At 43.4% G+C, this 50,431-nt stretch carries 43 protein-coding genes and 7 tRNA genes (1 of these 50 running past the window's edge); 11 read left to right on the forward strand and 39 right to left on the reverse strand.

The window, feature by feature from the left end; translation table 11 throughout:
• From rny to V7D18_RS19735, 8 genes are all read right to left on the reverse strand, one after another.
• A protein-coding gene (rny, locus tag V7D18_RS19700; protein ID WP_426156730.1) for a ribonuclease Y crosses the window boundary here: on the reverse strand, window positions 1-20 show its 5' end (the start). The gene continues 1,540 nt to the left of window position 1, outside the view; only the first 20 of its 1,560 coding nucleotides appear in the window; its start codon is at window positions 18-20; its stop codon lies beyond the left edge, outside the window.
• A gap of 125 nt (window positions 21-145) precedes the next feature.
• Window positions 146-754: a regulatory protein RecX gene (locus V7D18_RS19705; RefSeq protein ID WP_426156732.1), complete on the reverse strand. Its 609-nt coding sequence runs from the start codon at window positions 752-754 to the stop codon at window positions 146-148.
• A gap of 83 nt (window positions 755-837) precedes the next feature.
• Window positions 838-1,923 (reverse strand): recombinase RecA, encoded by a 1,086-nt coding sequence (recA, locus tag V7D18_RS19710; protein ID WP_426156733.1) that lies wholly within the window; start codon window positions 1,921-1,923, stop codon window positions 838-840.
• A gap of 302 nt (window positions 1,924-2,225) precedes the next feature.
• Window positions 2,226-3,116: a S8 family peptidase gene (locus V7D18_RS19715; RefSeq protein WP_426156735.1), complete on the reverse strand. Its 891-nt coding sequence runs from the start codon at window positions 3,114-3,116 to the stop codon at window positions 2,226-2,228.
• 364 nt (window positions 3,117-3,480) lie between these two features.
• A complete protein-coding gene (locus V7D18_RS19720) occupies window positions 3,481-4,755 on the reverse strand; it encodes a diaminopimelate decarboxylase (RefSeq protein WP_426156737.1) in 1,275 nt (424 codons plus the stop codon).
• 143 nt (window positions 4,756-4,898) lie between these two features.
• On the reverse strand, window positions 4,899-6,335 hold the full coding sequence (gene pyk / locus V7D18_RS19725) for a pyruvate kinase (RefSeq protein WP_426156739.1): 1,437 nt from the start codon (window positions 6,333-6,335) through the stop codon (window positions 4,899-4,901).
• 15 nt (window positions 6,336-6,350) lie between these two features.
• Window positions 6,351-7,199: a hypothetical protein gene (locus V7D18_RS19730; protein ID WP_426156741.1), complete on the reverse strand. Its 849-nt coding sequence runs from the start codon at window positions 7,197-7,199 to the stop codon at window positions 6,351-6,353.
• An 18-nt stretch (window positions 7,200-7,217) separates the two neighbouring features.
• Window positions 7,218-8,159: a magnesium transporter CorA family protein gene (locus V7D18_RS19735; protein WP_426156743.1), complete on the reverse strand. Its 942-nt coding sequence runs from the start codon at window positions 8,157-8,159 to the stop codon at window positions 7,218-7,220.
• Between the two features lie 253 nt (window positions 8,160-8,412).
• Between V7D18_RS19735 and V7D18_RS19740 the strand changes: the two genes are divergently transcribed.
• Window positions 8,413-12,678: an acyl-CoA dehydratase activase-related protein gene (locus V7D18_RS19740; protein WP_426156745.1), complete on the forward strand. Its 4,266-nt coding sequence runs from the start codon at window positions 8,413-8,415 to the stop codon at window positions 12,676-12,678.
• 58 nt (window positions 12,679-12,736) lie between these two features.
• On the opposite strand, the gene V7D18_RS19745 is transcribed toward V7D18_RS19740, so the two are convergent.
• Both V7D18_RS19745 and V7D18_RS19750 read right to left on the reverse strand, forming a co-directional pair.
• Window positions 12,737-13,600 carry a DUF6179 domain-containing protein gene (locus V7D18_RS19745; protein ID WP_426156747.1) on the reverse strand — a complete coding sequence of 288 codons (864 nt, stop codon included), beginning with the start codon at window positions 13,598-13,600 and terminating at the stop codon, window positions 12,737-12,739.
• Window positions 13,584-14,045 (reverse strand): DUF6323 family protein, encoded by a 462-nt coding sequence (locus V7D18_RS19750; protein ID WP_426156749.1) that lies wholly within the window; start codon window positions 14,043-14,045, stop codon window positions 13,584-13,586. Before V7D18_RS19750 ends, V7D18_RS19745 begins: the two co-directional genes overlap by 17 nt.
• 625 nt (window positions 14,046-14,670) lie before the next feature.
• On the opposite strand from V7D18_RS19750, the gene V7D18_RS19755 reads away from it, so the two are divergent.
• The 4 genes from V7D18_RS19755 (at window position 14,671) to V7D18_RS19770 (ending at window position 17,624) form a co-directional block, all read left to right on the forward strand.
• Window positions 14,671-15,498 (forward strand): transporter substrate-binding domain-containing protein, encoded by an 828-nt coding sequence (locus V7D18_RS19755; RefSeq protein WP_426156751.1) that lies wholly within the window; start codon window positions 14,671-14,673, stop codon window positions 15,496-15,498.
• Window positions 15,499-15,619: 121 nt separating this feature from the next.
• Window positions 15,620-16,288, forward strand: a complete 669-nt coding sequence (locus tag V7D18_RS19760; RefSeq protein ID WP_426156753.1) for an amino acid ABC transporter permease — start codon at window positions 15,620-15,622, stop codon at window positions 16,286-16,288.
• Window positions 16,289-16,352: 64 nt separating this feature from the next.
• On the forward strand, window positions 16,353-17,018 hold the full coding sequence (locus V7D18_RS19765; RefSeq protein ID WP_426156814.1) for an amino acid ABC transporter ATP-binding protein: 666 nt from the start codon (window positions 16,353-16,355) through the stop codon (window positions 17,016-17,018).
• A 21-nt stretch (window positions 17,019-17,039) separates the two neighbouring features.
• On the forward strand, window positions 17,040-17,624 hold the full coding sequence (locus V7D18_RS19770; RefSeq protein ID WP_426156755.1) for an AAA family ATPase: 585 nt from the start codon (window positions 17,040-17,042) through the stop codon (window positions 17,622-17,624).
• 71 nt (window positions 17,625-17,695) lie between these two features.
• Here the strand turns inward: V7D18_RS19770 and V7D18_RS19775 are convergent, their stop codons facing one another.
• The 3 genes from V7D18_RS19775 to gndA are packed head-to-tail and all read right to left on the reverse strand — an operon-like array spanning window position 17,696 to window position 21,282.
• Entirely contained in the window at window positions 17,696-18,337 is a 642-nt protein-coding gene (locus tag V7D18_RS19775) for a cyclase family protein (RefSeq protein WP_426156757.1), read from the reverse strand.
• A gap of 10 nt (window positions 18,338-18,347) precedes the next feature.
• Entirely contained in the window at window positions 18,348-19,850 is a 1,503-nt protein-coding gene (zwf, locus tag V7D18_RS19780) for a glucose-6-phosphate dehydrogenase (RefSeq protein WP_426156759.1), read from the reverse strand.
• Between the two features lie 28 nt (window positions 19,851-19,878).
• Window positions 19,879-21,282: an NADP-dependent phosphogluconate dehydrogenase gene (gene gndA, locus V7D18_RS19785; RefSeq protein WP_426156761.1), complete on the reverse strand. Its 1,404-nt coding sequence runs from the start codon at window positions 21,280-21,282 to the stop codon at window positions 19,879-19,881.
• 235 nt (window positions 21,283-21,517) lie between these two features.
• On the opposite strand from gndA, the gene V7D18_RS19790 reads away from it, so the two are divergent.
• Window positions 21,518-22,876, forward strand: a complete 1,359-nt coding sequence (locus V7D18_RS19790) for a CapA family protein (protein ID WP_426156763.1) — start codon at window positions 21,518-21,520, stop codon at window positions 22,874-22,876.
• A gap of 219 nt (window positions 22,877-23,095) precedes the next feature.
• Entirely contained in the window at window positions 23,096-24,517 is a 1,422-nt protein-coding gene (locus V7D18_RS19795) for a cell wall-binding protein (protein ID WP_426156765.1), read from the forward strand.
• Between the two features lie 62 nt (window positions 24,518-24,579).
• On the opposite strand, the gene V7D18_RS19800 is transcribed toward V7D18_RS19795, so the two are convergent.
• Genes V7D18_RS19800 through V7D18_RS19810 form a run of 3 tightly spaced genes read right to left on the reverse strand, consistent with a single transcriptional unit; the run spans window position 24,580 to window position 28,102 of the window.
• Window positions 24,580-26,856 (reverse strand): xanthine dehydrogenase family protein molybdopterin-binding subunit, encoded by a 2,277-nt coding sequence (locus tag V7D18_RS19800; RefSeq protein WP_426156816.1) that lies wholly within the window; start codon window positions 26,854-26,856, stop codon window positions 24,580-24,582.
• Between the two features lies 1 nt (window position 26,857).
• Window positions 26,858-27,325, reverse strand: a complete 468-nt coding sequence (locus tag V7D18_RS19805) for a (2Fe-2S)-binding protein (protein ID WP_426156767.1) — start codon at window positions 27,323-27,325, stop codon at window positions 26,858-26,860.
• The gene (locus V7D18_RS19810) at window positions 27,326-28,102 is read right to left on the reverse strand and encodes an FAD binding domain-containing protein (protein WP_426156769.1); all 777 of its coding nucleotides are present in this window, start codon (window positions 28,100-28,102) and stop codon (window positions 27,326-27,328) included. It abuts the gene before it with no gap.
• Window positions 28,103-28,283: 181 nt separating this feature from the next.
• On the opposite strand from V7D18_RS19810, the gene V7D18_RS19815 reads away from it, so the two are divergent.
• Both V7D18_RS19815 and V7D18_RS19820 read left to right on the forward strand, forming a co-directional pair.
• Window positions 28,284-29,252: a glycoside hydrolase family 43 protein gene (locus V7D18_RS19815; protein WP_426156771.1), complete on the forward strand. Its 969-nt coding sequence runs from the start codon at window positions 28,284-28,286 to the stop codon at window positions 29,250-29,252.
• 76 nt (window positions 29,253-29,328) lie between these two features.
• Entirely contained in the window at window positions 29,329-29,499 is a 171-nt protein-coding gene (locus V7D18_RS19820) for a DUF1540 domain-containing protein (protein WP_426156773.1), read from the forward strand.
• Between the two features lie 101 nt (window positions 29,500-29,600).
• Here V7D18_RS19820 and glyA read toward each other — a convergent pair whose 3' ends face one another.
• The 6 genes from glyA to V7D18_RS19850 form a co-directional block, all read right to left on the reverse strand.
• A complete protein-coding gene (gene glyA / locus V7D18_RS19825; protein WP_426156775.1) occupies window positions 29,601-30,851 on the reverse strand; it encodes a serine hydroxymethyltransferase in 1,251 nt (416 codons plus the stop codon).
• Window positions 30,852-30,924: 73 nt separating this feature from the next.
• Window positions 30,925-32,049: a Gfo/Idh/MocA family protein gene (locus tag V7D18_RS19830; RefSeq protein WP_426156777.1), complete on the reverse strand. Its 1,125-nt coding sequence runs from the start codon at window positions 32,047-32,049 to the stop codon at window positions 30,925-30,927.
• Between the two features lie 22 nt (window positions 32,050-32,071).
• Window positions 32,072-33,784: a single-stranded-DNA-specific exonuclease RecJ gene (recJ, locus tag V7D18_RS19835; RefSeq protein WP_426156779.1), complete on the reverse strand. Its 1,713-nt coding sequence runs from the start codon at window positions 33,782-33,784 to the stop codon at window positions 32,072-32,074.
• Window positions 33,744-34,865, reverse strand: a complete 1,122-nt coding sequence (locus V7D18_RS19840; protein ID WP_426156781.1) for an MCP four helix bundle domain-containing protein — start codon at window positions 34,863-34,865, stop codon at window positions 33,744-33,746. Before V7D18_RS19840 ends, recJ begins: the two co-directional genes overlap by 41 nt.
• Window positions 34,837-35,604 (reverse strand): M48 family metallopeptidase, encoded by a 768-nt coding sequence (locus tag V7D18_RS19845; protein ID WP_426156783.1) that lies wholly within the window; start codon window positions 35,602-35,604, stop codon window positions 34,837-34,839. The genes V7D18_RS19840 and V7D18_RS19845 overlap by 29 nt, the downstream gene beginning before the upstream one ends.
• 103 nt (window positions 35,605-35,707) lie before the next feature.
• Entirely contained in the window at window positions 35,708-36,331 is a 624-nt protein-coding gene (locus V7D18_RS19850; protein ID WP_426156785.1) for a cyclic nucleotide-binding domain-containing protein, read from the reverse strand.
• A 77-nt stretch (window positions 36,332-36,408) separates the two neighbouring features.
• Here V7D18_RS19850 and V7D18_RS19855 point away from each other — a divergent pair, with 77 nt between their 5' ends.
• Both V7D18_RS19855 and V7D18_RS19860 read left to right on the forward strand, forming a co-directional pair.
• The gene (locus V7D18_RS19855) at window positions 36,409-37,047 is read left to right on the forward strand and encodes a YczE/YyaS/YitT family protein (RefSeq protein WP_426156787.1); all 639 of its coding nucleotides are present in this window, start codon (window positions 36,409-36,411) and stop codon (window positions 37,045-37,047) included.
• Between the two features lie 4 nt (window positions 37,048-37,051).
• A complete protein-coding gene (locus V7D18_RS19860) occupies window positions 37,052-37,723 on the forward strand; it encodes a YjjG family noncanonical pyrimidine nucleotidase (protein ID WP_426156789.1) in 672 nt (223 codons plus the stop codon).
• Between the two features lie 4 nt (window positions 37,724-37,727).
• Here the strand turns inward: V7D18_RS19860 and V7D18_RS19865 are convergent, their stop codons facing one another.
• The 17 genes from V7D18_RS19865 to V7D18_RS19945 all read right to left on the reverse strand — a co-directional run bounded on the left by V7D18_RS19865 (window position 37,728) and on the right by V7D18_RS19945 (window position 50,427).
• Window positions 37,728-38,573: a serine hydrolase gene (locus tag V7D18_RS19865; RefSeq protein ID WP_426156791.1), complete on the reverse strand. Its 846-nt coding sequence runs from the start codon at window positions 38,571-38,573 to the stop codon at window positions 37,728-37,730.
• A 21-nt stretch (window positions 38,574-38,594) separates the two neighbouring features.
• Window positions 38,595-39,485: a C40 family peptidase gene (locus V7D18_RS19870; protein ID WP_426156793.1), complete on the reverse strand. Its 891-nt coding sequence runs from the start codon at window positions 39,483-39,485 to the stop codon at window positions 38,595-38,597.
• 79 nt (window positions 39,486-39,564) lie between these two features.
• Window positions 39,565-40,497, reverse strand: a complete 933-nt coding sequence (locus V7D18_RS19875) for an ATP-binding cassette domain-containing protein (RefSeq protein ID WP_426156795.1) — start codon at window positions 40,495-40,497, stop codon at window positions 39,565-39,567.
• Window positions 40,497-41,549 (reverse strand): ABC transporter ATP-binding protein, encoded by a 1,053-nt coding sequence (locus V7D18_RS19880; RefSeq protein ID WP_426156797.1) that lies wholly within the window; start codon window positions 41,547-41,549, stop codon window positions 40,497-40,499. The genes V7D18_RS19875 and V7D18_RS19880 overlap by 1 nt, the downstream gene beginning before the upstream one ends.
• 11 nt (window positions 41,550-41,560) lie before the next feature.
• Complete coding sequence (locus tag V7D18_RS19885; RefSeq protein ID WP_426156799.1) at window positions 41,561-42,547, reverse strand: ABC transporter permease; 987 nt, start codon at window positions 42,545-42,547, stop codon at window positions 41,561-41,563.
• Window positions 42,544-43,485 (reverse strand): ABC transporter permease, encoded by a 942-nt coding sequence (locus V7D18_RS19890; RefSeq protein WP_426156801.1) that lies wholly within the window; start codon window positions 43,483-43,485, stop codon window positions 42,544-42,546. Before V7D18_RS19890 ends, V7D18_RS19885 begins: the two co-directional genes overlap by 4 nt.
• Before the next feature lie 136 nt (window positions 43,486-43,621).
• Window positions 43,622-45,556, reverse strand: a complete 1,935-nt coding sequence (locus V7D18_RS19895) for a peptide ABC transporter substrate-binding protein (RefSeq protein ID WP_426156803.1) — start codon at window positions 45,554-45,556, stop codon at window positions 43,622-43,624.
• Between the two features lie 67 nt (window positions 45,557-45,623).
• Window positions 45,624-46,709, reverse strand: a complete 1,086-nt coding sequence (locus V7D18_RS19900; protein ID WP_426156805.1) for a dipeptide epimerase — start codon at window positions 46,707-46,709, stop codon at window positions 45,624-45,626.
• A 39-nt stretch (window positions 46,710-46,748) separates the two neighbouring features.
• On the reverse strand, window positions 46,749-47,537 hold the full coding sequence (locus V7D18_RS19905) for a serine hydrolase (protein WP_426156807.1): 789 nt from the start codon (window positions 47,535-47,537) through the stop codon (window positions 46,749-46,751).
• Window positions 47,538-47,911: 374 nt separating this feature from the next.
• On the reverse strand, window positions 47,912-49,438 hold the full coding sequence (locus V7D18_RS19910; protein ID WP_426156808.1) for a peptidase G2 autoproteolytic cleavage domain-containing protein: 1,527 nt from the start codon (window positions 49,436-49,438) through the stop codon (window positions 47,912-47,914).
• A gap of 268 nt (window positions 49,439-49,706) precedes the next feature.
• A tRNA-Arg gene (locus V7D18_RS19915) sits at window positions 49,707-49,780 on the reverse strand.
• A 28-nt stretch (window positions 49,781-49,808) separates the two neighbouring features.
• Window positions 49,809-49,894: transfer RNA gene (locus V7D18_RS19920), tRNA-Leu, on the reverse strand.
• Between the two features lie 23 nt (window positions 49,895-49,917).
• A tRNA-Val gene (locus V7D18_RS19925) sits at window positions 49,918-49,990 on the reverse strand.
• 70 nt (window positions 49,991-50,060) lie between these two features.
• Window positions 50,061-50,134, reverse strand: a tRNA-Asp gene (locus tag V7D18_RS19930).
• A 29-nt stretch (window positions 50,135-50,163) separates the two neighbouring features.
• Window positions 50,164-50,237 (reverse strand) — tRNA-Ile (locus V7D18_RS19935).
• 39 nt (window positions 50,238-50,276) lie between these two features.
• A tRNA-Thr gene (locus V7D18_RS19940) sits at window positions 50,277-50,349 on the reverse strand.
• Between the two features lie 6 nt (window positions 50,350-50,355).
• Window positions 50,356-50,427: transfer RNA gene (locus V7D18_RS19945), tRNA-Glu, on the reverse strand.
• Window positions 50,428-50,431 lie beyond the last annotated feature (4 nt).

The raw sequence follows: 50,431 nt of genomic DNA on the forward strand, positions 1-50,431 counted from the left end.
GTGAATACTGATACTGACACAGGAGCACCTCCTTATTTTATTTTCATTGTACAACAATACAACACTACAATTTTAAACTGTTTTATACATTATGTCAAGTATTTCGCCTCTGTTTCCGGTATACTTATACACATTTTCACTATTGTCAGTCATCGACAAAAATTTCACCTAAAACCCGGCTTACCGCTTCATAAGAGAAACCCTTTCTGCCAAGAGATGCCATCACTTTGCTCTTCTCTCTGACGTCCATCTGTTCCGGAAATAAACGCTTTTTCCTGATATATTCTCTGACTATGGCAGCCTCATCCACGGGCTGCTCCTTTAAAGTATCTCCAATAATTTCCTTGTCCAGACCTTTTCTCTGAAGTTCATACTTTATCTGTCTTTCACTCTTTCTTCTGGAATTATATTCCACATATCTTCTTGCGTACTCCTGGTCATTGATAAAACGATGCTCCGTCAGGAAATCCATGGCATAATCAATGGCCTCCTGCGGATAATATCCTTCCTTTAGCTTTCTCCTCAGTTCCTGCTCCGTCTTATCGGATGATTTTAAAAGGAACAGAACCCGTTCCCTGGCTCTCTTACACAGTATTTCCTTAACAATCTCCTGATAAACATCTCCGGAGATCTCGTTTCCTTCCTCTATGGAATATCGCTTTAATTCCCCTCTATAAAGAACAAGAGTAAAGTCATCATCAAGAATGACTTTACTCCTGCATTTATCGACGGGCACAATCTCTGTTACTGTCATATATGCCCCTTATCCTATTGATCATTCTGTCTCTGTCCTGTCCCTTTACTTCCCTGTCAGAAGAGGGGACGGACTTCGCAGTTTTATTCTTTCACTGCTCCGGTCTTATCTTCCTCAGGCTTAATCCGCTTGCTTTCCTTTTCCGGGGTACGATCGCCTGCAATCGCTTTTTCCTCTGCAAGACCATACTTGACCCGGACCTTGTTCTCGATCTCCAGACAAACGGCTGGATTGTCCTGAAGATAAATCTTGGAATTTTCTCTTCCCTGGCCGATCTTTACATTATTATAAGCGAACCATGCACCGCTTTTTTCAACAATATTCTCTTTTACAGCTAAATCCAGAATATCTCCTTCTTTGGAAATTCCTTTTCCGAACATGATATCAAATTCAGCCTCTTTAAATGGCGGAGCAATCTTGTTCTTCACCACCTTCACACGGGCTCTGTTACCTACCATGTCGCCGCCCTGCTTTAAAGTCTCAATCTTACGGATATCCATACGGACGGAGGCGTAGAATTTAAGAGCGCGGCCGCCTGTGGTCGTCTCAGGACTGCCAAACATAACTCCTACCTTCTCACGAAGCTGGTTAATAAATAAAACAATGCAGTTGGACTTACTGATAACAGCAGTGAGTTTTCTGAGAGCCTGGGACATCAGTCTTGCCTGGAGACCTACGTGGGAATCTCCCATGTCTCCCTCAATCTCAGCTTTGGGCACCAGGGCCGCTACAGAGTCAACAATGATTATATCCACGGCTCCGGACCGGACCATGGTTTCCGTAATCTCAAGAGCCTGTTCTCCGTTATCCGGCTGGGAAATATATAAATTGTCTATATCGACACCTATATTCTTTGCATAAACGGGGTCAAGCGCGTGCTCCGCATCGATAAAGCCTGCGATGCCTCCCCGTTTCTGAACCTCTGCCACCATATGAAGAGCAACTGTGGTCTTACCACTGGATTCCGGTCCATAAATCTCCACGACTCTTCCCTTCGGAATTCCGCCAAGACCAAGTGCTATATCCAGACTTAACGCTCCGGTAGGTATGGTTTCCACATTCATATTCGTTCCTGAATCTCCCAGCTTCATGACAGATCCTTTTCCATATGCTTTCTCTATCTGGGTAAGTGCGGCATCCAGTGCTTTCAGCTTATCATCTTTATTCATCTTATCCTCCAACACGAACAAACGTTCTTTTTCTATTTATAATGATAGTATACTTCCAGGCAAATGTCAACCTGTATTTTCATCCTTCTTCAATCATACGCATCACACTCCTGTCTCTGCGGTCAACTCATTATGGTTACTTTGGAAATTAGGGCGAAACGCCTGAATGGGAAATAAAAAAAGGCAGACTGCCTTACGACTTCTGTTTTACTATAGCACAGAGATTTGGGCTTAGCAAGTTTTTTCTTTCCCAAAACCGGATACGGACCGCCTTTTATTGGAAGGCAGCCCGTATCCGGTTCTTACAGCAGAAGCTTTTCCACATCAAGCATTCCCCAGCCCTGCTGATTCATGGGAAGTCCGATATCCACAGCCCGTTCTCTTAACATGAGCTTTACATCCCGGTTGCTCATATAGGGATATTTCTGCAGCAGAAGTGCAATGGCCCCTGAGACCAGGGGGGTGGACATGGAGGTTCCGCTTTTGGTCTGATACTGCCCCGGTTCATTGGAACAGCTTATAATTCCGGCTCCCGGCGCAATGATCTCCGGTTTACAGATGCAGGCACCAGTGGGACCTCTGCCGGAATAGTCAATCATCCGGTTTCCCATCACATTTACCTCTTTGTAGTCATCGGAGCACCCTACGGTAATCACCTTCCGGCTGATCCCCGGCGTTGTGATAGTATTCGTCCCGGGTCCCATGTTTCCTGCTGCCACACACACCACCAGCCCGTCATCCCAGGCTGCATTCACACCTCTCACCAGAACTGAATTTTCTGTCATTCCTTTTTTTGAAAAGGAACCGACAGATATATTTACAATACGGATTCCGTACCTCTCCCTGTTGTCACGGATCCACTTCAGCCCGGAAAGCACATCTGAAGCGTAACCATTTCCTTTTTTGTCCAATACTTTCAGCATAATAATATGGCTCTCCGGGGCAACCCCCATATAAAGACCATCGGAGGCTCTGCCCTCTCCTGCTATAATCCCGGATATATGAGTTCCATGGCCGTTATCATCGTAGGGCTCCCGCCTGCGGTGAACAATATCCACAAAAGCTGCCAATCTATGTTCAAGATCCTCATGAAGGTAAATTCCCGTATCAAGAACTGCAATACCAATGCCACGTCCGGTTAGTCCCATGCGGATGGCACTGTCACAGTGTATCACTTCTCTTACCTGATTCACAGTCCGCTACCTGATTCCTTTTTTTATTAAGATATTCCGGTTCGCTTCCCATGGTTTCATTTCCGGACTAAAATCCAGGCAGGAATTTACCATTTGTTTTTTATTTCTTAAATCTGCTCCAGCCATATTAAGAAAATCTTCATAATCTATTCAAACAATATACAAACTTTTCCAGAAGCGGTGTGATATACTTAACACATAAGAAATGCACAACGTAACAATTATCCTTTCACCCTTTTTGAAAATCCGAAAATCCTAAGAAAAATACCCTGTGTCTGTGACACAGGGATTTTTCTGTATTACGGATAAAATCCCGCTCTCAGAAATCTGAAAACGGGATCTAAACCACTTTTATTTTATAATATTATTGGTATTTTACATTCTTAAGCACATCAAAACAGTCAAACGTTGCAAAATAATCCCTTGGAGTCTCCGCCCTTCGGATCAGCTCCACAGATCCATCCTCTTTCAAAAGCAGCTCTGCAGATTTTAATTTTCCATTGTAATTATATCCCATGGCATATCCATGAGCGCCTGTATCATGGATAAAAAGCAGGTCTCCCCTGGAAATCTCCGGCAGCATGCGGTCAATGGCAAACTTGTCATTGTTCTCACAAAGAGATCCCACCACATCATACTTATGGCTGCAGGGGGCATCCTCTTTTCCCATAACCGTTATGTGATGGTAAGCACCGTACATGGCAGGTCTCATTAGATTTACCGCACAGGCATCTACTCCCACATATTCCTTATGGGTATGTTTTTCATGAATTGCCCTGGTTACCAGTCCGCCGTAAGGTCCTAACATAAAGCGTCCAAGCTCGGTATAAATTGCTACGTCTCCCATACCTTCCGGAATCAGTACTTCTTCATATACCTTTCTTACACCCTCGCCTATGGCCAGAATGTCATTGGGTTCCTGACCGGGATGATAAGGGATTCCGATCCCGCCGGAAAGATTGATAAACGTGACCTCTGCTCCTGTTTCCTTTTTTAACTTTACTGCTAGTTCAAAAAGTACTTTTGCAAGGAGAGGATAATACTCCGTAGTCACCGTGTTGCTTGCAAGGAATGCGTGAATTCCGAATTTCTTTGCTCCCTTGCTTTTTAAAATACGGAACGCATCAAAGATCTGTTCTGTTGTCATACCATACTTGGCATCTCCGGGATTGTCCATAATGTCATTGCTGATCTTAAAAATTCCGCCCGGATTGTAACGGCAGCTGATGGTTTCCGGAATATGTCCAATGGCTTTTTCAAGAAAATCAATATGGGTGATATCATCCAGATTGATGATGCCTCCGATCCTGTCTGCAAACTGAAATTCCTCTGCAGGCGTGTCATTGGATGAAAACATGATGTCGGAACCGGAAAATCCAATGGCATCAGACATCATAAGCTCCGTCATAGAGGAACAGTCAGCTCCGCATCCAAACTCTTTTAATATATTTAAAATAAACGGGTTGGGAGTTGCTTTAACCGCAAAATATTCCCGGTATCCCTTATTCCAGGCAAACGCATCTTTTAATTTCTGCGCATTCTCCCTGATGCCCTTTTCATCGTATAAATGAAAGGGAGTTGGATATTCTTTCACAATTTCTTCTAATTGTTCTCTGGTTACAAATGGTCTTTTCTCCATCTTTTTCCTCTCCTCTCATAACGTTACCATATGCAGAAAAGAGCCATCTCCGGCACATCTGCTGGTAAGCTACATTGTACCGGGGATAGACTCTTTTGTCTACACTTTTTTGTATAAATATTCAGAAATACTGTAAAAAACCATTAATCTACAGTTACAACACGCATGATATTGGTATGTGCTGCAGGCTCATGCCTTCTTGCAGGGCTCACAACACCGGCGGTTACAACCACAATGTCATCTTCCTTAATAATCTCTTTTGACTTTAACAGCTCCAGTGAGGAATAGATTAAAACGTCAGTAGACTCGGCACGTCTTGCCTGAACAGGTACGACTCCCCAGTACAGCTGCATCTGGCGGAGAGCTGATGCGCTTGGAGATAAACCGATAATTAAGTTTTCAGGTCTCCACTTGGATAAAAGTCTTGTGGTAAAACCGGTAATACTTGGGGCAACTATCACCTTTGCGCCTAAATCATGAGCGGTGGATACAGAAGAGTAGCACACTGCATTGGATACATTCTGCTTATTTACTGCTGATACCTTGCGCTCTCTGTATTCGGTATAATCCAGGTGTTTCTCTGTCTCCTCAACGATGGAGGCCATCATGGAAAGTGCCTCTACCGGATATTTTCCCATAGCGGTTTCGCCGGAAAGCATAACTGCATCGGTTCCGTCATAAACGGCATTGGCTACGTCAGTTACTTCTGCTCTGGTCGGACGCGGATTGCGGATCATGGAATCCAGCATCTGGGTTGCAGTAATAACCGGTTTGCAGGCTTCATTACATTTTTCAATAATGCTCTTCTGAATAAACGGAACTTCCTGTGCAGGAATTTCAACTCCCATGTCACCGCGGGCAACCATGATTCCGTCGCTGACTTCAATGATTTCATCCAGATTTTCAATGCCTTCCGCATTCTCAATCTTTGCAATAACTGCAATATCAGAACCATGCTCTGCCAGAATATCCTTGATTTCACGCACAGCATCTGCAGTACGTACAAAGGAAGCAGCAATAAAATCAAAGCCCTGTTCGATACCAAAACGGATATCTGCTTTGTCCTTATCGGTAAGAGCCGGAAGCTTTATCTTAACATTGGGAACGTTCACTCCCTTTCTCTCACCCAGTTCGCCGCCGTTTACAATTCTGCAGACGATTTCGCAGCCCTTAACCTCTAAAACCTCAAGTTCAATCAGACCATCATCAATCAGAATACGGTTTCCGTTAGTTACATCATCATTCAGTCCGCCGTAGTTGATATGACCCCTGGTCTCATCTCCAACAATCTCTTCTGTTGTGAGAACATAGGTATCGCCTTCTTTTAAGGTTACCTTTTTACCATCTTTTAAAAGCCCGGTACGAATCTCCGGTCCTTTTGTATCGAGAAGAGCTGCGATCGGAAGACCTAATTCCTCACGTATACTCTTTAACATATCAAGACGTGCTTTCTGTTCCTCATAATCACCATGTGAGAAGTTAAATCTGGCAATATCCATTCCGTGCTCAGCAAGTGCTTTCATCAGTGCGCGGTCATTTGTGTTTGGTCCCATCGTGCAAATAATTTTGGTTCTCTTCATTATTATCCTCCGTAGCTAGTTGGTCGTATCACCGGTTGTGGGGTTGTCCGATGTTACATGTTTATGTGTATACAAATGCTCGGAACAGTACTCAAGACTGCCTTCACATTTTGAACAATACCGGAATTCCAGGTTCGGAGAATCTTTTTCGGTCCGTCCGCAGACGGCGCACTTATGATGGGTTCCTCCCTGGGGCATTATTTTCATCTGACGGTGAAAATTCTGCTTTCTTTTTATTTCCTTCGGATTAAACCGATTTAAATCCCGGGTCAGAAGGAAAAACACGAAAAAGTTAATCAGCGACATAACTATCGTAATTCTGATTCCCATATCTCCCATAATAAACTCATAGAGGAAATAGATTCCATTAAACATTGCCATCCATTTGGCCTTAATGGGAATCACAAAAAACAGAAGAAATTCCAGGTCGGGGAATGTCGCAGCAAAAGCAAAAAACAGAGAATAATTTAAAAATTCCGTGGTCAGATAAATTCTCTGTCTGAAAATGATGTAAACAACCAAAGAGGCTGCCACATGACCAATTACTCCCATAAAGAAGTAAACATTAAACCGGAAAGCCCCCCAGATTCTCTCTAAATTAACTCCCAGCATATAATAAAGATACATGCCGATCAGACTTCCGAAAAGACTTCCTCCGCCCGGCGGATAAATGATAAAGGTAACAACTCTCCAAACCTGACCTCTTAGAATCTTTTGTGCATCGAGAGCTAAATACTGCCAATAAAAATCCGGCACAAAAAGCTGTAAAAACAGTCCGGTTCCATACATGCCGATGATATAGTACATGAGATTCGGAATGGCATATTTTCTGAATCTGCGTTCCAGATTATAAAAAAATTTCATGCGTTCAACCTTCCTGAGCTAAAACAAATCCTTTTTGGAAAAAATCCAGGCAACACTCAATGTAAGAATCAATGTAAGACCTAAAACAATCCAGAAACCGTATGGGCTGTCTGCAAACGGCACACCGGCAGGATTCACATTCATGCCATAAAAGCTTGCAACCATAGTCGGTATGGACATTACAATGGTAATAGTTGCCAGAAATTTCATGACAATATTCAAGTTGTTGGAGATAACGGAAGCAAATGCATCCATGGTTCCGCTTAGTATTCCGCTGTAGATATTGGCCATCTCGATCGCCTGTTTATTCTCAACAATAACATCCTCAAGAAGTTCCGTATCCTCCGGATATTTCTTGATCTTTTCATTCCTCATGAGCTTTTCTAACACCACTTCATTGGAACGCAGGGATGTGGTAAAATACACCAGACTCTTTTCCAGTTCCAAAAGCTCGATCAGCTCCCGGTTCTTGGTGGACTTATGAAGTTTTTCTTCTACAACAGCGCTTTTTTTATCAATTACTCTTAAATACTGTAAGTATAACGTTGCGTTCTTATAAAGAATCTGGAGAATAAAACGGGTCTTCATATAAGTATGAAAATCCCTGACTCTTCCATCCATAAAGGCGTTTAACACCGTGGTTTCTTCCAGGCACACCGTTATGATCGCTTCATCAGTGGTAATGATTCCCATAGGTATTGTCACATACCAGTCTTTTCCGCCCCTTTCCTCAATGGTAGGAACGTCAACAAGAATCAATGTGTAATTATTCTCTGTCTCAATACGGGAACGCTCTTCCTCATCAAGAGGAGCCCTTAAATCATCCGGATCGATACGGTAGGTATCAGCAATTTCCAGTATCTCCGTAGCTGTGGGATTGGTAAGTGCTATCCAGCACCCCGGAGAAAGCTCATCCTTTTGATGAATCAGGCCGTCTTCTGTTTTATAAATCTGAATCATGGCTTTTCTCCCTTCTACGGAAGTATTTTCTGCATACTTTGGCGGACTTTGACTTATACATTATAGTTTCCCAAATCATTTTTGTCAAACGAAAAGCCACCTCAATTTGTGAACTTACACAAATTTTACTAAGTTTAACATATTTTTAGCATGCCCAGACAATTGTTTTATTTCTTATTTTATGTTAAACTGATGTCCGGTGAGTCAGCAACTTACTTTTACGTAAAAGGAGGCAGGGGTTAACCCCGCACATATGAATACATACAATACTTTAGGAATTGATATCGGTTCCACTACCGTAAAGATTGCTATTTTAGACAAAAATGAGCAGCTATTGTTCGCTGATTACGAGCGGCATTTTGCAAACATACAGGAAACACTTGCAGGCCTTTTAAAGAAGGCCTACGATCAGTTAGGGCCCATGGATCTTCTCCCGGCCATAACCGGATCAGGCGGACTTACACTGTCCAGACATTTAAAAACCCCGTTCGTACAGGAAGTGGTGGCAGTAGCCGCTTCCCTTAAGGATTATGCCCCGCAGACAGACGTAGCAATCGAGCTGGGCGGAGAAGATGCTAAAATTATTTATTTTACCGGCGGCATCGACCAGAGAATGAACGGAATCTGTGCCGGAGGCACCGGTTCCTTTATCGATCAGATGGCTGCTCTTTTACAGACTGATGCCAAAGGTCTTGATGAATATGCTGCGAACTACAAAGCAATTTATCCTATCGCTGCGCGATGCGGCGTATTTGCCAAAACGGATATTCAGCCTCTTATTAATGAAGGAGCTACCAGAGAGGATCTGGCAGCATCCATTTTTCAGGCAGTTGTAAACCAGACCATAAGCGGCCTGGCATGCGGGAAACCCATCAGAGGCAACGTGGCATTCCTGGGAGGACCTCTTCACTTTCTTCCTGAACTGCGTAAAGCCTTTATCCGCACTTTAAATCTGACTGGAGACGCAATTATTGCTCCGGACCATTCCCATCTCTTTGCTGCCATCGGCGCTGCCATGAGCACAGAGGGAAAGACTGATGCAAAAATCTCTCTTGAAGATATGATTTCCCGATTGTCAAATGGTATTCAGATGGATTTTGAAGTAAAGCGAATGGAACCATTGTTTGCCAGTCAGGAAGATTACGATAAATTTATCAGCCGCCACAGCAGTCACTGCGTGAAAAAGAGCGGGTTATCCTCCTATCACGGCAAGTGCTTTTTAGGAATTGATGCAGGTTCCACCACCACAAAGGTTGCAGTGGTTGGAGAAGACGGTACCCTGCTATACAGCTTTTACAGCAGTAACAACGGATCCCCGCTGTCAACTGCCATCCGTGCCATGAAAGAAATAAAGGAACAGATGACATCAGACAGCCAGATTGTCTGGTCCTGCTCAACCGGATACGGCGAGGCTTTATTAAAGGCTGCATTCCTTCTTGACGAGGGAGAAGTTGAGACTATTTCCCACTACTATGCGGCAGCATTTTTTGAGCCGGATGTGGATTGTATTTTAGATATCGGCGGACAGGATATGAAGTGCATTCGGATTAAGAACAATACGGTAGACAGCGTCCAGTTAAATGAGGCCTGTTCTTCCGGATGCGGCTCCTTTATTGAAACTTTTGCCAATTCTTTAAATTATAAAGTGGAGGATTTTGCAACCGAGGCACTGTTTGCCAAAAACCCCACAGACTTAGGAACCAGATGTACTGTTTTTATGAATTCCAATGTGAAACAGGCTCAGAAAGAAGGGGCTGAAGTTTCTGATATTTCTGCCGGACTTGCGTATTCGGTTATTAAAAACGCATTATTTAAGGTTATTAAAATAACAAATGCCTCTGATCTGGGAAAACATGTAGTGGTTCAGGGCGGTACCTTTTATAATAACGCAGTACTTCGCAGCTTTGAAAAAATCTCCGGCTGTGAAGCAGTGAGGCCGGACATCGCGGGAATTATGGGAGCATTCGGAGCTGCCTTAATTGCAAGGGAGCGTTATGACGGGACTGCAAAAACCTCCATGCTGGATCTTGACAGGATTCTGGCTCTCCACTACGAAACATCTATGAGCCGGTGCAGGGGCTGCACCAACAACTGCGTGCTTACCATAAACCGGTTTGACGGCGGACGCCAGTTTATCTCCGGAAACCGCTGTGAACGGGGACTTGGGAAGGAAAAAACAAGGAGGGAGATCCCCAACCTGTTTGATTATAAAAACCACCGTATGTTTGATTATGAGCCGTTAAGTGCCGACCTGGCCACGCGGGGAGTCATCGGAATTCCGCGGGTTTTAAATCTGTATGAGAATTACCCCTTCTGGGCGGTATTTTTCCATACTTTAAAGTTCCGTACCGTGCTTTCTCCACAGTCCACCAGAAAGATCTATGAACTGGGAATAGAATCCATCCCCAGTGAATCAGAATGTTATCCGGCGAAAATCGCTCATGGTCATGTGGAATGGCTGATTAAGCAGGGAATCAAAACCATTTTTTATCCCTGCATCCCATACGAGCGGAACGAAAGCCCGGATGCGGGCAATCACTTTAACTGTCCGATCGTCACCTCCTACGCGGAAAACATCAAGAATAACGTAGAAGGAATTAAAACAGAATCCATCCGTTTCTTAAATCCATTTATGGCATTTACCAATGAAGAAGTATTAACCAGACGCTTAACAGAAGTCTTTACCAGGGAATTTGGCATCCCTGCATCGGAAGTTGCTGACGCTTCCCATAAGGCCTGGCTGGAACTCATGGCATCCCGTACGGATATGGAGAAAAAAGGGGAGGAAACCTTACAGTGGTTAAAGGAGAATAACAGGCACGGCATCGTGCTGGCCGGCCGGCCTTACCACGTTGATCCGGAAATCAATCACGGAATTCCGGAACTGATTACCTCCTATGGTTTTGCAGTGCTGACTGAGGATTCCATCTCTCATCTTGCTGATATTGAGCGGCCGCTGGTAGTAACGGATCAGTGGATGTATCATACCCGGCTTTACCGGGCTGCCAGCCTGGTGAAAAAAGAAGATAACTTAGACTTAATTCAGCTTAATTCCTTTGGCTGCGGTCTGGATGCCGTTACCACGGATCAGGTTAATGATATCCTGACCGGTTCCGGTAAAATTTATACAGTATTAAAAATAGATGAAGTAAATAACTTAGGTGCTGCAAGAATCCGTGTCCGTTCTCTCATTGCAGCCTTAAAGGTCCGGGACAAACGGCACTTTGAGCATAAAGTGGTTTCCAGCGCCTATAACAGAGTCATGTTTACCAGGGAGATGAAAAAAGAATATACCATTCTTTGTCCTCAGATGTCTCCTCTTCATTTTGATCTTTTACAGCCCGCTATCCGGGCATTTGGCTACCGCGTGGAGGTTTTGCAGAATGATAACCGTTCTGCCATTGATACAGGCTTAAAATACGTAAATAACGATGCCTGCTACCCCTCCCTCATCGTAGTCGGCCAGATCATGGAAGCACTTCTTTCCGGCAAATATGATTTAGACCGGACTGCCGTGTTTATGAGTCAGACCGGAGGCGGCTGCCGTGCTTCCAACTATATTGGATTTATCCGCAGGGCGCTTGATAAGTCAGGCATGAGCCAGGTACCTGTGATTTCAGTCAATGCAGGCAACATGGAGTCCAATCCCGGCTTTACCATCTCACTGCCGCTGCTTACGAAAGCGATGCAGGCGGTGGTATACGGAGATGTGTTTATGAGAGTGCTGTATGCCACGCGGCCATACGAAAAGATACCTGGTTCAGCCAACTCCCTTCATGAGAAATGGAAAGAGCGCTGTATTGTATCCCTGTCAAAGAAGTCCGCTGATATGATGGAGTTCTCACGTAACATTAAGGGTATCATCAGAGATTTTGACAATCTGCCAAGAAACCCTGTGAAAAAGCCAAAGGTTGGTATCGTAGGCGAGATACTGGTAAAGTTTTCTCCTCTTGCCAATAACCGGATTGTAGAACTGCTTGAGGCGGAAGGTGCAGAGGCCGTTATGCCGGATTTAATGGACTTTTTACTGTACTGCTTTTATAACACAAACTTTAAGGCAGATTTTCTTGGAGGGAAAAAATCCACTGCATTCCTGTCCAATATGGGAATTACGCTTTTGGAATTCTTCCGGAAGACTGCCAAACGGGAGCTGGAAAAGAGTAAGAACTTTACTGCTCCTGGTCATATCGGAAAACTTGCTGATATGGCTGACGGCTTTGTCTCCATCGGCAATCAGACCGGAGAGGGCTGGTTTTTAACCGGAGAGATGCTGGAACTGATCCATACCGGAACCAATAATATTGTGTGTACCCAGCCCTTTGGCTGCCTTCCCAATCATATTGTGGGAAAAGGTGTAATCAAGGAATTAAGAAAAGCATATCCTGATTCCAACATTATTGCTGTGGATTATGATCCGGGTGCCAGTGAGGTAAATCAGTTGAACCGCATTAAGCTCATGCTTTCAACCGCACAGAAGAATCTTTTAAAAGAACAGAATACTGCTCACGGGCATGAATAATGCTCCGTTTATGCAAAAATATACCGGAAGCCTGCTTAAAAGGCATTCCGGTATATTTTTAACTGTTTTCCACTGCCAGCACCGTCGGAAGGCAGTGATAGTTTTGTGCATGCTTTAATTCAAAACTGTAATTTCTCATGTCCTCTTTTAAATAATTTCCCAGCTCTTTATTTCCCTCATATGCAAAGTCCATCAGTTCATCCACGTATCTCTTTAAATGCTCCTCTAAATCCTCCCTTGTGTTTCCACTGATAAAATTATCAAGACGGGTCATTTCCTCCTCAGAATATCCATTTAAATCAATGGTTTTTCCTGCAATCCGGCAGCCTAATACATTTCTTAACGCAATAGATGCCAGATTAATAATCAGTTCTTCATAATCACCGGAATAGGCATTCAGCACAAATCTGATATACGCTTCCGGCAGTTTCTGCAAAAACTTCTGTTCCAGATATGCGCAGTTTACATAGACTTCCATAAGATCGGCTCCGCTCAGGGATTCAAAAGGAATCAGCACCGGATAATCCAGCGTTAGTATATGATTCATAGGATCAAAACGGGGATCGTAATACAGAAAAAATCCCGGTAACCCTTTTTGAAAGGTATCATAACAGCACCGATTGCCATAATGGCGAAACTCCTTCATCATGAGGTTATAATTCTGCCTGATTTTTGCAACCTTTTCTATGAGTATTTCATATCCCTGCCTGTAGACCGTATCTGCAGACAGGGAAGAATGTGCTGCAACAAGTCCCTCAGAACCGGCCCCTGCTTTCTCATATTCTTCAATACAATAAATTACGGCTCCCATCAGCTGCCTGGCCTTTTCATATGAGACTGATGTACTTTCATTCCCTGTGTAACGTGCTGCCAGCTTTGCCACAACAGGCATAAGCTCCTCTTGGCTATATCTCATCATCATCTTCTTCCCTGCTGTCATGCAGACCAAATCTGGATTTCCGTGCAAATACCTCCAAAGAGGTATCTTCCAGATAATCCACAGATCCCTGACAGGGACCGTCAAACTGCTCTTTCATGAATTCAATCAGTTCGTCGTCGGGTATTTCGTCCAGTGTTTCATTTTTATACAGATAAAATACTTCCTGCAGACGTCCCAGCGTATCCGTATAGTTATCCTGATAAATATACGGTGAATCACAGAAGGCAAAGATAAGCTTTGGAAGAATCCCTTCGCCAAATTCCACTCTCTCCTGTTTTATTAAAATATTTTTTCTCTCTGTTAAAAGCAGCGCTGCATCTTCCTCTGACAGCTTAAGGCCAAACTGCCCGGTATATTCATTTGCTGCATTTAATTTTGCAAGAAAAGCCCTGTCTTCTCCCTGCACCAGCCATTTCTCATTATCCATAGTCATACTCCTTTCTGATAAATCCAAAGTTTACGCCTGTCACAGGGGAATTACAAGACTTGAAAAAAAGTTGTTTTTGTGGTATTATATTACCATCAGATAAAGCAATTATTCTTATTTCAACGGAAATTTTATTTTCATCATATAGCTGCTGTCGTGGCTGCTCACTTCACATACCCCACCCATTTTGTCCATCATTGATTTGATATCATTAACCCCCATGGAAAAGACAATGAAATAAAATTATACGATTTGACAATAATATACGTCATAGATTCAGCAGCACTTATCCTAGAAAAGCTCGAGCCTTCAGGACCGATTCCCTGCATGGACATTTATACAGCCTGTACCAGTTTCATTACAACCCTTGATACAATCAAGCCAGGGATTAAGGAAGGGAAATACTATACTTCTGTTCGGAACAGCAGCCGGAATGACAATCAGCGGAATAATTTTGAAAATATAGAAAGTTGAAATTAATGGTAAAATTTGGATAATAGTTATAAATGTAATACAAGAGTTTACAAATTGACAACATAAATGGTATTATATATAATATTCTTTATAGTGTTATGGTGTAAACTGTTACTGTTTTAAATTATGAAATAATTGAGGAGATTAATTTATGAAAAAAATTTTAGCTTTGGTTTTATGTACAGTTTTGACTGGTGGTATATTATTAACAGGCTGCGGTTCCTCTGAGAAGAAGGATACTGCAAAAGAAACAACTGTAAAAGCAGATGAAACAACTAAGACTTCTGACGGCTCAGCAAACGATAAAATATGGATTATTGCTACCGATACTGTATTCAAACCATTTGAATATACCAATGAAAAGAATGAATTTGTAGGAATCGATGTTGATTTGCTTGCTGCTATTGCAGAAGACCAGGGATTTAAGTATGAATTGCAGAGCCTTGGCTGGGATGCATCAGTTGCTGCTGTTCAGGCAGGTCAGGCAGACGGTCTTATTGCAGGTGCCACAATTAAGCAGGAACGTATTGATTCCGGTTGGATTTTTTCCGATGGATATTATAATGCCTCCCAGACATTTGTAGTAGGTGAGGGAAGTGACATTAAGAGCTTTGAAGATCTTAAGGGTAAAAATGTTGCAGTTAAAAATGGTACAGCTGGTGCTGATTTTGCAAACAGCCTGAAAGAACAGTATGGATTTACAGTAACTGTCTTTGATGATTCACCAACTATGTATCAGGATGTAATACTTGGTAACAGTGCGGCATGTGTGGAAGATTCACCAATTATGAAAGCTTCTATAAAAGAAGGCGGTCTTAAGCTTATGATTCCTGAAGGAATGGAAAGTGAAGGTGCTCCTTACGGATTTGCAATTATGAATAAAGATAAGCAGGAATTACTGGATAAATTTAATGCAGGACTTGCAAATATTAAAGCAAATGGAAAATATGATGAAATCATCAATAAGTATTTAAAATAGGAATAATTTCAGAGAAACTCTGCAAAAGGATAGGAAGTTGATTACGAACGTGAGAGACTGTAACAGGAATCTCACGTTCTTGTTATCATCCTTTATATACTAAGAATACGGAGGTTAAGTTATGATTACGATCATACAGACGTATGGGTCTATGCTCCTGCAGGCATTGGGGAAAACTTTACTGCTTACGTTGTTATCGTTGGTTTTCGCCATGATAATCGGTCTGGTTTTTTCATTGATGAATGTTGGGAAAAATCGCTTTTTTAATTTCATTGGAACCGCATATGTTGATGGGGTTCGTGGTGTTCCACTTATTGTTTTGGCCTATTTTATATATTTTGGCGTACCGACTGGAATAAAAATGATGGGTATACAGGATTTCAGATTAACAGCTCTTCAGGCAGGTACGATTGCCCTGGCCATGAACTGCGGCGCTTATATGGCTGAGATTATCCGGGCAGGTATTGAAAGTGTGGATAAAGGACAGATGGAAGCCAGCAGGAGTCTTGGTTTGAATTATGCAAAAAGCATGCGGCTGGTGGTGCTGCCTCAGGCTGTCCGTACAATGATTCCGTCTATCATCAATCAGTTCATCATTACATTAAAAGACACCTCTATTCTTTCTGTTATTGGATTCCCGGAACTTACTAATATGGGTAAAACAATTAGTGGAAATACATTCAAGAGTCTGGAAACCTGGGCAATTGTAGGTATTATGTATATGGTTGTAATTATTACTCTCAGTAAAGTTGCAAAGAGAGTTGAAAGGAGGGTTAACCGTGGAAGATAGAAAGCTTAAGATTCATGTTGAGAATTTAAAGAAAAATTTTGGAGCATTAGAAGTTCTAAAAAACATGAGTATTGATATTTTTGAAGGAGAGGTTGTGGTTTTGTTAGGCCCCTCCGGAAGCGGTAAGTCTACATTTCTCCGGTGCCTGAATCAACTTGAGGCGGCTACAGCCGGCAGCATCGTCGTGGATGGGAAGAATATTACAGATAAACATACCGATATAAATAAAGTACGTGAGAATATTGGAATGGTATTTCAGCACTTCAATCTTTTCCCTCATAAAACTGTTTTAGAAAATATCATGCTTGCTCCGGTGGAGCTAAAGCTCATGACTAAGGCAGAGGCAAAAGAAAAGGGAATGCAATTATTAAACCGTGTAGGATTGGATTCGAAAGCAGATGCGTACCCCTCCCAGCTTTCAGGAGGACAGAAGCAGCGTATCGCAATTGCAAGATCACTGGCCATGAATCCTGACATTATGCTTTTTGATGAACCCACCTCCGCACTGGATCCTGAAATGGTGGGGGAAGTTCTGGCTGTTATGAAAGAGCTTGCAGCAGAAGGTATGACCATGGTTGTTGTAACGCATGAAATAGGCTTTGCAAAAGAAGTGGCGGACAGAATTGTATTTATGGACGACGGTTATATTGTAGAGCAGGGGACAGCCCAGGAAGTTATTATGAATCCGAAAGAAACCAGAACCATTGATTTTCTTAATAAAGTGTTATAGTCTGTTTTGGAGGAGTAACCCATGAAAAAGATTATTACAATCAGTCGTGAGTTTGGAGCTGGCGGCGGAGAAATCGGAAGAAAAGCAGCCAGTATTATGAACTATGAATTCTATGATAAAGAGTTGATTCTGAAAGCGGCAAGAGAATCTAACGTAGATGTTGAAAGCTTGCTGAAATGGGATGAACAGGTACCCATTAACTTCGGATTTGCCCAGAGCCTCTTTGATTTTTACAATAAGCCGCTGAGCGAAAAGCTTTTTAATGCCCAGAGTCATATCATTAAAAAAGTTGCAGAAAAAGGAAACTGCGTGATCGTTGGCCGAAATGCAAATACCATATTAAAGGAATATGATAATACTTTACACGTATTTATACATGCAGATTCCCACTGGCGCTTAAAGCGCATGAAGGAAAAAATGCCTGATGCAACGGAAGCTAAAATAAAAGAGCAGATCTCTATCATTGATAAAATGAGAAGAAAAAATTGTGCTTATTATACAAATACGGAATTTGGCGGGGCAGATTATTATGATATCAGTTTCAATACGTCTAAATTAGGAATTGATGCATGTGTGGAGATAATCTGTAATTTAGCAAAGCAGTAAATGGGAAGGTTATTAAAGAAAAAAGGTGTAAATAATTCGGTATACCGGAATCATTTACACCTTCCCTGCAATTAATTATTAAAATCCATTAAAACCGCTCTTACAGGTGCTGCTTCTGCACCTTCAATATTTACCGGCAATGCAAACAGCAGATATTCACCTTCCTCAATCTCTTTCAGGCGTAAGCCTTCCAGAATAAGAATCCCTTTCGCCATTAACTGAAGGTGGGTTTCATGGCCCGGCTGGGCACGCTCAATGCCCAGAGCATCGATTCCAACTCCCTTAATTCTGTGATTTACCAGATACTCCGCACCGGATTGCTCCAGATAAACAAAATCACCTTCCAAAACGTTCTCGTAGGAATTTCTTGTCTTCAAAAGTATAAAATCCCCATCGGCAATGTCTTTGCTGCTAAGATCCCTCGCTGTTATTTTGTTGGTTACAGCAGTTAAATCAAGCACCTTACATTTCGTGATCAGTTCCTTAAAGTCTAATGTCTCAATGGTATTTCCCTCAGGTATCATATGGAGCGTCCGGTCTAAATGAGTACCGGTATGCAGATTCATTTCAATTTTACTTTCATACGCGGTTCCGGAAGCAAAATCACTGACTGTCTTAAGAAGAGGACGTTTTTCTTCCTTTCCTTTATAAACCGGCATGTCATGATTGATTAACATGGATATATCATATAGTTTGTCATAATTAATTTTCATAAGTTCCTCCTTAAATATCCCACCATTTTCGTCCGTCCTTCGCCAGAAGTTCAAAAGAAGCTTCCGGTCCCATGGACCCCGCATCATAATTGGGAAAATGTATTTTTGCCTGTTCTCTGTATTGAATCAACCGGTCTGCCACCCTCCATGCGGACTCAACCTCATCCCATCTGGAGAAAAGGGAAGCATCTCCCCTGAGGATGTCATAAATGAGCCGTTCATACGCTTCAGGGGTATTCCCCTGTATGGGATTATGGGTACTTGTATCCATTTTAGCCGGTATAATTCCACTATGTGCATGATAATCCTTTGTATTGAACTGAAAGTAAACACCTACATTTGGCTGAATGCGAAGAATCAGGAGGTTGGGTTCCTGAATATCCTTATCCTTAAAGTAAAGGATATTTGGCATGGGTTTAAATTGAATCACTATTTCAGCCATTCCATTTGCAAGCCGTTTGCCGGTCCTGAGATAGAACGGGGTACCTGCCCATCGAAAGTTATTGATATGAAGCTTTATGGCTGCAAAGGTTTCCGTGTCGGAATTATCTGAAACATTCTCCTCTTCCCGGTATGCCGGTACATCTTTTCCTTCAATTATTCCTTTTCCATATTGTCCGAATATCACATTATTTTTTAAAAATTCCGGCGTTATGTCTTCAATTGCTGCAAGAACTTTCTGCTTCTCTGAACGAATGGAATCCATCTGCAGATTAATTGGCGGCTCCATGGCAATCAGGGTCAGGATTTGAAAAATATGATTCTGTATCATATCTCTCATGGCACCGGCCCGCTCATAATATCCGCCTCTTGAGCCAACCCCCAGTGTTTCTGTCAGGGATATCTGAATATTATCCACATACTTATTATTCCAGACTGCTTCAAAAACAGAGTTAGCAAAGCGGAGTACCATAATATTCTGAATCATTTCTTTACCCAGGTAATGATCGATACGGTAAATGCTCGTTTCCGGATATACCTCTAGTATCTTATTGTTCAGATTTCTTGCCGTTGTTAAGTCTTTGCCAAAGGGTTTTTCTATAACAAGCCTGTTAAAATCCCTGGAACAGCATGACATATTACTGGTCTTAAGTCCTTGTACAATCGTTTCAAAATGTTCTGGTGCAACAGCGAGATAAAAAATCCTGTTGCCATTTGTCTGGAATTTCTGATCCAGATCCTGCAGATAAATGTTGAGTGCATGATATCCATATATATCGGTAAAATCAAACGGATAGTAATGGATCATGGCCTTTAATTTATTCCAGATAACATCATCCATTTTTTTTCTTGAGTACTTATTGACAGATGTATAAATATCCCGCTTATATTCTTCCAGGGACATGACCCGTCTCCCTATGGATACAATGGCAAAATGTTCGGGGATCAATTTGTCCCGCACCAGATTGTATAAAGCCGGAATCAGTTTACGATGTGTCAAATCACCGGTACCGCCAAAGATTACAAAAATGGAGGATAAGTTATCATTGATCAGATGTAATTTTTCTTTCATTCTGAACTTTCCTTTCCCATTGTTTTCCTTACTCTTCCCATTGTGTATGGAAGATACCCTCTTTATCCTTACGTTCATAGGTATGCGCGCCAAAGAAATCTCTCTGTGCCTGTAACAGATTTATTGGCAGTTCCGCTGAACGGTAGCTGTCATAATAAGCCAATGAACTTGAAAAACCCGGAACCGGGATACCATAGTTTATGGCTGTTGTAATCGTCTCTCTCCATTCCTTCTGGTAATTATTCAGGATACTGCTAAAATAATCCTCTAATAACAGGTTTTCCAGCTCAGGATTTTTTTCATAAGCCTGGGTAATCTGATTCAGGAACTGTGCTCTGATAATACATCCGCCCCGGAAAATTTTTGCAATTTCACTATAGGATAAGTCCCAGTGATACAGTCTGGAAGCATTTTTTAATAATCCAAAGCCCTGTGCATAAGCACAGATTTTACTTGCATACAGAGCCTTACGTATTGATTCAATCAACTCTTCTGGTTTTTGTTTCAGGGTATCTGCACCCCGAAGCAGCCTGTTTGCTGTTACTCGTTCCTCTTTCATGGTAGATAGATATCTTTCATATACTGCTGTAGTAATCGTGGGAGTAGGTGCACCCAGATCAAGAGATATCTGTCCCATCCATTTGCCCGTACCTTTCTGTCCTGCCACATCCAGTATCTTATCAACCAGATACCCCTCGCCCTGTTCATCCTTTGTCTGGAATATCTTTGCTGTAATAGCAATGAGATAACTGTTCAGCTCCCCCTGATTCCACTGGTCAAAGATATCATGCAGCTGCTCTGGTTCCAGTCCCAGTACATGCTTCATGATGGAGTAAGCCTCGCTGATTAATTGCATATCCGCGTATTCTATTCCGTTGTGGACCATTTTTACAAAATGTCCTGCCCCGTTTTCACCGATATAAGTACTGCAGGCTTCCTGGCCTACCTTAGCAGAGATTGCAGTCAAAACCGGTTCCAGCCGGTCATAGGCTTCCCTGGCTCCTCCTGACATAATGGCAGGTCCTTTTCTGGCTCCTTCCTCTCCTCCGGAGATTCCGGTTCCAAGATAATAAAATCCCTTTTCTTCCAGTTCCTTACTTCTTCGCATGGTATCCAGATAATAGGAATTGCCTCCATCCATGAGGATATCTCCTTTATCCAGATAAGGAACCAGCTTATGAATGGTATCATCCACTGCTTCTCCGGCTTTCACCATCAATATGATTCTCCGGGGTGTATCAAGGGAATCAGCAAATTCTTTCAGGGAGTAGAAACCCAGGATGTCTTTATCCCCGTATTCCTCTGATAATTCATTTGTTTTATCTGGTGTTCTGTTATATACTGCTACTGAGTAACCGTGATCAGCAATGTTTAATGCAAGATTTTTTCCCATTACTGCAAGACCAATTACCCCTATCTGCTGTTTTTTCATATATCTCTCTCCTTTTTGTGTCAGTTAGTGTACTCTTACTATGTTTTTTTATTATATATACAGTTGGTTTAATCTTCTGTAATTAAGTTACATAAGGAACCGATCCAGAGAAATTTTCTAATACTTCTTGTCAAATACTCCTTTATCGTTTAACGTTATAAGGAACAATGATCGTCATAAATGTAAAAGAAAGGAAACATGTGATATCTGGCTTCAAAATATCATAGAAAAAAATATGAACAGGAATCAAATTTTTATTCTGACTGTCATCCTTATGCTGCTGACCGGATGTGCAAGATCTTCTTTCCGCCCCTTACCTTCCACCTATGTGACCAGTCAGGGGCAGTCTGCTTCCCCTTCCCAGACACTCTCAGCCTCACAGGATTCAAAGACGGAAACGGACAGGCTCCCGGAAGGAATCAGCGAAGATTTTATGGCTTTTATTAAATCTCAATATGGAACCAGTATCTATGACAGGCTCACAGCCTCATTTCAATCGGGCTCTGATGGTGGCGGACTATGGCATGAACTGACCGGAAGCTCCCTTTGGGTTTTAAAAGACCGCTATTCTGGCATTCTTAATTCGCCAGACACCGCACGCTCCCACCGGATATGGCTGAAGGAATCTTCCGATCCCAATCAGGTGGTATTGTCCTTTGCCGGAGATATAAGCTTCGCCGACGGATACGCCAATATGTCCGCATACCATATAAGAGGCGGCATTGATTCCTGCATTCTGCCCAATGTAAGGGCACGAATGGCTGCAGCAGATATTATGATGATTAACAACGAATTCTGTTACAGCAGGAGAGGAACCCCTCTGACTGGAAAAACCTTTACCTTCCGTGCGGACCCTTCCATGGTCCGGAATTTAAATTCACTGTCAGTCGATCTGGTGTCTCTTGCTAATAATCACGTTTATGATTACGGACCAGAGGCTCTTTTGGATACACTTGACACATTATCCGGTGCAGGAATTCCATATGCCGGTGCGGGAAGAATCATTGAGGAAGCAAAAGAACCTGTTTACTTTATATCCGGCGGTATGAAAATTTCCTTTGTATGCGCCACACAGATAGAACGTTCCACACGATTTACAAAGGAGGCCGGTGCAGACAGTCCGGGGGTTTTAAGAACAGATGATCCTGCTATTTACCTGGCTGCTGTGGAAAAAGCGAAGTCAGACAGCGATTTCGTAGTGGTTTTTATCCATTGGGGGACCGAAGGCACCAATTACTTTGAAGAGGACCAGCAATATCTCGCCCGTCAGCTTATTGACCATGGTGCAGGACTAGTCATTGGCTGCCACCCTCATGTTCTCCAGGGGATTGAATATTATCAGGGCGTTCCCATCGTATACAGCCTGGGGAATTTCTGGTTTAACAGCAGAACCATCCCTACCGGTCTTATGGAAGCAGTAATCACTCCCAGTGGTCTTAATAAACTGCAGTTTATCCCCTGTATTCAGGAAAACTGCAGCACCGATCTGGTTGTTTCCCCTGATAAAAAGCAGAAAGCTTTCCAGTTTATGGAACAGCTCTCATCCTCAGTTACCATAGATACTGAGGGAATCATTCATCCCCTTCCAGAATAAGGTAAGATTACAATTCTATTAACAAATCGCCGTTTTCTTACGTATTCTTACGCCTTTTTAACTTTCCTTGACCTTGTACTTACTCCATGGTTTAAAGTCTCCCTATCAGCCGATGCGAGCTGAATATGCCCAAAAAATATGGGCGGGAGAGATGAACACCCTACGGGTATCCCTTTATGCCCAAAAAACGTGGGCGGGAGAGATGAAAGGAGAATTATTATGAAGAAACGGAAACTGAAATGGCTGATTCCCTGCGCTGCAGCGCTTTTTACCATAGGTGCCTCCATGACATCCTTTGCAGCACAAGGTTGGGCCGAAGAAAACGGCAGCTGGGTGTACTATGATGACAATGGTGACATAACTACAGAAGCCTGGAAAAAATCAGGAGATAACTGGTTTTACTTAGACTCTGACGGTCAGCTTGCCACCAGCCAGGTAATCGAATCGGATGACAATTATTACTACGTGAACTCCGTAGGTGCCATGGTTACCGATGAATGGAGAGAAGTTCCATCTGACAGTGACGAAGAAGACGCAGCAGATACCAACTGGTATTATTTTGGCAGCAACGGTAAGGCTTATAAAGCATCTTCTACCGGTAAAACCAATTTTAAATCAGTGAAAATTGCAAATGGGGAAACTCATTCCTACGCTTTTGATACAGAAGGAAAAATGCTGTATGGCTGGCTTGATGACGCTTCTACCCGTGTTACAGGCGATGATGCATGGAAAGAGGGAATCTATTACTGCGGCCCATCCTCAGACGGCGCCCGTGCAGACGGCTGGAAATCCATAGAAGTTGAAGACGAACCTGAGAAAGATGATGATTTTAATGGTTCCTACTGGTTCTACTTTGGTTCAAATGGTAAGAAGACCACCGATACAACAAAAACCATCAACGGCAAAAAATACCGTTTTAATGAATACGGTGCTGCAGAATATGACTGGTATGAGGTAGCTCCTGCTTCCGCTTCCACCGCAAGCTCAGCAAACCAGTATTATAATCTTCCTGAAGAATGCTGGCAGGCAAAGGGCTGGTTTAAAGCAGTTCCAAGCGAGGAGCTGGACGCAGAAGCGCATGATGATGACACCCAGTACTGGTTCTACGCAAATACCGACGGTAATCTTGTAAAGAGCCAGATCAAATCCATTGACGGCATCAAATATGCCTTCAATGAAAAAGGTGAAATGCTTCACGGACTTTATAACCTTTCCTTAACAGGCAATACGATTGAATCATATGATGAAATCGAGGCAGAAAACGAACTTCCGGCAGTAGATGACACCGGTTTGGTTTACTACTTTGGAAATTCACCAAAGGAAGGCGCTATGGCCACAGGTAAAACCACCATTGAATTAGACGGAGAAACCTATACCTTCAACTTCCGCAAATCCGGAAGCAACAAGGGTGCAGGATATAACGGCATCACTGATGACAGCATTTACATCCAGGGACGTCTCTTAAAGGCTGATAAAGATGAGAAATACAAAGTAGTCGAATTCAACGGCAAAGAATACTTAATCAGCACCTCCGGTAAGCTTGCAAAGAGCAAAACAAATGTAAAAGACGGCGATGAGAAATACTACATCACAAACAGTGACGGTACCATCAAAGAGTCCGGTTACGACAAATTAAAATAATAACGAAAATAAATAACGAAAGCGGCTGCGAGGATTGGATTCCCATCCTGCAGCCGCTTTCGTTATTTATTATTTTTACTTCGATAGATCTTTTCTGCTGTAACCGGAAGCTCCCTGACTCTTGCGCCCACCGCATTGGCAATGGCATCTGCAATGGCTGGAGATGGTGTATTAATAACAATTTCTCCAATGGATTTTGCTCCAAAAGGCCCGGTAGGTTCATAGCTGCTTTCAAATTCCACCCGGATCGTCCCTATGTCCAGTCTGGAAGGCAGCTTATACTGCATAAATGAGTTCTGCTGCATCTGTCCTTTTTCCGTATAGGTAATATCCTCATAAAGAGCCATGCCGATTCCCTGGGCAAGTCCCCCTTCCGTCTGGATTCTGGCCAGATTCGGATTGATGGTTGTTCCGCAGTCCACAACTGCCACATAATCAATCAGCTCTGCCTCGCCGGTTTCCTGATCTACCTCTACTTCTGCCATTCCTACCATAAATGGGGGCGGAGATACAGGAGAAGTATGGGAAGCTCCCGCCGAGAGCATTTTTTCATTGAAGCACATAACCTTATTTCCAATATCCTTCAAAGATATTTCCAGTCCGCCTTCCGGCTGCCAAACCCTGGTTCCGTCAAATTCCAGGGATTTTTTTTCACAGGACAAGTATTCCGCCCCTTTATCCAGAATTTTATCACGCATCTCACCGCAGGCCTTAACAACTGCCATGCCGGTCAAATACATGGTGCTGGAAGCATAAGATCCGGAATCATAGGGAGATACATCCGTATCGGTTCCATGAACTACAATCTGATCCAGATCGCATTCCAGACAATCTGCCGCAACCTGGGCTAAGGTGGTATCGCATCCTGTCCCCATATCAGAGGCCCCGATCATAAGAGTATAAAACCCGTCATCATTGAGACGCAGCTCCACAGAAGCTACATCCACTCCTGATATGGCAGAGCCCTGCATTGCCATGGCAACTCCAACTCCCCGGACCTTACCATTTCCCATATCGATTCTCGGATATTTCTTATCCCAGTCCATCATTTTCTTAGCATGGGCCATACAGCGGTCAAGGGCACAGCTTTTTAAAGTTTCTCCATAGTAAGCAGGCATCACATCTCCTTCTCTCACCATGTTTAACTCTCTGATTTTCACTTTATCCATCCCTATTTTTTCCGCAAGCTCATTGATGGCGGATTCCACCGCAAAGATTCCCTGAGTGGCTCCGTATCCCCGGTAAGCACCGGCTGACATACAGTTGGTATAAACCACATCATAAGCGAACCGGAATGCTCTGGGCGTTCTGTAAAGAGGTATGGACTTATGTCCGGACAATCCAACTGTTGTAGGTCCGTGTTCTCCATATGCTCCTGTATTGGATAATGTATAAACATCAATTGCCTGAAGAATTCCGTTCTTATCCGCCCCAACCCGGACCCGTACCTCCATCTCATGCCGGGGAGAGGAGGCGATCTGAGATTCGTATCTGCTGTAAATGATCTTGGCCGCTCTTCCGGTTTTCATGGTAACGATTGCAGGATATACTTCTGCTACGACTGTCTGTTTGGCTCCGAATCCGCCTCCGATTCTGGGTTTTATGACCCGAATTCTGGATTTTGGAATATCCAGTGCATGAGCAAGGATTCTTCTCACATGAAAAGTAACCTGGGTGGATGCCACCATATTCAGTCTTCCGTAAGCATCCAGATAGGAATAGGCGCGGAAAGTTTCCATCATGGCCTGCTGATTGGCTTTTGTATGGTACACCTGTTCCACAACGTAATCACACTGCTTTAATAATGCCTCCACATCTCCATGCTCTTCGCCTCCGGAAGCACATAAATTACGGCGGTTATCCGCTCCTACAGGGCAAAGACTTTCCCAGTTTTCTTCCGGATGAATGAGTACTTTATGATCCTTTGCCTTTTTAAAATCAAGAACCGGCTCCAGGACTTCATAATCCACTTTAATGAGCCGGAGAGCGTGGTCTACCGCTTCTTCTGTTTCTCCTGCAACGATTGCAGCAGCATCTCCCACAAACCTCATTCTGTTATCCAGAATCAGCCTGTCATAAGGACTTGGTTCCGGATAAGTCTGTCCAGCCATGGTAAACCGTTTTCCCGGTACATCACGGTACGTAAGAATACAGGCAATTCCATCTACATTTTTTGCTTTTTCTGTATCAATCTGCCGGATTAAGGCATGGGCATGAGGACTTCGTAAAACCTTTACAATCAGGCAGTCACCTGGCGCCAGATCATCTGTAAAAACAGGTTTTCCAGTCACCAATGCTTTCGAATCCTTCTTTTTAACAGAAGTATTTACGGTGCGCATCTTAACATTCATTCCTGTTTTCTCCTCTGCTTAAGTAATTTTTTACAGCACGCAGCTGACCCATATATCCGCTGCAGCGGCAAAGATTGCCCGCCAGATATTCTTTAACCTTCTCTTCCTCAAACGAATCCAGCTCTTTTTCCATTGCAAGAACATTCATAATCAGACCCGGGCTGCAAAAACCGCACTGCTCTGCTCCTTCAGCCGCCAGGTAAGAACCAAATTCCTCCGCCTCTTTTTGCACCCCTTCCAGAGTCACCACCTCACAGCCGTCTGCCCTAGCCGCAAGATAAGAACAGGAAAGCCTTGAAACTCCATTGACAAGGACTGTACACAGCCCGCAGTTTTCCGTCTCACAGCCGCATTTTACACTGTAACAGCCTTTCCTGCGCAGCAGGTGAAACAGAGTTTCATCATCTTTCGTCTCCTCATAAATGAGTCTCCCGTTTAATGTAAATTCAATCTGCATTTACTCTTCCTCCCGGTCCAGTGCCATGAAAAGCCGTTTGATATAAACCTCTGCCAGATGCTTCCTGTATTCCCCGCTGCCTCTCATATTTGTGCCGTAACGAAACTGGGCCGCTGCCAGCACAGCCAGTTCCTTTAATTCCTCTGCTTCTTTACGGCTTATAACGGCCAGCTCCGCCCGTGCTGGTCTGGCACCAACTGACACGTAATAAGTCTCATCTTTTACAGACACGCAGCATGCAATGAGAGGAAAATCCGTTTTCGTCATTCGGGAAGCTGAATAAAATGCCTTTCTTCCATCCTTTTTGATCCGGATTCTCACAAGAATGTCCCGGTTGAATTTCTGCCTGCAAAACTCTTCAAGAGGGATTACGCCACCCTTATAAAGCTCAACGTAAGTATCCAGTGCAAGCATACAGGTCAGAATGTCGGAAAAGCCGAACCTTCCGAAAATGCTGCCTCCTGCTGTTGCTCCGTTTCGAAACTGGACTCCTACAATAGAACGGGTGCATTCCTTAAATAAGCCTGGAAAATACCGGTCAAGCCCTTTGTGGATTTCCAGCTGGCGCAGAGTGCACATGGCTCCAATGATAAACTCATCCTCTGTCTCCTCAATTCCATCAAGTCCAAGACCGGATAAATCCACGAGAGTCATCTTGACCCGGTTCTGTACCTTCAGCCACATCATTCCGGCACCGATTACACTGCTTTTTTTCTGGTTCAGATCATAAGCTTCTTCCAGACTTTCTGCCTTAACGTAATTCTTAAATCTGATCACTTAAATTTTCCTCCCTAATAGAACTGGATCTATCAGTAAACAACGTATTTATTAATAAGTTACGCTTATATTCGACAATATATTTATTAAAAACCTCAAAAAGTATATCATACTCTTCCCTGTTTTGACAATATTATTTTCCTGAATCAACAACTTGTTCCGCCCCTCATCAAGTGATAAGATGGAAAAAAAGCAGAAAGGATTATATACGATGCAGGCATATTTATTTGTTCACTTCAAAGAGAAGACAGATCCGGATGGCGAGGCTGTCTATTTTTCAATCAGCGAAGATGGGTTTCACTGGCAGGAGGTAAATGGTGGCAGTCCCATTCTTACCAGCACCATAGGAGAGAAAGGAGTGCGGGATTTTACCATCTGCCGTACGAAAGAAGGGATTTATTACATACTTGCCACAGACTTAAGCCTGGCAAGAAATTTTAAGACTAAGTATGAAGGCAGCTGGGAAAACGTCAGCAGATATGGCAGCAGGAACCTGGTCCTCTGGGAATCCCCTGATTTGATTCACTGGTCCGCGCCCCGCCTGATTTCTCTGGGGGACGAACCCTTTGGCTGTTTATGGGCTCCTGATATCATCTTTGATGAAGAAGCAGGTGATTATCTCATCCACTGGTCCTCTTCCCACCCCTCCAACAATTACGGACCGAAGAAAATTTATTACAGCCGGACCAGGGATTTCATACATTTTACCAGTCCAAACGTATTATACGAGAAGGAAGACAGTGATATCATTGATTCTGCTCTATATAAGGACAATAACAATTTTTATCTTTTTGTGAAAAGCAATCCCAATCCTGCTGCCATATTATTGCTTCAGTCTCATAAGATTACCGGTCCATTTTCCATCATCCCGGAATTCAGCGAAGAAATGAAAAAACTGGAACAGGGACAATACGAAGCCCCTACTGCATTCCGGACAGAGGACGGACGCTGGTGCCTGTTTCTGGATTATTATGGTACGAAGATAAAAGAAAAGCAGGGATACGTTCCATTTATAGCCGATACTATTTCCTCCGGAAACTTTATCCGGTCAGATAAATCCTTTACTTTTCCTTACGGATTCAAACACGGAACAGTTTTAACAATCAACCAGGAGGAATACGACAGACTGAACTGTGCTGTTTTTATTTAAGAAAAATTTGGCATAATAAATCAGCCAAAAACGCTTACAATAATAGATGCAACAACAATTAAAGGAGGGTTAATCTATGTTAGTAAACGGTAAAAACGAATGTATCCAATGTACTATTGACAATTGCGCCTATCATGCCAAAAGCGATGACTACTGCACACTGGAAAGAATTAAAGTAGGTACTCATGAGCAGAATCCTACAAAAAAAGAGTGCACAGACTGCGAATCCTTTAAAAACCAGGCATAAGAAGTCAGTTCTAATTTCCTCCTGACATGCAGAAAAGATATCATTTCTTTCTGCATATGAAAAAAGCTGCTGCACCCTGAGTGCAGCAGCTTTCTATATGATCAGCTGTTATAAATCGGATATTTATCACAGATTTTTGTTACTTCGTCTCTGATGTAACCGGCTTTATTTTCAAAATCAGTTGCCGCAAGCCAGATACATTCCGCAATCTTTTCCATGTCTTCTTCCTTCAATCCTCTTGAGGTGACTGCAGGAGTACCTACGCGGACACCGGAAGTAACAAAGGGGCTTCTTGGATCATTGGGTACCGCATTCTTATTCAGGGTAATAAATACCTCGTCGCAGCGGTTCTGAAGTTCTTTTCCCGTAACCTCCATACCTCTTAAGTCAATCAGCATCAGATGATTATCCGTGCCGCCCGTGAGAATATGAAATCCCTGATTCACCAGTGCTGCAGCAAGAGCCTTGGCATTCTTAACCACCTGTTCCTGATATGTCTTAAACTCAGGCTTTAAAGCTTCTCCAAAACATACTGCTTTTCCAGCAATTACATGCTCCAGAGGACCACCCTGGGTTCCCGGGAAAATTGCTTTATTAAAATTAAACTTATCAGCGGCCTCCTGGTTTGCCAGAATCATTCCGCCTCTTGGTCCTCTTAACGTTTTATGGGTAGTCGTTGTAACCACATCTGCATAGGGAATGGGACTCTCATGAAGTCCTGCTGCAACCAGACCTGCAATGTGAGCCATGTCCACCATTAAATAAGCTCCTGACTTATCTGCAACTTCTCTGAACCGCTTAAAGTCAATGGCTCTGCCATATGCACTTGCTCCCGCTACAATCAGCTTGGGCTTATGCTCCATAGCGAGACGCTCCATCTCATCATAATCAAGGAATCCATCATCATTGACTCCATAAGGAACGATATTAAAATACAGACCGGAAAAGTTTACCGGGCTTCCATGGGTTAAATGACCGCCGTGGTTTAAATTCATTCCCATAACTGTATCGCCGGGATTTAACATGGCAAGAAATACCGCCATATTGGCCTGGGCACCTGAATGGGGCTGAACATTGGCATAATCACAGCCGAACAGTTTTTTCGCACGTTCGATGGCGATGCTTTCCACAACATCCACCTCTTCGCAGCCACCATAATAACGCTTTCCCGGGTAACCTTCTGCATATTTATTTGTAAGCACAGTTCCCATCGCCATCATAACCGGTTCTGAAACAATGTTTTCGGATGCGATCAATTCCAGATTTCTTCTCTGACGTGCGCATTCCTTTTCAATGGCTTCTCCTACTTCCTTGTCAAAGCCGGTGATAAACTTCATTACTTCATTTACCATGTCCATTCCCTCACTTTTCCTTTTGAATCGTTACTCTTTAGCATTTTGGTAGATTATATAGCAAACTTCCTTATCATGTCAAGGCTTTCTCATCCTCTGCGCGCTGTGCCAGCAGCTTTTCGTAAAGATCCTGGTCAAAAGGATAGGAAATTTTCTTCTCCAGCCAGGAAGAGAGATACGCTCCATTTGCCATCATAAGTGTACAGATTCCGTCTTCACCCGGGGCCATAAGCGCTTCCCCTGTCCGCAGATGATCTGAAAAGTTCTGAAAAATCATGCGGTATTCCTGTCCTTCATGATTTTCTGCTGCAAGCGGCCTCCGGATAAATTCCAGCTTTCCGAACGGATCTTTATTTGTCCTGGCAAATTCCTCTGTGGTAACTGCATTTTCATCAAAAATCAGTTCTGTTCCGTCTGAAATGGTCAGCCGTCCCTTCGATCCCCAGACTTCAAGACGGTTTGTTCCAGGATTCTCTCCAGTAGAGCTGATTAAGGTTCCCCGAAATCCATTTTTATAGAAAAACTGAAGATCAAAGCTGTCATCTACTGCAATGGGATTATATTTTCCATAATCAATGGAAGCATAAACCTCATCCGGCATTCCAAAGAGCCACTGCCAGATATCCAGATAATGCTGGCACTGGTTAATTAAAAGACCGCCATGTTCCCCGCTCCAGGTGCTTCTCCATGCAGCGCTGCTGTGATAGACAGGAGTACGGTACCAGGTATTGCAGACCCACACAGCCCTGGTTATTTTTCCCAGCCCTCCGGCTTTTAAAAACTCTCCGGCAGACAGAAAACCGCCTTTCATACGGGTATTAAATATCATTCCAAGACTAATGCCTGACTTCTTTGCTTCTGCAACCAACACCTGCGCTTCTTTTGCGGAGATCCCCAATGGCTTGTCCATGAGAATATGCTTTCCTGACCGCACCGCCATCATTCCGAATGGAACATGGGTATCATGAGGAGTTACTATCACCGCTGCATCAAATCCCTCCCCGGATGCAAACACTGCATCTGCATCTTCATAGATGTTTACATCCGGATACAGATTCTTAATTTCCTCCTGTCCATTTGCATTTCGACAGCAGATTCCAGCCAGAACCATCCCGCTTACTTCACCCGCCGCCAGCATCCGGGCATATTTTTTTCCCATTCCTCCATAGCCGATTATAACTGCTCTGACTGTCTTCATGCCATTCTCCTTATTATCTGCTCTAGCTTAAGATCCGGTAATTTTTTATTATTATCTGCAGGGACTTGTTCCCATTGTATTCATTTACCGCCGGATAATACACCACATCAAGCTGGCGGCTGTCTCCCAGTTCCTCCACAAACGAGTCTCCATCTTCAAACAAAAGTCCATCCATAGGCGTCCCAGCCTTTGTAGCCAGTGAAAATTTAACCACATTGCGGTTTTTACCAAGTACACGGACGCTGCGGATAGACAGATCCTTTTGGGCAAATAAAGGCTTTTCATTCCCCTGTCCATATGGCTCCAGCAAATCCAGTTCCTCAATCAAAGGCTCACTTATGTATTCAAGAGGCATCGGTACATCAATCCACACCTTTTTTACGAAATCTTCTTCCGTAAGTTCCGCATGTTCATTTAATGCCCTTCGGAATTCATCCACATTCTCCTTTAAAAGAGAAAGCCCTGCTGCCATGGGATGACCTCCGAATTTTAATAAAAGATCTTTTACCTCCATCAGAGCATCAAACATGTGATAGGACTCAATGGAACGCCCGGAGCCCTTAACATGCTCCTCACCATCAGTGAGAACAAATGCAGGTTTTTGAAACCGCTCTCTTAATCTGCCAGCTATAATTCCGGCAAGTGACTCATGACAGTCCGGCAGATATACCACCAAAACCTTATCACGGTAAAAATGATCTTCTACCAGCTTTACAGCCTCATCTGTTCCTGCTTTTGTCATATCCTTGCGCTGATCATTGAGATCCTTTAATTCAACAGCCATTCGGTCTGCTTCTTCCTCTTCCTGACATAAAAGCAGAGAGAGTGCCAGCTTGGCAGTCACCAGACGACCGCCTGCATTCAGACACGGGCCGATTACGAACCCAATCTGATATGCCGTAATATGATCCTTATCCAGGTTATTCTTCTCTATCAGCTTTAAAAGCCCCAGACTTTTTGTATTTCCAATACGTTTTAAGCCTTCTTTTACAATAATGCGGTTCTCATCCTGAAGCTTCATCACATCGCCGACTGTTGCTATGGCAGCAAATTCCACCATATCCAGCCATTTCTCTTTCGAAATGCCAAAAGCCTCATACAAAGCCTGTACCAGCTTAAAGGCTACCATACCGCCGCAGATCTCGGGAAATGGATACATACAGGCTTCCTGCTTGGGATTTACAATAGCATCTCCAGGAGGCAGAACTTCTTTCCCCTCCTCTTTTCTGATGTCATGATGATCCGTCACAATCACTGTCATTCCCAGATCTTTGGCAAGCTTTATCTGTTCAACTGCGGCAATTCCATTATCGCAGGTTACAATCGTGTCAATCCCGTCATCATAAGCCGCTCTGATTATGGATTCATTAATCCCATACCCATCCTTAATCCTGTCAGGAATCTCATAATCCACCACCGCACCAGTTTCCTTAAATGCCTGATACAAAAGATAAGTAGAGCAGACTCCGTCAATATCATAATCTCCCACTATTCTGATGGGTTTTAACTGTTTAATCTTCTCTTCTAAAATCAGTACAGCCCGATCCATATCTTTTAGCAGACAGGGGCTGTATAACTCATCCAGTCCCCCTCTTAAATACTTTTCCACTGCTTCCGGTCCTGATACATCCCGGTTTCTTATAATTCTTGCAGTTACAGGCGATATATGATGAAGCTCTGCCATTTCATTAAAATCAGCTCGTTTGGTCTGAAGCATCCATTTTTCTGCCGCCATTTTTTTTGATCTCCTTCACTACACACTCTTCTGCTGTCTTTCCTTTAGATACTTTCATCTCTTTTAATTTCCTGATCCTTGTAATTTCCCGAACTCCTTTCTTTCCACTGCCTTCGTTTTCCTGCAGCCCTTCTTTGCGCTTTTTCGATGCAGACAGACGGCTCATCAGGCTGGTAATGGAATAAAGAATGGGTGCAAAATCTCCCCGGTATGCCTTTTCACAAGTGGATTTAACATCAAAATGCTCATTTCCAATCTCCTTAAACAGATATTTTTCATCATCAATGATATGTTTCAGCCGGTCAATCAGCTGATTGACTGAATTAGTGAGAATTCCGATCTCATCCCTGGAGCGATAGGATAAATATACATCAAGATCTCCGTCTGCCACTCTCCTTGTCCCTTCAACAAGATCCTTTACCGGTTTGTCAATTGCCATAATAATGTAGATCACAAGGAGGGAAATTAAAAATCCCACAACACCCACACTGATGACCTTCATCCTGGCCAGACGCATGTATAAATGATCGCCTTCAATGCTGGCTGCTTCTGATCCTTTTCTGTTATAATCCACGACCTTTAAAAATCCGTTGCTTGCTTCATCAAACAGCTGTCTGGATTCCCCCATAATAATGTTAAATGCCTCTTCGGAGTTGTTTTCCCTGCTGACCGAAAGAAGGCGGTCACTGCATTCCAGATAATTATTCCAATTGTCTTTCGCCTGCGCCATCAGCTCACGGTCCGACTCGTCGGCAATATAAAGCTCGTACCGGGAAAATGACTGGCCTATCTCAGTTCTGATAGCCTCCATCTCCTGCTCCAGCCTGGTTTTGTCAGCCACGCTTGTAGTAACCACATGGTTATATTCTTTAATACGGTAATCCGCCGTCCTGGTATTTAACTCTTCCGCAATGATGATGGCAGGCACCCATGACTGGGAAATCACCGTACTGGCCTCATTGATCTTACTTGCCGTTATAACAGATTCCGTACCAATAAATAAAAGTCCCAGGATACTGATCGCTCCCAGTAAAAGCAGCTTTGTTTTTATTTTAATATTTCTGATAGATGTCACTTTCATATTCTCTTAATCTCTTCCTCCTGGACCGGTAATCCGGTATTTCTTTTTCAACAACTGACCAGAATGCTTTCGAATGATTCATAAAAAATCGGTGAGCCAGCTCATGTACCACCACGTAATCTGCCAGATCTTCCGGCAGCAGCACAAGTCTCCAGTTAAAGTTTAAATTGCCCTTTCCGCTGCAGCTCCCCCATCTGGTTGCCTGGTCCCGGATGGCAATCCTTCCGTAATCTGTATTCATGATCCGTGACCATACCGCAGTTTTTTCCTCCAGATACTGTCTGGCCCGCTGCCTGTACCAGCTCTTAATAACTGTTCTGACCGTGTTCTCCCCTTCCCTTAAATCCTCAGGATTTATGGAACCAGTGAGCGTTAAATCACCTGGGGATTCCTTTATAAAAATTCCCTTTTTCTTAAAATCAGGTAAAATACGAAGTGTACGCTTCTCCCCAAAAAGCAGCAGAACACTCCCGTCTGTCCAGGAAAGCTGCTGCCGGGCCGACTGGATCTTCACCTTCTGTACTGCCTCATACACCCAGCTGCTGTTTTTAAATACCAGCTCATGTCCAAATCGGTAAGGTGCAGACAAAGGAAGCCTTACTATGACTTCACCAGTTTTTGAAATCTGCAGGGCCATGGTTTTCCGGTTGGACTTCACTATCCGGTAACTGCAGAAATTTCCATCTTCAAAGGGCAGAATTCCAGTGCTCCTTTTATCTTCATTATGCTCCACTTTCATTATGCTCCACTTCCATATATGCAATTCCAATCTTTTTCTTCATTTACGCTGAAGCCCGTACCCCTAATTATATCGAAAAACAGAAAAGGAAACAATAGATTTTTTATTCAGAGCGTTCCGAAATCTCCTTCAGTTTCCCGAAATCAGAAATAAAATAACCCTTTTCCTTCTTCATAATTCCCTCATCACAGAACTTTTTCATGACAAACAGCACATGGCGGTAGCTGACATTCATATATTCAGAGACATCCGTATGGGAAATCCCATACATCCCCTCTTTGTGATGGGTAAGTATAAAAGAGGCAAGCCTTTTTTCAAGAGAATAATTCAAATATTCACTGAGCCGGAAACTTCTGGCCATCAGCTTGCTGGAGATATAGGATGCAAAATAAAAGGACACCCCGGCATCCTTTTTACACATATCCCTGATCTCTTCTAAATCAAACTCCAGGCAGTAACTATCATCCACGACTCTGTTTTCTTTTGTAAAGTCCTCATTGCAGAAAATAGAAAGCTCCCCCAGCCAGTCCTCTCTTCCCGCAAAATCAAGAATTGAACGGCGGCCGTTTTCATGGTCAATATATATTTTCACCGTACCCTGGCGGATAAAATAGCATCGGGATATGGACTCCCCTACCTTAAATATATTGCTGCCTTTCAAAAAATGTCTCTCCTGCCCCATTTTTAATAAGCTGCCGGGTATTTCACAAGTTACAAATTGTTTCATTATTAATTCCTCTGATATGATATTTCTCATAGTAGGTTATCCAGAATCTATGGTATCATATTCCCGAGGTGAAAACAATGACGAAGAAAAACTCACAATTAATTGCTTATTCCATTTTATCCTTTGTATTCTTTGGATTTGGAGTTTCGCTGCAGTTAAAAGCAGCAATTGGACAGAGTGTCTTAAATGCTCTGGCAGTTACACTTTCCTACCTGATTCCGTGGAAGGTGGGTACCATACTAAACATGATCAATACCATTTTCTTTATCAGCTATTTACTTTTCAGGCGTACCCGATTAAACTATAAGGACATCATTCAGATTATAGCTACCATTGGAAATGGAATTATTATTAACTTTTTTCTCTACCAGGTTCTGTCCGGTTTTACGGCCGAAAGCTATCTTTTTAAGTTATTGCTTTATATTACAGGTCTGATCATTGCTTCCTTAAGCCTTGGTGCAGTCCTGGCAATTGGAATTATCCGTTTTCCGCTGGAGAGCCTCTGTCTGACCATCACGGAACTTTTTCACAGAAATTTCACGGCTGTACGCATGAGCTTTGACGTGATATTTCTGGCTGTGACGATTGCCCTTACCTTATGGGCGCGTACCCCTTTGCAGATCCGGGAAGGAACCGTAATCAGCGTTATACTTCTTTCCCCGCTGTTAGGAATCTGCTATGACTTTTTTAAAAAGCACTGGAATATGGAGGACTGAATACATGTACCATACATACTTAATCGATATTGACAACACCATTCTTGATTTTGATGCTGCAGAAGAGCGGAGCTTTCAGAATGTAATAGAATCCTACTGCCTTCCCTTTGAACGCAGCATGCTGGATGAATATAAAAAGATTAATAAAAACCTCTGGAATCTTCTGGAACAGGAAAAAATCAGCAGAGAAGAGGTATTTCACACCCGATTCTCCTTATACTTTCAGACCCTGAAAAAAGAGGTAGACGGAATAGAGGCGGAATCCCGCTACCGGAGCTTTCTTGGCAACAGTCCGGAGCTGATCCCCCACGCAAAAGATACACTGATACAATTAAAAAGCATGGGGAAAAAGCTCTACTCTGCTTCCAACGGAGTCTATTCCACCCAGATCACGCGACTGAAACAGGCTGGTATCTACGACCTGTTTGACGGCATGTTTATCTCCGAAAAGGTAGGAAGTGAAAAACCTTCTCTGAATTTTTTCAGACACTGTTTTCTTCATATCCCTGATTTTCAGCAGGAAGAAACCCTCATGGTGGGAGACAGTTTAAGTTCCGATATCCAGGGCGCCGTGAACGCCGGTATCGACTCCTGTCTCTTCATCCGGACAGATTCCTTCGTCGAATCCCCCGCAACTCACACCATCCATAATCTGACACAGCTTTTAAGCCTGTAGCTTTTTACAGGCAGAATCTTCCTTCCAGTGCCAGGAACTGATCCAGTACCATCCGGCTTACCCTGGCTCCGAATACAGTGGCAGGATGAGCCGGATAATACATGGCATCAGAGAATTCCTTATGAAACATGACGATCACATAGGATCCATATGGAGTAAATACAATGCCTCCGTCATTGCGGCAGGCATCCATGCTCCCGCTTTTTGAAGCCACTGAAATCAGTATTTCATCCGTATTATCACTGTCCATATAGACCGGAGGAAAATCCTTAGTGATCATGCTGTTGTAATGCTGTTTTTTTAATATTTCAATCATCGCCGCATCAGCCCGTGGACTGACCAGTTCTCCCTTTACCAGTCTTGTAAAAATACTGCCATAATCCTTCGGCGTACTGGTACCCAGTCTCCGGTACTGATTAAAGTGAAGAGGATTGTAAAGAACGGTATCTTTGCATCCCAGCCTCTCTATACAGCGGTTGATGGTATCCAGCCCCAGATAGTCAATCATCATATTAGTAGCAACATTATCACTGACTATTATCATTAAAACAGCCGCATCCTTTACCCGCAGAACAGCCCCCGGTTCAAGGGATACCAGCACACCGCTCCCATCCACCACATGCTCATCCTTATATTCTACAAAGTCCTCCAGGCTTTTGTTTCCTTTTTCCACTTCATCAAACAGACAGGCAAGAATAAAGGTTTTTATGGTACTGGCAGTCTCATATTTCTCATCCTGTCCCAAAGCAATTACATTCCCATGAAAATCATTTAAATAAATTCCCATCTTCCCGTCGTAGCTCATAATTTCCGCCTGTATTCTTTTTTCTAATGTAAATCTGGAATCCATGTCATCCTCCGTTTCATTCCCTTAGAATATACTGCCTGAAGCATACCAGCTCTTCGCCAGATCCTCCCGGTAATCCGCTGCCTCCGTATTTAAACTGTTAATAACCACTCCGCTGCTGCCGATCTTTCCCGTAGAATGGATATACCTGCCATTTCCCATATACATTGCAATATGTCCAGGAAAATACATCAGGTCTCCGGGAAGCATTTCTTCCTTTGGTATTTCCCGGACAGGAAATCCCGCCTGGATCTTCGCATCCCGAAAGATAATGATTCCGCTAATCAGATAACTCTGCGAAGTCAGTCCGGAACAGTCAATCCCCAGTGACGTTCTTCCTCCCCACCGGTACTGCGTCCCCAGATACTGCATTGCATTCTCCACAACTGCCTGGCGGAATTCCTTTTCATCCACAATTTCCTTCTGTGGAAGCTTTCCTGTCCACAATCCGCTCTGGGAATATTCTTTCGGGCGCAGATACTGATTTCTCACAAACCCTCTCTGTCCGTCAAATAACTCCACCAGTGCCCAGCCAGGTTCCATGGATTCAAACTCCAGGACCTTTATAAGCGCTCCTCTGGGAACACTTATGATTCTGACACCCTGTACCTTAGGCAGTGACATAATGTCTACGAATTCCCCATCAGTCACCATAAGGCCGCCCTCTTCCCAGTTAATCAGTGCAGAAAGACCGGTCAGTTCCACATCTTCTTTTCTTACATACCCCGGATAATGATATGCAGTTATAACCGGATAAAAACCCTGTTCTTCTCCCCCTCTGATCCGGAGTCCCATTCCATATATTCCTTCATCTGCAATGGAAGAAACTATTTTCTTTTCCCTGTTTTCTTTTGTTTCCTCCGGCCGGTCCCATATGATGATTACCGGTTTTACAATCACTGCAAACTGTTCCATCGCTTCCTCCTTTCATTACGAAGAACCGGACATACAAGTCAAAAGCAGCGGATATTTCCGCTGCCTTTCATCCGTTTCGTCAACACTCATATAATTTCTTATATTCTTCTGCCTCTTTTTTATTCGCCAGCACAAAATGTTCCTTTCTGATTTCCTGCCAGAAAGGCTGGTCTGTTGTATAATCATGAATAGACGGATCATAAACCATCAGTTTCTTATCCTTCTCATGCTTTGGATCCGGCATGGGAATTGCAGAGAGCAGCGCCCTGGTGTAAGGGTGAATGGCATGAGTGATCAGTTCTTCCGTTTCAGCCATCTCCACAATCTCACCTTTCCGGATCACTGCAATCCGGTCTGTAATAAACCGCATGACCGACAAATCATGGGCAATGAACAAATAGGTGATCTGACGCTCCTTCTGCATTCTGGTAAGAAGATTAAGAACCTGCGCCCGTACCGACACATCAAGAGCAGAGATTGGTTCATCTGCAATAATAAACTCAGGTTTCATAATCAGAGATCTGGCGATTCCGATTCGCTGCCTCTGCCCTCCCGAAAACTCGTGAGGGAAGCGGCTGGCAAACTCCGGGAGAAGCCCTACATCAAGAAGCGCCTGGTTCACCCGTTCCTTTCTCTCCTGCTCAGAAATCCCTTTTTCAATATTCATTAACCCTTCGCTGACAATATAATCCACCTTGGCTCTTTCATTCAGTGATGCCTGGGGATCCTGAAAAATCATCTGAATTTCCTGAATTACCTTCCGGTCAAGTTCTCCGGATATATCTCCATTTATCTTTTGACCCTTATAGAGAATTTCTCCTCCTGAGGTCTTTATAATTCTCATGACCGCTCTGCCAATGGTGGTCTTTCCAGAGCCGGATTCCCCCACCAGTCCAAAGGTCTCCCCTTTATAAATCTTAAAGTTCACCCCTTTAACTGCCTGATATTTCTTTTTCCGATCACCGAAGGTCACTTCTAAATCCTTTACTTCCAATAATACTTCCCGCTCCATCAGAACAGACCTCCCTCTCTGATTATTTTTAGTACCTGCGGCGGATCCGTCTTCGGTGCCCTTTCATCAAGCAACCAGGTTTTCGCCTTATGGGTAGGGGAAACGCTGAAATAAGGAGGACTCTTTACAAAATCAATTTTAAGCGCCTGTGGATTTCTGGGAGCAAATGCATCTCCTTTTATTTCTGCATAAAGATTGGGAGGCGTCCCGGCTATGGAGAATAAATCCTCTCCCTTTATCCCAACCTGTGGCAAAGAAGAAAGAAGTGCCCAGGTATAAGGGTGTCTTGCATCATAGAAGATATCTTCGCTGGTTCCGATCTCCACAATATCCCCTGCATACATCACAGCAACTCTGTCTGCCGTATTGGCCACCACTCCCAGATCATGGGTAATCAGTATAACAGAAAGCTTGTATTTCAGCCGCAGTTCCTTAATCAGCTCAAGAATCTGAGCCTGTATGGTCACATCAAGAGCCGTTGTGGGCTCATCACATATGAGAATCTGGGGATTGCAGGCAATGGCAATGGCGATTACCACACGCTGGCGCATCCCGCCTGAAAATTCATGGGGATACTGATAAAACCGCTTCTCCGGTTCCTGAATCCCTACATCGGTCAGATACTGAAGCGTTCGCTTTTTGGCTTCCGCCCTGCTTCCTTTCTGATGAAGGAGAACCGCCTCCATAATCTGAGCTCCAATGGTCTTTAACGGATTTAAGCTGGTCATGGGATCCTGCATGATCATGGCAATTTCATGCCCCCGCAGCTTTAACCAGTCCTTTTCTTTCTTTATTCCCGTTAATTCAACTGCCGTTTTATCATCAGAGCCGTAGTAAACGGCTTTTCCGCAGCTGACACTGCCGTTTTTATCCAGAAGTCCCATAAATGATTTTGTAAAAACCGATTTTCCGCTTCCCGATTCCCCTACAATCGCCAGAATCTCCCCTTTATAAAGTTCCAGAGAGATTCCCCGGATGGCATGAAGCCGTTTCCCTCTCAGTTCAAAGGTAATATCTAAATCACTTACCTCTAATATTGTCTCACGTTCCATTGGCAGCCTCCTTATATATGATTCTTCGGATCGGCGGCATCAGAAAACGCATTGCCGATAATGTAAAATGAAATAGTTACAAATGAAAGAATAATGGTAGGATAAACCAGCTGATAGCGCAGAGCCGGGCTGGTAATGAGCGCTCTTCCTTCATTGATTAAGTTTCCAAGGCTTGGGATATTAACCGGAAGCCCCAGACCGATATAAGTAATAAACACCTCATTACCAATGGCTGCAGGAATGGTAAGTGCCATACGAAGCATAATGACGGAAACCAGATAAGGCAGAAGATTTTTCACAATAATTCTGACAGTCGGTGTTCCAAGACATCGGCTTGCAACATTATAATCCCTGTCTCTGATAATCAGTATCTGGTTGCGGATAAATCTGGCCATCTGAATCCATCCCGTAAGACACATGGCAAATATAAGCGTCTTCACGCTGGGTTTTAATATGTAAGAGATCAAAATCAATATGATGGTATTAGGTATATTATCGATGATATTATAAATTTCAGTCAGAATAAAGTCCGCCTTCCTGACATAACCCCAGATCACACCAACCGTAATTCCGATCACAGCCTCCGCCAGTGCCACTGATAATCCAATAAACAGAGAAGTTCTTGTCCCCGACCAGATCCGCGCCCATAAGTCCTGACCGATGGAATTGGTTCCGAGAATAAACTGTTTTCCAGGCGGAATATTACGAAACTGCATTCCACTGGAATCATTGATGATCAGGTTCGGATCATACTGCCCCGGTAGATAAGGCTGTACAAACGTAAATGCCAATAGCAGAAACAACAGCACCAGCAATGCAAATGCCATGCGGTTTTTAAAAAAAGCATGAATCGTACTCTTCCAGTAAGAATAATTGCTGAACCCCGTTTTCTCCGTCTCAGCCTCATTATATCCGCCGAACGTAAACAGCTCCGCTTCTTCCATATTTTCGATTAATTCCGCTTCTTTTGTATGGCGGTAAGAAAATTGCTTCATCATCTGTCACCTGCTTTCTTTCCAAGGCTGATTCTGGGATCCAGCATTACCATCATAAGATCCCCAAGAAGCAGTCCCAGTACGCCCACACAGGCATACAAAAGAACAATCCCCTGCACCATGGCATTGTCATGCTTTTTAATTACTGTAACCAGCAGACCGCCCATTCCGGGAATGCTGTACAGAGATTCTATATAGATTGACCCGATCACCGTATTTAAAAATGCAGTGGGGATATACTGGGCCAGAGGTACAAACGCATTGCGGAAAATATGCTTAAACATAACCTTACCTTCCGACAGCCCCTTTGCCTTGGCTAACCTCACATAATCCTTATTGCTTTCATCAATCATATACCGTCTCAGCCACATCCCATAAAATGCAATATTTCCAAGAGACATGGAAATAACCGGCAGCACCCAGTATTTGGGATCATCAATCTCAAACAGCAGTCCTACATGAAAAAGCTGAGTTCCATAAAGCTGGATATAGAGGAAATAGACTGCAGCCGGTACAGCCTGAATACAAACAATAAAAAATGTTCCGATTCTGTCAAACCAACGGTACTGATACCTTGCCATCAAAGCCCCCATGGGAAGCCCCACGAGAAGAGACACAATCATAGACCAGATTCCCAGCTTAATGGACACAGGAACCTTATCAGCCAGAATATCCGATACAGGAACATTGGAGCGGTAAATCCTGGACATCCCCAGATCCCCACGAAGCAGGCTTTTAAAAAAATGGGTGATCTGAAGCGGCAGCGGATCTGATAATCCCATCTCCTTTAACCCCACTTCGATCTGCTGAGGCGTCATTTTATCAAAGTTCTGGAAATAACCTTCAATCGGCATGAGACGGAGAAGACAGAATACAACGGTCAGAATGATGATCAGTGTAAGAAATGAACGTGCGATTCTTTTGCTTAAGTATAGTAACATCAGTTTTTCAGACTCCTTTTTTAGTTTGTAAAAATACTCTCTGAAGACGACGTAATACAGGCCCACCTCCCCTTCAGACGGTATTTTTCCGCCGGACCAAAAGCGCAGCCTGTGATCCGGCGTTTTCCCTTACCGTTTATTTTTCACTTGCATCCCGGTTAGCTTTATATTCATCCATGGAAATGAAATGATCCTTTAAATGCTGTCCTTTATACCGGAGATTTGATACTCCAAAAGGTGCATACTGGCCTTCAAATACATCCAGCTTGTTTGCCACATACTTACTGACGGAGATACTGAAAGGAATGACAAATGCATGATCAACCAGACTGGCCTCTGCCTTTGCAAATGCCTCATATCTTGCATTTATATCCACTTTCAATTCTTTTGCCTGATCGACTAGAGTAAAGTATTCCAAAGCCGCATCAGCAGAAGGTGTTCCTTCTTCGATTGCCTTTGCAATATTTCCATACTTATAGCCCAGTTCATATCCGCTTTCACCCTTTTTCTGATAGAACGGATCTGTCCAGGTCTCCGGATCTGCATAATCTGCACCCCAGTTGCATTTCATAAATGCGAATTTACCGTTTCTGCGGACTTCCGTTAAAAATCCGTCTGCAGGGCCTGCCTCAACAACGATATCAATAAAATCATTGCCAAGAAGGCTTTCCATCTGCTGTTCCACTACCTGGCATTCTTTATCCCAGTTCACTTCAGACGGATTGTACGGCATCAGCACCTTCACGGGAAAAGTCACTCCCGAAGCTTCCAGCTCCTTCTTTGCCAGATCCTTGTATTCCTTTGCCTTTGTTTCATCAAATGTCTGGGTTAAGTTCGCCATATCTCCAACCTTTGTGTAATCCTGACCTTCGGCATTGAAGGTAAAGTTTGGCGGAGTAATGGAGTTAATAACGAAATCATCCGGAGTTGCTGATTCTAAAACTGCCACTTCCTTGGACTTATTAAGCGCTGATGATAACGCCTTACGGAAGTTTTCGTTATTCACTGCCTTTTTCCAGTTTTCCGGCTCATACTGGGCATCAAACTGAGGATTAAAGTTAAAGCAGTAGAAATAGGAGTAGCTTGTTTTCGGTCTCTCCCTGCTGATTAAATTCTTTGTATCTTCACTGCTCATCCAGTCATCCAGGATATCAGAAGAGAGCTCCGCATAATCCACCTCTCCCCGCTTCACCATCTCAGGTCCGATTGTATTGTATTCCGCATTGTAAATTTCCTGTAATTCATCAATATAAACCTGTGCTGCATCGAAATTTAACGGATTTTTCTTCATAACATGCTTTTCCTGAGGAGAAAATTCTTCCAGATAGTAAGCACCGTTATAATACATCTTATCTGCTCCTGTAGCAAAATCCTTACCAAGTTCTTCTAACTGAGGACCATAGGCTGGCATATAAACTATATAAGCCAGAGAAGACAGGAAATAAGGAACCTCTTTCTCAAGAGTATAGGTGAGGGTATGTTCATCTACCGCCTTAACACCAACCTGGGAGAACTCAACCGGCTGCCATACCTTTCCATCCTTATCTGCACCTCCGTTGTAAACCAGTCCGTTATAATAATTTTCGGCATTGGCAACGATACCAAATAAATTCTGTACATTGGCACTTTCATATTCCGGAGTCAGTTCATACTTCATCGCATCCACAAAATCCTGGGCAGTAACTGCTCCAACCTCTTTGCCTGTATTATCGACCCATTTTGCATCTCTGAGTTTAAAAGTCCAGGTAAGAGTTGCATCATCATAAGTCCACTCTGTTGCCAGCCCCGGTTTAATTTGTCCCTTGCTGTCGTATTCCACCAGAGTATCGATCACATTTGCACCGATTTTATAATCATCTTCTGAGGAAGAGGTGAGATAATTAAGAGTTGTTGCCTCTCTTCCATAAAGTTTCTTATAAACTGCCGGCTCCCCGCTTCCTTCCGTCTTTGCTCCGCCCTCAGCAGTTCCTGCACTGCTCTCAGATGCTTTTTTTCCGCCGCAGCCGCTGAGCACAGTTGCAGCCGCAAGAGCTGCGCAGAGAATCCCGGCTGCTAATCTTTTTTTCTTCATAATTTTCCTCCATTTTTTCTTATTTCTAAACCCGTCAGGGATTAGTGTCCTCATTGGTCTGTTCCTATTACTCCCCAAACACAGGTACTTTAAAAATTCCCAGCCCAGGCTCCGTATTCATTAAAATCCTGTTTCCAAGAAATGAGGGGCCTCCGGCATACGGATCTTCTCTGCATAAAGAAGGTCCGTCTAAATCCGCCCTGGTAATAATACCCTTTGCCGCCGCCAGATGGGCTGCTGCGCTGACCGCAATCTTGCTTTCCAGCATACATCCGATCATACACTCCACTTCGTAACATTCTGCTATGGCACAGACTTTTAAAGCTTCGTAAATCCCCCCGGTTTTCATCAGCTTTATATTGATCAGATCTGCCGCATGTTCTTTAATAATATGTATGGCATCCATGGCTGAAAACACGCTCTCATCTGCCAGTATTGGAGTCTGTACCTGGCTGGTAACAAGCTTCATCCCTTCAAAATCGTGAGCATTTACCGGCTGTTCCACCAGATCCATATCGATCCCCATGTCCTCCAGCTTTCGTATAATCCTCACTGCATCTTTTGCAGACCACCCCTGGTTTGCATCAATCCTAAGCTTAATATCGGACCCCACAGCCTGGCGAATGGCTTTGATCCGTTCCACGTCCTTTTGTCCCTCTTTGCCAACCTTAATCTTGAGTATTCGAAATCCCTGTTGGACCGCAAGGAGACTGTCTCTTACCATCTCCTCCGCCTCATTTACGCTGATGGTCAGATCCGTCTCTATCTCCCCTTTGCAGCCTCCCAGAACCTTATAGAGGGGCTTGCTGCAGGATTTTGCGAACAAATCATATACTGCCATATCCACAGCCGCCTTAGCTGAAGTATTCTTAACCATGGATTTATGGAGTACTCGCATAATCCCATCCAGATTTTCAATCTCCATCCCAATTAATCCAGGTGAAATAAATTCCTCAATGGCGCAGCGGACTGACCCTTTCGTCTCTCCCGTAATCACAGCTGTAGGCGGCGCTTCGCCGTATCCGGTCTGCCCGTCATCTGCCGTAATTCTGACTACGATATCATTTACAGTCTCCACAGTCCTGAGGGCTGTTTTAAATGGAGTTACAAGAGGAATGTGTACTTCTGCCGTCTCAATTTTTGCAATCTTCATTCTAATTTCCTTCCTATAATCCGATCTGTGACTATGTTTTTATTCCTGACCAATTCCATTAACTTCTTTGTATAATTGAAGCGATATTTCCCCCATAATCCGTTCAAATGCAGGAGTATCTGTTTCATTTCCGCAAAAGCACACGAGAAATGGAACTTTTCCGTATACAATTCCCACATCATGAGTAATTCCACGATCCTCACCTGTCTTATGGGCTATTTCAGGTTCCTCTTCCAAAGCCTGAAGGTAAAATGGAATCTTACTGCAAAGCTGTTGATTCTTTAAAATCGAGATCATCTGCCTGCTTGCCGCTTCGCTGACCAATTTCCCCCGATACATCATCGTAAGCAGCCTTCCCGTCTCAGATGCCGTTATGTAATTCTGAATCCCCTGTGCTGATTTTTCTGCATCATACATCTTTCTGTTAAGACGGGTATTTTCAAATCCAAGAGATGTGATATACCGATTAATCTCCTCCATCCCCAGCAAATCAATCAGCACATTGGTTGCCGTATTATCACTGAATATAATCATAAGCGTTACAAGATCCAATGCAGTAACGCAGATTCCTTCGTGAAGATAGGTAAGGGCACCACAGGACGGAACGCAATCCTTTTTGTATATGGACAGGGAAAAATCCTGCTTCAGCTTCCCTGTTTCAAACTGTTCAAATACAGATGCCATAACAAACAGCTTTATCACACTGGCAGCCATGAGCGGCTGATCTTCCCTGTATCCCACACGCTCTCCTGTCTCCAGATTTTCATATAGAAAACTGATTTTTCCAGGCAGCTTTTCTAATTTCCTGAGCATCTCATCTTGTGTCATTTAGCAAAACTCCCACCAGTCATTTCATCAGCTGATATAAAAAAAGAGGCACTGCACCCATTGTTGACAGCTACCTCGTTGCACCTGATTCAGACTTTTTTATTAAATTTTCTTATATCATTTACTATTTAGTATAATAAATTCTGGAAAAAAATCAAGCGATAAATTCATGGATCTATATGAATATTGGAGTCTGCCTAAAAATCACACAATGTTACGGAAGTGATTCTTTCCTTATACGCAAAAACTTGGATTACTGACAGAATCCCATAACAAGAATGGAGCAGGATTCATACGAATCCCACTCCGACTTATGACAAAGAGCCATTATTATATTTGTAAAATGGTGGATGCCACTTTTTAAATTATTTTTTTTAACTGCTCTTAGCGTACAGGATCAAAATCCGATTCTCACTTAAACGCTCCAAAACCCGGTATCCGCTCTCAGATGCAGAGGCAATACCGTTGTGGGAAGGACGGCAATATCCTCCGGGCATACATGTTCCATCATCACGAACCCGAAGTTTTCCTAAAAGCCCCACTATTACCCATTCCGGCCGTTTTAAACGCGGAACATACTTTCTGGTATTATCCCATTGAGGATTGAGGATTGGTTGTGTTTCCATATGCTCCGGCAGCAGAACATTCCCTTTATCATCCTTTATACCAGGCACATTTACCTCATGATATTGTATTCTTCCCCACTCATCAGTCAGATATTTCCCCTTCCAGCGCAGTTCTCCCGAATCTCCCACAATACCCGAAGTACCGGTAACTACTCCCAGAACATAACTGTCCGCTTCAGTGATTTTCCTGATTTTCTGACCGGCACCATCAAACGTGACAAAATAACCTGGTTCAATAGTCTTACCGTCAGAAGTCTCAAATAATTCCCCGTAATCTGCCCCTCCAGAGTTCCATGCTACATCGATATAAGCATTTCCATCGTATAGTATTTTTGCAGCAAGGCCTTTTGCATCCGGGTTTATTCCGTTGGCCAGAAACCAGGAATATATATTGTCAGCTTCCCCAAATGCGCCCATAATATGGGCACCTTCTCTCAAGTTTGTAGAAGTATAAAATCCTTCTGCATGGGATTCATCCCCACTGGCTTCTGTATTAACTCCCTCTGCATGGGCACCGTGTCCGCTTGCTTTTGTTTCATGTCCTTCTGCATGGGAACAGTACTGGTCAGTTTCTGACAAGTAACCCTCTGCATGAGAAAATCCCGCTCTCGCAGCTGTTTGCCAGCCTTCGGCAAATGCATATTCACCCATGCCATAGTCAGATTTCGTGCCCACTCCTCTGACTGCCCCAATCTGGTTTCCATCAACCAAATTCGTAATGGTCGCAGGCGTTCCAGACGGACCCGTATCCCCCGTGGGGCCAGTAAGTCCAATAGGACCTGTATCCCCCGTGGGCCCAGTAAGTCCAATAGGTCCAGCAGGGCCTGTGGGACCAATAGGGCCAATAGGACCTGTGGGGCCTACTTCAGAAATATCATCTTCTATAATAACTAATACCCCTTTCAGTTGAGCATACAAAGAGAAATAAATCGTAGTTGTACTGACATTTACAAGAGCTAAAGTAGTAGGGGCCGTAGTTACATCAATGATACCTACTCCAAATACCTCTCCACTTTTAATAAGAAGATCACCCCCAATATTATCTCCCTGTGATGAAATCAGTGCAAAAGGAGTCCCATTTATGGATTGAGAAGTCTGAGTCGCCACCCACCAGTTAATTACGTATCTGCCTTCTTCTGAAAAGGTTACCTCTCCTGTAGCAGAATTATAGATTATACTTCCAGAAGAATAGACAATTGTATCAAAAAGTACATTTGTGCCGGCAGCTACAGTTGTAGCCAAATTTAAGTCTATTTGAAGAGAACTATTGCTCATAATAATTCCTCCTATACATAAATAGTTATGAAACCATCAATAAATCCTAATGCTTCTATCTATTTTATGTTATAAAAAAGAACTTGTTTACTTTACCAATTTTATTCGGAAATCAGTCAGCTATTCTAATTGAAACCAGTACATCGTTCTGTAAATAACTGAATGGTTTGACAAGTAACCGGCAGAGTTAATTTGATAATGATTAGTTGATGTAAATCAGCAAATACAAAAACAGCCCCGGGGAAATTCCCTGGGACTGTGTCCGTTACGTGCGTGAGAAGATTCGAACTCCCGACACCTTGGTCCGTAGCCAAGTGCTCTATCCAGCTGAGCTACACACACATATTCAATTGACTGCCTTTTCAGGCAATGCCGGCGACCGGAATCGAACCGGTACGGGAGGTAAGTCCCGCAGGATTTTAAGTCCTGTGCGTCTGCCAGTTCCGCCACGCCGGCATTCACATGATTTCTCATGGAAATGGGACCTATAGGGCTCGAACCTATGACCCTCTGCTTGTAAGGCAGATGCTCTCCCAGCTGAGCTAAGATCCCATAAACGATACAGTAAGCATTATACAACTTACATGCTGGTTTGTAAAGCCTGTATTTATAAAATACAGAACGACCCGGATGGGATTCGAACCCACGACCTCCGCCGTGACAGGGCGGCGCTCTAACCAGCTGAGCCACCGGGCCAGATTATCAACTATTTAGTTCAGTGCTAGTGGACCTTCGGGGACTCGAACCCGGGACCGACCGGTTATGAGCCGGTTGCTCTAACCAACTGAGCTAAAGGTCCTAAACATAATAATCTGATAGATGTATTTAGTTAAACGAAAGCCGATGATCGGACTCGAACCGATAACCTGCTGATTACAAATCAGCTGCTCTGCCAATTGAGCCACATCGGCATTCAATGACCCCAACGAGATTCGAACTCGTGTTACCGCCGTGAAAGGGCGATGTCTTAACCGCTTGACCATGGGGCCAAAG

Origin of the sequence: Lacrimispora sp. 38-1, assembly GCF_049890855.1 — a bacterium.
Lineage (GTDB): Bacteria > Bacillota > Clostridia > Lachnospirales > Lachnospiraceae > Lacrimispora.

What these genes read in the sequence shown, in the direction of transcription:
- V7D18_RS19705 (WP_426156732.1), bottom strand. Translation starts at nt 754, where the DNA reads ATGACAGTAACAGAGATTGTGCCCGTCGATAAATGCAGGAGTAAAGTC.
- V7D18_RS19885 (WP_426156799.1), bottom strand. Translation starts at nt 42,547, where the DNA reads ATGATGAAGCAATTTTCTTACCGCCATACAAAAGAAGCGGAATTAATC.
- V7D18_RS19755 (WP_426156751.1), top strand. Translation starts at nt 14,671, where the DNA reads ATGAAAAAAATTTTAGCTTTGGTTTTATGTACAGTTTTGACTGGTGGT.
- recA (WP_426156733.1), bottom strand. Translation starts at nt 1,923, where the DNA reads ATGAATAAAGATGATAAGCTGAAAGCACTGGATGCCGCACTTACCCAG.
- V7D18_RS19850 (WP_426156785.1), bottom strand. Translation starts at nt 36,331, where the DNA reads ATGAAACAATTTGTAACTTGTGAAATACCCGGCAGCTTATTAAAAATG.
- V7D18_RS19910 (WP_426156808.1), bottom strand. Translation starts at nt 49,438, where the DNA reads ATGAGCAATAGTTCTCTTCAAATAGACTTAAATTTGGCTACAACTGTA.
- V7D18_RS19795 (WP_426156765.1), top strand. Translation starts at nt 23,096, where the DNA reads ATGAAGAAACGGAAACTGAAATGGCTGATTCCCTGCGCTGCAGCGCTT.
- V7D18_RS19875 (WP_426156795.1), bottom strand. Translation starts at nt 40,497, where the DNA reads ATGGAGCGGGAAGTATTATTGGAAGTAAAGGATTTAGAAGTGACCTTC.
- V7D18_RS19735 (WP_426156743.1), bottom strand. Translation starts at nt 8,159, where the DNA reads ATGATTCAGATTTATAAAACAGAAGACGGCCTGATTCATCAAAAGGAT.
- V7D18_RS19800 (WP_426156816.1), bottom strand. Translation starts at nt 26,856, where the DNA reads ATGCGCACCGTAAATACTTCTGTTAAAAAGAAGGATTCGAAAGCATTG.
- zwf (WP_426156759.1), bottom strand. Translation starts at nt 19,850, where the DNA reads ATGAAAGAAAAATTACATCTGATCAATGATAACTTATCCTCCATTTTT.
- V7D18_RS19840 (WP_426156781.1), bottom strand. Translation starts at nt 34,865, where the DNA reads ATGAAAGTGACATCTATCAGAAATATTAAAATAAAAACAAAGCTGCTT.
- V7D18_RS19890 (WP_426156801.1), bottom strand. Translation starts at nt 43,485, where the DNA reads ATGTTACTATACTTAAGCAAAAGAATCGCACGTTCATTTCTTACACTG.
- V7D18_RS19815 (WP_426156771.1), top strand. Translation starts at nt 28,284, where the DNA reads ATGGAAAAAAAGCAGAAAGGATTATATACGATGCAGGCATATTTATTT.
- V7D18_RS19865 (WP_426156791.1), bottom strand. Translation starts at nt 38,573, where the DNA reads ATGGATTCCAGATTTACATTAGAAAAAAGAATACAGGCGGAAATTATG.
- V7D18_RS19895 (WP_426156803.1), bottom strand. Translation starts at nt 45,556, where the DNA reads ATGAAGAAAAAAAGATTAGCAGCCGGGATTCTCTGCGCAGCTCTTGCG.
- V7D18_RS19720 (WP_426156737.1), bottom strand. Translation starts at nt 4,755, where the DNA reads ATGGAGAAAAGACCATTTGTAACCAGAGAACAATTAGAAGAAATTGTG.
- V7D18_RS19775 (WP_426156757.1), bottom strand. Translation starts at nt 18,337, where the DNA reads ATGAAAATTAATTATGACAAACTATATGATATATCCATGTTAATCAAT.
- V7D18_RS19745 (WP_426156747.1), bottom strand. Translation starts at nt 13,600, where the DNA reads ATGATGATGAGATATAGCCAAGAGGAGCTTATGCCTGTTGTGGCAAAG.
- V7D18_RS19740 (WP_426156745.1), top strand. Translation starts at nt 8,413, where the DNA reads ATGAATACATACAATACTTTAGGAATTGATATCGGTTCCACTACCGTA.
- V7D18_RS19855 (WP_426156787.1), top strand. Translation starts at nt 36,409, where the DNA reads ATGACGAAGAAAAACTCACAATTAATTGCTTATTCCATTTTATCCTTT.
- V7D18_RS19845 (WP_426156783.1), bottom strand. Translation starts at nt 35,604, where the DNA reads ATGAAAGTGGAGCATAATGAAGATAAAAGGAGCACTGGAATTCTGCCC.
- V7D18_RS19870 (WP_426156793.1), bottom strand. Translation starts at nt 39,485, where the DNA reads ATGGAACAGTTTGCAGTGATTGTAAAACCGGTAATCATCATATGGGAC.
- gndA (WP_426156761.1), bottom strand. Translation starts at nt 21,282, where the DNA reads ATGAAAAAACAGCAGATAGGGGTAATTGGTCTTGCAGTAATGGGAAAA.
- V7D18_RS19880 (WP_426156797.1), bottom strand. Translation starts at nt 41,549, where the DNA reads ATGGAACGTGAGACAATATTAGAGGTAAGTGATTTAGATATTACCTTT.
- V7D18_RS19730 (WP_426156741.1), bottom strand. Translation starts at nt 7,199, where the DNA reads ATGAAATTTTTTTATAATCTGGAACGCAGATTCAGAAAATATGCCATT.
- V7D18_RS19860 (WP_426156789.1), top strand. Translation starts at nt 37,052, where the DNA reads ATGTACCATACATACTTAATCGATATTGACAACACCATTCTTGATTTT.
- V7D18_RS19905 (WP_426156807.1), bottom strand. Translation starts at nt 47,537, where the DNA reads ATGACACAAGATGAGATGCTCAGGAAATTAGAAAAGCTGCCTGGAAAA.
- pyk (WP_426156739.1), bottom strand. Translation starts at nt 6,335, where the DNA reads ATGAAGAGAACCAAAATTATTTGCACGATGGGACCAAACACAAATGAC.
- V7D18_RS19900 (WP_426156805.1), bottom strand. Translation starts at nt 46,709, where the DNA reads ATGAAGATTGCAAAAATTGAGACGGCAGAAGTACACATTCCTCTTGTA.
- V7D18_RS19765 (WP_426156814.1), top strand. Translation starts at nt 16,353, where the DNA reads ATGAGTATTGATATTTTTGAAGGAGAGGTTGTGGTTTTGTTAGGCCCC.
- V7D18_RS19750 (WP_426156749.1), bottom strand. Translation starts at nt 14,045, where the DNA reads ATGGATAATGAGAAATGGCTGGTGCAGGGAGAAGACAGGGCTTTTCTT.
- recJ (WP_426156779.1), bottom strand. Translation starts at nt 33,784, where the DNA reads ATGGCGGCAGAAAAATGGATGCTTCAGACCAAACGAGCTGATTTTAAT.
- V7D18_RS19760 (WP_426156753.1), top strand. Translation starts at nt 15,620, where the DNA reads ATGATTACGATCATACAGACGTATGGGTCTATGCTCCTGCAGGCATTG.
- V7D18_RS19805 (WP_426156767.1), bottom strand. Translation starts at nt 27,325, where the DNA reads ATGCAGATTGAATTTACATTAAACGGGAGACTCATTTATGAGGAGACG.
- glyA (WP_426156775.1), bottom strand. Translation starts at nt 30,851, where the DNA reads ATGGTAAATGAAGTAATGAAGTTTATCACCGGCTTTGACAAGGAAGTA.
- V7D18_RS19830 (WP_426156777.1), bottom strand. Translation starts at nt 32,049, where the DNA reads ATGAAGACAGTCAGAGCAGTTATAATCGGCTATGGAGGAATGGGAAAA.
- V7D18_RS19790 (WP_426156763.1), top strand. Translation starts at nt 21,518, where the DNA reads ATGAACAGGAATCAAATTTTTATTCTGACTGTCATCCTTATGCTGCTG.
- V7D18_RS19820 (WP_426156773.1), top strand. Translation starts at nt 29,329, where the DNA reads ATGTTAGTAAACGGTAAAAACGAATGTATCCAATGTACTATTGACAAT.
- V7D18_RS19770 (WP_426156755.1), top strand. Translation starts at nt 17,040, where the DNA reads ATGAAAAAGATTATTACAATCAGTCGTGAGTTTGGAGCTGGCGGCGGA.